This window comes from Pseudomonas sp. D(2018), assembly GCF_005502555.1.
In the GTDB taxonomy this organism is placed as follows: domain Bacteria; phylum Pseudomonadota; class Gammaproteobacteria; order Pseudomonadales; family Pseudomonadaceae; genus Metapseudomonas; species Metapseudomonas resinovorans.
This window is the reverse complement of record NZ_SCOK01000011.1, coordinates 57,672-115,342: the sequence shown is the minus strand read 5'-3', so window position 1 is coordinate 115,342 and position 57,671 is coordinate 57,672. Positions and strand designations below refer to the sequence as shown.

At 65.1% G+C, this 57,671-nt stretch carries 37 protein-coding genes (2 of these 37 cut by a window edge); 17 read left to right on the top strand and 20 right to left on the bottom strand.

Features of this window, described 5'->3' with window-relative positions; genetic code table 11:
- Positions 1–1,682, bottom strand: partial view of a winged helix-turn-helix domain-containing protein gene (locus FFS60_RS10115; RefSeq protein WP_137821905.1) — the 5' portion only. It extends 1,198 nt beyond the left edge of the window; only the first 1,682 of its 2,880 coding nucleotides appear in the window; it begins with the start codon at positions 1,680–1,682; the stop codon falls past the left edge of the window.
- Between the two features lie 426 nt (positions 1,683–2,108).
- Here FFS60_RS10115 and FFS60_RS10110 point away from each other — a divergent pair, with 426 nt between their 5' ends.
- The 4 genes from FFS60_RS10110 to FFS60_RS10095 all read left to right on the top strand — a co-directional run bounded on the left by FFS60_RS10110 (position 2,109) and on the right by FFS60_RS10095 (position 6,304).
- Positions 2,109–2,960, top strand: a complete 852-nt coding sequence (locus tag FFS60_RS10110) for a VOC family protein (protein WP_137821904.1) — start codon at positions 2,109–2,111, stop codon at positions 2,958–2,960.
- A gap of 45 nt (positions 2,961–3,005) precedes the next feature.
- Entirely contained in the window at positions 3,006–3,869 is an 864-nt protein-coding gene (locus tag FFS60_RS10105) for a glycine betaine ABC transporter substrate-binding protein (RefSeq protein ID WP_137821903.1), read from the top strand.
- Positions 3,870–3,990: 121 nt separating this feature from the next.
- On the top strand, positions 3,991–5,103 hold the full coding sequence (locus tag FFS60_RS10100) for an L-dopachrome tautomerase-related protein (RefSeq protein WP_137821902.1): 1,113 nt from the start codon (positions 3,991–3,993) through the stop codon (positions 5,101–5,103).
- A gap of 106 nt (positions 5,104–5,209) precedes the next feature.
- Positions 5,210–6,304, top strand: coding sequence for an oxidoreductase (locus tag FFS60_RS10095; protein WP_137821901.1), 1,095 nt, complete (start codon positions 5,210–5,212; stop codon positions 6,302–6,304).
- Positions 6,305–6,400: 96 nt separating this feature from the next.
- On the opposite strand, the gene FFS60_RS10090 is transcribed toward FFS60_RS10095, so the two are convergent.
- The 5 genes from FFS60_RS10090 to FFS60_RS10070 all read right to left on the bottom strand — a co-directional run bounded on the left by FFS60_RS10090 (position 6,401) and on the right by FFS60_RS10070 (position 11,683).
- Complete coding sequence (locus FFS60_RS10090; RefSeq protein WP_137821900.1) at positions 6,401–6,901, bottom strand: BRO family protein; 501 nt, start codon at positions 6,899–6,901, stop codon at positions 6,401–6,403.
- Between the two features lie 414 nt (positions 6,902–7,315).
- The gene (locus FFS60_RS29005; protein WP_256658065.1) at positions 7,316–7,456 is read right to left on the bottom strand and encodes a hypothetical protein; all 141 of its coding nucleotides are present in this window, start codon (positions 7,454–7,456) and stop codon (positions 7,316–7,318) included.
- A gap of 140 nt (positions 7,457–7,596) precedes the next feature.
- Positions 7,597–8,100: a hypothetical protein gene (locus FFS60_RS10080; protein WP_137821899.1), complete on the bottom strand. Its 504-nt coding sequence runs from the start codon at positions 8,098–8,100 to the stop codon at positions 7,597–7,599.
- The gene (locus FFS60_RS10075; RefSeq protein WP_137821898.1) at positions 8,097–10,076 is read right to left on the bottom strand and encodes an alkyl/aryl-sulfatase; all 1,980 of its coding nucleotides are present in this window, start codon (positions 10,074–10,076) and stop codon (positions 8,097–8,099) included. Before FFS60_RS10075 ends, FFS60_RS10080 begins: the two co-directional genes overlap by 4 nt.
- A 20-nt stretch (positions 10,077–10,096) precedes the next feature.
- Positions 10,097–11,683, bottom strand: a complete 1,587-nt coding sequence (locus FFS60_RS10070) for a GMC family oxidoreductase (protein WP_137821897.1) — start codon at positions 11,681–11,683, stop codon at positions 10,097–10,099.
- 95 nt (positions 11,684–11,778) lie between these two features.
- On the opposite strand from FFS60_RS10070, the gene FFS60_RS10065 reads away from it, so the two are divergent.
- Positions 11,779–12,783, top strand: a complete 1,005-nt coding sequence (locus FFS60_RS10065) for an AraC family transcriptional regulator (protein WP_137821896.1) — start codon at positions 11,779–11,781, stop codon at positions 12,781–12,783.
- A gap of 259 nt (positions 12,784–13,042) precedes the next feature.
- Here the strand turns inward: FFS60_RS10065 and FFS60_RS10060 are convergent, their stop codons facing one another.
- From FFS60_RS10060 to FFS60_RS10020, 9 genes are all read right to left on the bottom strand, one after another.
- Positions 13,043–15,505 (bottom strand): fused MFS/spermidine synthase, encoded by a 2,463-nt coding sequence (locus tag FFS60_RS10060; RefSeq protein WP_137821917.1) that lies wholly within the window; start codon positions 15,503–15,505, stop codon positions 13,043–13,045.
- A gap of 161 nt (positions 15,506–15,666) precedes the next feature.
- Positions 15,667–17,235 (bottom strand): arylsulfatase, encoded by a 1,569-nt coding sequence (locus tag FFS60_RS10055; RefSeq protein WP_137821895.1) that lies wholly within the window; start codon positions 17,233–17,235, stop codon positions 15,667–15,669.
- Positions 17,236–17,346: 111 nt separating this feature from the next.
- Entirely contained in the window at positions 17,347–18,348 is a 1,002-nt protein-coding gene (locus FFS60_RS10050) for an HAD family phosphatase (RefSeq protein ID WP_137821894.1), read from the bottom strand.
- Positions 18,349–18,390: 42 nt separating this feature from the next.
- Entirely contained in the window at positions 18,391–19,701 is a 1,311-nt protein-coding gene (locus tag FFS60_RS10045; RefSeq protein WP_137821893.1) for a BatD family protein, read from the bottom strand.
- Positions 19,698–21,299, bottom strand: a complete 1,602-nt coding sequence (locus FFS60_RS10040) for a VWA domain-containing protein (RefSeq protein ID WP_137821892.1) — start codon at positions 21,297–21,299, stop codon at positions 19,698–19,700. The genes FFS60_RS10045 and FFS60_RS10040 overlap by 4 nt, the downstream gene beginning before the upstream one ends.
- 1 nt (position 21,300) lies before the next feature.
- On the bottom strand, positions 21,301–22,302 hold the full coding sequence (locus tag FFS60_RS10035) for a VWA domain-containing protein (RefSeq protein WP_137821891.1): 1,002 nt from the start codon (positions 22,300–22,302) through the stop codon (positions 21,301–21,303).
- The gene (locus FFS60_RS10030; RefSeq protein WP_137821890.1) at positions 22,289–22,795 is read right to left on the bottom strand and encodes a DUF4381 domain-containing protein; all 507 of its coding nucleotides are present in this window, start codon (positions 22,793–22,795) and stop codon (positions 22,289–22,291) included. Before FFS60_RS10030 ends, FFS60_RS10035 begins: the two co-directional genes overlap by 14 nt.
- Positions 22,792–23,742 (bottom strand): DUF58 domain-containing protein, encoded by a 951-nt coding sequence (locus tag FFS60_RS10025; RefSeq protein WP_137821889.1) that lies wholly within the window; start codon positions 23,740–23,742, stop codon positions 22,792–22,794. The genes FFS60_RS10030 and FFS60_RS10025 overlap by 4 nt, the downstream gene beginning before the upstream one ends.
- A gap of 14 nt (positions 23,743–23,756) precedes the next feature.
- Positions 23,757–24,737 carry a MoxR family ATPase gene (locus FFS60_RS10020; protein ID WP_137821888.1) on the bottom strand — a complete coding sequence of 327 codons (981 nt, stop codon included), beginning with the start codon at positions 24,735–24,737 and terminating at the stop codon, positions 23,757–23,759.
- Between the two features lie 303 nt (positions 24,738–25,040).
- Here FFS60_RS10020 and FFS60_RS10015 point away from each other — a divergent pair, with 303 nt between their 5' ends.
- A complete protein-coding gene (locus FFS60_RS10015; RefSeq protein WP_256658062.1) occupies positions 25,041–26,342 on the top strand; it encodes an OmpP1/FadL family transporter in 1,302 nt (433 codons plus the stop codon).
- 86 nt (positions 26,343–26,428) lie between these two features.
- Here FFS60_RS10015 and aspT read toward each other — a convergent pair whose 3' ends face one another.
- Both aspT and FFS60_RS10005 read right to left on the bottom strand, forming a co-directional pair.
- Positions 26,429–28,111 (bottom strand): aspartate-alanine antiporter, encoded by a 1,683-nt coding sequence (gene aspT, locus FFS60_RS10010; protein WP_137821887.1) that lies wholly within the window; start codon positions 28,109–28,111, stop codon positions 26,429–26,431.
- Positions 28,108–29,745 (bottom strand): mechanosensitive ion channel family protein, encoded by a 1,638-nt coding sequence (locus FFS60_RS10005; protein ID WP_137821886.1) that lies wholly within the window; start codon positions 29,743–29,745, stop codon positions 28,108–28,110. Before FFS60_RS10005 ends, aspT begins: the two co-directional genes overlap by 4 nt.
- A gap of 376 nt (positions 29,746–30,121) precedes the next feature.
- On the opposite strand from FFS60_RS10005, the gene FFS60_RS10000 reads away from it, so the two are divergent.
- The 8 genes from FFS60_RS10000 (at position 30,122) to FFS60_RS09970 (ending at position 51,596) form a co-directional block, all read left to right on the top strand.
- Positions 30,122–31,126, top strand: a complete 1,005-nt coding sequence (locus FFS60_RS10000) for a DUF2860 family protein (protein WP_171016511.1) — start codon at positions 30,122–30,124, stop codon at positions 31,124–31,126.
- A 270-nt stretch (positions 31,127–31,396) separates the two neighbouring features.
- Positions 31,397–33,673, top strand: coding sequence for a tetratricopeptide repeat protein (locus tag FFS60_RS09995; protein WP_256658061.1), 2,277 nt, complete (start codon positions 31,397–31,399; stop codon positions 33,671–33,673).
- 187 nt (positions 33,674–33,860) lie between these two features.
- Positions 33,861–34,010 carry a hypothetical protein gene (locus FFS60_RS28660; RefSeq protein WP_155945691.1) on the top strand — a complete coding sequence of 50 codons (150 nt, stop codon included), beginning with the start codon at positions 33,861–33,863 and terminating at the stop codon, positions 34,008–34,010.
- 390 nt (positions 34,011–34,400) lie between these two features.
- A complete protein-coding gene (locus tag FFS60_RS09990; RefSeq protein WP_137821884.1) occupies positions 34,401–45,863 on the top strand; it encodes a VCBS domain-containing protein in 11,463 nt (3,820 codons plus the stop codon).
- Between the two features lie 20 nt (positions 45,864–45,883).
- Positions 45,884–47,416, top strand: a complete 1,533-nt coding sequence (locus FFS60_RS09985; RefSeq protein WP_137821883.1) for a TolC family protein — start codon at positions 45,884–45,886, stop codon at positions 47,414–47,416.
- Positions 47,400–48,167 carry an efflux RND transporter periplasmic adaptor subunit gene (locus FFS60_RS09980; protein ID WP_137821882.1) on the top strand — a complete coding sequence of 256 codons (768 nt, stop codon included), beginning with the start codon at positions 47,400–47,402 and terminating at the stop codon, positions 48,165–48,167. Before FFS60_RS09985 ends, FFS60_RS09980 begins: the two co-directional genes overlap by 17 nt.
- Positions 48,160–49,500, top strand: coding sequence for an efflux RND transporter periplasmic adaptor subunit (locus FFS60_RS09975; RefSeq protein WP_028627902.1), 1,341 nt, complete (start codon positions 48,160–48,162; stop codon positions 49,498–49,500). Before FFS60_RS09980 ends, FFS60_RS09975 begins: the two co-directional genes overlap by 8 nt.
- Positions 49,500–51,596 carry an HlyD family efflux transporter periplasmic adaptor subunit gene (locus tag FFS60_RS09970; RefSeq protein ID WP_137821881.1) on the top strand — a complete coding sequence of 699 codons (2,097 nt, stop codon included), beginning with the start codon at positions 49,500–49,502 and terminating at the stop codon, positions 51,594–51,596. The genes FFS60_RS09975 and FFS60_RS09970 overlap by 1 nt, the downstream gene beginning before the upstream one ends.
- A 1-nt stretch (position 51,597) precedes the next feature.
- On the opposite strand, the gene FFS60_RS09965 is transcribed toward FFS60_RS09970, so the two are convergent.
- Positions 51,598–52,617 (bottom strand): AraC family transcriptional regulator, encoded by a 1,020-nt coding sequence (locus tag FFS60_RS09965; RefSeq protein WP_137821880.1) that lies wholly within the window; start codon positions 52,615–52,617, stop codon positions 51,598–51,600.
- Positions 52,618–52,815: 198 nt separating this feature from the next.
- On the opposite strand from FFS60_RS09965, the gene FFS60_RS09960 reads away from it, so the two are divergent.
- The 3 genes from FFS60_RS09960 (at position 52,816) to FFS60_RS09950 (ending at position 56,515) form a co-directional block, all read left to right on the top strand.
- Positions 52,816–53,505: a TetR/AcrR family transcriptional regulator gene (locus FFS60_RS09960; protein ID WP_051246515.1), complete on the top strand. Its 690-nt coding sequence runs from the start codon at positions 52,816–52,818 to the stop codon at positions 53,503–53,505.
- The gene (locus FFS60_RS09955; protein WP_137821879.1) at positions 53,477–55,249 is read left to right on the top strand and encodes an acyl-CoA dehydrogenase C-terminal domain-containing protein; all 1,773 of its coding nucleotides are present in this window, start codon (positions 53,477–53,479) and stop codon (positions 55,247–55,249) included. Before FFS60_RS09960 ends, FFS60_RS09955 begins: the two co-directional genes overlap by 29 nt.
- Before the next feature lie 87 nt (positions 55,250–55,336).
- On the top strand, positions 55,337–56,515 hold the full coding sequence (locus FFS60_RS09950) for an acetyl-CoA C-acetyltransferase (RefSeq protein WP_137821878.1): 1,179 nt from the start codon (positions 55,337–55,339) through the stop codon (positions 56,513–56,515).
- Positions 56,516–56,619: 104 nt separating this feature from the next.
- On the opposite strand, the gene FFS60_RS09945 is transcribed toward FFS60_RS09950, so the two are convergent.
- Together FFS60_RS09945 and FFS60_RS09940 are read right to left on the bottom strand one after the other, a co-directional pair.
- Entirely contained in the window at positions 56,620–57,378 is a 759-nt protein-coding gene (locus FFS60_RS09945) for an SDR family NAD(P)-dependent oxidoreductase (RefSeq protein WP_137821877.1), read from the bottom strand.
- A gap of 17 nt (positions 57,379–57,395) precedes the next feature.
- Positions 57,396–57,671 carry the end of an SDR family NAD(P)-dependent oxidoreductase gene (locus tag FFS60_RS09940; RefSeq protein WP_137821876.1) on the bottom strand. Its footprint extends 504 nt past the window's final position, so 276 of the gene's 780 nt are visible here — the last part of the coding sequence; its start codon lies off the right edge, out of view — the gene reads right to left on this strand; its stop codon occupies positions 57,396–57,398.

The following is a 57,671-nucleotide window of genomic DNA, read 5'->3' as shown; positions in this document are numbered from 1 at the left end:
CGCTTGCACTCCATGAGCAACCCCCGCTCCAGAAACAACGGAGCGGCCAGGCAACTGATCTCCACCGCCAGCGGTAACGCCCCCTGCTCGGAAAACGCCCAGTCGATGGCCGCGCGCAAGTTACCGACATCCAGTGGACCCGACTGCTCGCTCGAAGCGATAGACGACGCAACGCGAGCCTCCTTCAGCCGTCGAAGCTGGCCTGCGTAATAGAGGGCGTGGCGGCGGGCGTATTCGTTCCGCTTTTCAAGCCTCGCGAGCCGGGAAGCGGCATAGGCACGGGTGGTCTCGAACAACCTGAACTGAAGCGCTCCGCTCACTCGCGCGATGGCCACCAGCGACTTGTCGACCAGATCACTGACGGCCTCCCCCACCTGGATGGCGTCGATCTCCCGATCCGCCGCCACGGCCACCGCAGCATCGAGCGTGAAGACTCCCCAGAAGACGGACAGCCGGTAGAGCACCTGGCGATCCCGCTCAACCAGAAGGTTGTGGCTCCAGTCGATCATCGTCTCGACCGTCTGCTGGCGGGGACAGGCATCACGGCGGCCCTGCCAATGCAGGGCGAACTGGTTGGCGAGCAGGTCGGCAACGCCCTGCACGCCATAGGTCCCGACCCGACTGGCCACCAGGCCGATAGCATGGGGATTCCCATCCAAGCGGCGACAGAGGGCCGCAACGGTAGGCGCATCCTCGTCACGCAGGTCGTTCCTGGCGCCCCCTTCCCGGGCTCGTTCCATGAACAGCTGCACGGCCGGCCAGAACAGGGCCTGCTTCGCCGTTAGGCGGCCCGTATTGGGCGGGGACGCCAAGGGACGCAGCAGGTAGATGAATTCGTCATTGACCCTGAACGCCTCCCGGCTGGTATTCAGGAACGACACGCTCCCGGTCCCATCGACAATCTGCAGGCACAAGGCTGCAACTGCGGCGATCAGATGCTCGCAATTATCGAGAACGATCAAGGTCCTTGTCGTCGAGAGAACATCCAGAAGTCCCGGCAGGATATCGGCGCCCGAGGCGTGGTAACCCACCGCTGCGGCCACGGCTTCCGCGACCATCTCGCCACATTCCAGGGCACTCAGGTCAACGAAATGAATCGCGCCATCGAATGCACCGAGCAGATCGTGGGCAACCAGCACGGCCAGGGTCGTCTTACCCGCACCTGCCGCTCCGACCACGGTGACCAGCCGCCTGTCCAGCACCACCTGCGAGAGTTCCGTCACGCAGTCTTCCCGCCCCACCGCGGACTTCAGTGGCATCGGGAGACTCGGGAGCGCTTGTGGGGTTTGATCCGTCCTCAAGGGATGCAGGACCGCGGCGACCGAACTGGCTTCAGGCACTGCCGGCGTGGACGGTTCCGTGGCCTCGATCCGCACGACCGCAGCGACGAAGCAGTACCCACGCCCCGCGACGCTGGCGATGTACCGGGTCTTGTGCTGATCACACGCCAGGGCGCGACGAATGTTCGCGACCTGCACGCGCACATTGGAGTCCTCGACAATCAGCCCCGGCCAGGCGAGCGTTGTCAGTTCCCGGTGCGTCAGCACCCTGCCATTGCCCTCCACCAGCGCGGTGAGGATGTCAAATGCACGGCTCCCCAAGGGTACTTCCACGCCGTCCTTATGGAGGACGCGGATACCTGGGTAAAGGCGGAAAGGTCCGAAAGCGAACGCATCGCGCATAGTCTGCGCTCCTGAGGGCAGCCAAGGAGAATGTGATCGTCGAAGCACCCTGCCGGACAGCTCCCTCATCTCTGCCGGTTTTACTGCAGTACCTGCTGTCGCGCCAGCCAATAGAAGTAACAGCTGATAAGACGGCTGAAGAATCGACCGCCGCCCCAGCCGAGAACGTCTTCAATCTCGAGATCGACGACGGCAAACGACACGCCCGGACGGTTCAGAATTGGTCATTTCCTAGAAAATAGCTGCAATATCACACCAGCTGTGATGCCTGCTCATAGGGGCGACTTGTGTTCTACATGGCCCATCGCTGCGGATGTTCCGGAAGGCGGCTTCACGAAGATTAACAACACCTAACACCCCTCATTCGGATCACAGTCCTAGGATGGAGGCCTGTCCAGAGCGCATCGCCGAACCCTGGGAGCCGCCATGAAAACTCGTGAATGTGAGCGTGCAAGCGAACTTGATGATCCCCTGCGCCGGGAGCTGCTGCGGGCTACGGGAATCGTCACTCTCGGAGGAGTCCTGGGCTCTTCCCTAGGGTTGACCCTGCCATCCCGGGCCGAAGCCGCCAGCGCCACAGGGGCAACAAGCCTGGGCTCCCGCCTTCGCGGCGTGCAGCACTTCGGCATTACGGTGCAGAACATGGACCGCGCATACGAGTTCTACACCGAGGTCCTCGGTGGGACGGAGATCATGCGGGACGGTGACTTCTTCGGGGATCGGATCCAGAACACTCTCCTGCTCACGGAGGAGGTGCAAGCGGTAGCGGATGGCGTCAACCCAAGCACACTCGGCATTCCCGACCTTCGTGGCGGCGCCCAGCGCCTGGATGTCAGGTTCATCCAGTTCGACAACGTGGTGATCGAGCTCCTCCAGTACCGGGACAAGGAAGAACCGGCCGGCAAGGGCGACAGCTTCGCCCCGGCGCGGGAACTGACCAGCCCGGCCTTCCCCCGCTCCATGCACGTGTGCTTCTACATCCGCGACGATGTCGACTTCAATCAGTTCGTCCGCGACCTCGAAGCGGAGTCCGCCCGGCGCGGCATGACCCAGGTCAAGGCCAACCGGATCGTCAGGGCAACCACCGAACAGCAGCGGCTCGACGCGGCACTCGACAGCAACACCAACAGGATCACCGAGGGGGCCTCGTCGGGCTGGTCGCTGATCTACTGCAAGGGGTCCGAAGGCGAACAACTGGAGTTCGTCCAGGTTCAGGGCCAAGCCAAGCAGACCTTCGACGGGGCCTATGAATCCCGTCGCAAGCAGCTCGGCGGGTAACCCGCCCTCCCCTGTGCACGCCTTTGCGACGACGCGGATAGCACCATGAAGACATTCGCAACCACACTGCTGCTGCTCTCGCTCGCCTTCGCTCAACCGGGCCGGGCCGAGCCTCAGGCGTTGGTGGTGGGCCAGATCAATTTGAGCTTCTATACCGCGAGCGCTGCCGTCGTGAAAGAAGTACTGGGCCAGCTCGGACACCCCGTGCAGGTGGTGGAAGGCAACCATCCCGACATCTACGGTCGACTGGGGCGTGGCGAGGCCGATCTGCTCATCGCATCCTGGCTGCCCAATGCCCACGGCCATCTTCAGGCGCCCCTGGCGGACCAACTGGTGGAGGCCTCGACCCTGTACGAAGACGCTCGCCTGTACTGGGCGGTACCGGCCCACGTTCCGCAGGAGGCCGTGCGATCCATCGACGACCTGAAGAAACCCGACGTGCTCGAACGCATGGACCGGGTCATCGTCGGCGTCGGTCCAGGGTCGGGCCTGATGAACGGGTCCGAGCGGATCATGCAGCGCTACGGCCTGCAGGCTGCTGGCTACAGCCTCAAGGTTGCGCCCGCCCTGGAGTGGTCCCTTCGGTTGGCCGATGCATCTGAAAGCGGCCGCTGGATGGTGATGCCGCTATGGCAACCGCAGTACCTCAACGCCCTCTACCCCGTGCGAATACTCGACGACCCGCGTGGGATCTTCGGTGTCGATCGCGCGGTGGTCGTGGTGCGCAAGGAGGTCTGGCAGCAACTCCCCGAGCGCACGCAGGTGGTCTTGAAACGCATACACCTGGGCATCCCGGTGGCCACCGAACTCGAACGCCAGATGATGGTGGAAGGGAGACCCGCCGAGCAGGTCGCTCGTGACTGGATGGCAGCCAATCCAGACGTGGTCGCAGCCTGGTTCCGGGAGTAACCGAACCACTATCGCCCACCTGCGCCCCTGGGCACGGCGTGGGCGCGCCTCATGAAAGCCGCCCCGGACCTTGCTCCGCACGCGTTAATGGATGCGAGGTACCGGTTGAACAGGAGACATCATGATGAAACCGCTCTACTCCCCCTTGCTTGCCACCCTACTGGCGGCCTCCGCCTTCACCCTGACTGCCAATGCCGCACAACCTGAAGTGGGCAAGGTGGAACTGGTGGCCGAACTCGAAATCACCCCCGGCAATGTCACCGCTTCCAAGGATGGGCGGGTGTTCGCCAGCGTCCACGGCATGCGCCGGGGCCCCGTGCAGCTGGTGGAAATCACCGGCAACAACGCCTATGCGCCGTTCCCGAATGACGCCTGGAATGCCAAGCCCGGCAGCGGGCAGGACGTTCTGAACACCCCCCACGGGGTAGTGATCGATGGCCAGGATCGCCTGTGGGTGATCGACCACGGCAACTGGATGGACAAGCCGCAGCCGCCGAAACTCCTGGCATTCGATATCAACACGCGTGAACTTGCGTACCGCCACGACTTCAATGGCTGGGTGGCACCGGCAGGGCAGATCCTCCAGGACCTGGCGGTCGATGGTGAGCGGGGATTCGTCTACGTCGCGGACTGCGGCCTGGACCCGGCCATCGTGGTTGTCGATACGAAAAAAGGCACCGCTCGCCGCTTCCGCGGACATCCGTCCCTGGCGGCCGAAGACGTCGAACTGGTCGTGGAAGGCAAGCCACTGCTCTTCCCGGGTGAAGGCGGTCGCATGGCGCCGGCGCGGGTCGGGATCAACCCCATCACGCTGTCGGCCGATGGCGAGACGCTTTACTTCGGTGCGATGAACGGCACCAGCTGGTACGCCGTGCCCGCCCGTCTGTTCCGCGAAGGTGCTGCTGATGCGCAGATTGCCTCGGCCATCACGCGTGTAGGTGCCAAGCCCATTTCCGATGGCGCCGCGACGGATGCCGAAGGCAATCACTTCATCACCAACCTGCCGGACAATGGCGTTGACGTCCTGACCGCCAAGGGCGAGCTGAAACCGCTGGTGCGGGATGAGCGCTTTCTCTGGGCCGACAATGCCCACTTCGGGCCCGACTCCTGGCTCTACGTAGCGGTCAACCAACTGCATCGAAATCCCATCTTCACGGGGGCCGGGGACACCGGCGTGCCACCCTATCTGATCGTACGGATCTGGACCGGTACCCAAGGCCAGCCGGGACGCTGAAGCTGGCCTGACGGCGCACTGCCGCCCTGTCATGCAGGGTGACAGTCTCTCGCACCGGTGCCCATGGGGTCTTCCGTCATGCGTTCGAGTGTGAGGAGGAAGCGTCGTGCCGCGTTCCAGGCTTTTCGAGCCGCTTCATCTCGGACGTCTGCAGCTGGCCAATCGCATCATGGTCGGCCCCATGTGCCAGTACTCCGCGGAGGACGGATGCATGAGCGATTGGCACCTTATTCACCTCGGCCAGCTCGCACTCTCGGGTGCAGCCTTGCTGGTCATCGAGACGACGGCCGTGTCACGGGAGGGACGCATCAGTCATGCCGACGTCGGTCTCTGGAATGACAGGACCCAGGCAGCAATCGCCTTGACGCTGGAGAGTATCCGGCGCTGGTCGGACATCCCCATCGCCATTGAACTTAGCCACGCTGGCCGCAAGGCCTCCATGGACGTCCCCTGGAGGGGCGGCATGCAACGCCCCCCGGGCCGGGAGAGGGGCTGGCAGGCCAAGGCACCGTCCTCGCTGTCCTGCAGGCCTGGCCAGATTGCCCCGAAGGCGCTGGACCGCTTCGACCTGCAGCGCATCCGCGAAGGGTTTGCCAAGGCCGCCATGCGCGCCTCGCGCGCCGGTATCGACGCCGTCCAGATCAACATTGCCCAGGGATATCTGCTTCATCAGTTTCTATCTCCGCTCACTAACCAGCGCGCCGATCGGTACGGCGGATCGCTGCCCGGGCGGATGCGATTCCCCCTCGAAGTCTTCGACCAGGTGCGCAATGCCTTTCCAGCCAGTCGCCCCATTTTCGCGCACCTCTGCGCGTCGGATGATGTCGAAGTCGGTTGGACGCTTGAGCAAGCCCTGATTCTCGCCAAGGAACTGGAGGCCAGAGGCTGCAGTGCCATTCAGGTGTCCTCAGGTGGAATCCAGCCCCGCGACTCTGCTCCGGCAGAGCGCGAAAACCTGGAGTCGCTTGCTCGAGCATTGAAGGCGGCAGTGGCAGTTCCCGTGGCGATGACCAGCCCCCTCACCGGTTACCAGCAGGTCGAAGCGCTTGTCTCCCAGGGCACAGCGGACCTTATCGCCATGACGCACACGCTCCTGAACGCCCCCCGTTGGCCTTGGCTGGCAGCTCACTCATTGGGGGGCCGGGTCTGGATGCCGGTCCAGTACACACACGGACGCGCTGGCCTTTTCTGGAAACGCTGAGTGCAACGCATCACGGGGCCGGAATGGTCCTTCCGCACTAACCGCGCCACGGTGAGTACTGTGCAATGACACCTGCCTTTCACAGATGAAATCGCCCTACTCCGGCATTCGCCTCCAGCTCGGCTCATCCCGCAACACCGGGTCATCGGTCGCAGCCATGAATCTCGGCAGGTCCGTCCGGGCGATCCAGATTTCCCCCTGCCACTTCACCACGCCGATCCGCTGATTGGCCCAGGTCATGAATGCCCGATGCGGCGTGGCGTCCGGCGCGCGGTGATAGTCGTGCAGCGTCGGCACCAGCACTTCGCTCAGCCACTGGCTGATCACCCGGTGTTCCGGGTGCCCGAAGCGGTACAGCGCCTTGTAGGCCCCGGCATCGCTGATCACCTCGACCTCTTCGCGAAAGCCGCTGGCGTACTGCAGCATCACGCTGCGCTTCTGGTGCGGGTCCATGCGCTTGGGCAGGCGGTAAGGGCGATGGGCGCCGATCAGCAGGGCGAAATCGTAGGCGACGAACCAGGGCTGGTTGTCGATCATCACGGCCCGCAGTTGATGGGTATGGCGCTGGAATACGACGGGGGTATATGCGTCATGCATGGAACGGCTCCTATTAGCAGAAGAGCTGCCACCGTTGTCGCTAAACAAGAAGGTGGCAGATCGCGTGGGGTTAGCGAACCGGCTAATAGGACCCGGCAGACCCTGAGGATCTCCCCACGCGATCTGCCATAGAGCGGTGCAGTCCAGAACTGCCCGAGTGCCGATGCCTGCGAGAGTCGCAAGCATCTTGATGGCGCAATCGCACCTATTAGTTCGGGTCGCTAAACCCGGCCACGGATTAACCGTGACGGCCGGCACTCTATCCAGCGCGTTTGTAGGCGCTCAAGGTTAAAGCTGCGTAGGAAACCTTGCTGTCGGCACAACGACTTATCGCAGGACGAATCCTGTAGGAGAACGCTTACTTCCCCCACCCTCCCCTGAAGCCTTCCGGTAACCGCCTGCATGCAAGCGCGTTTACTCGCGGGTTTGCCAATACGGCTCACGAAGATCGCGCTTGAGGATCTTGCCCGCCGCTGACATGGGCAATGTTTCGCGAATCTCCACCGTCTTCGGGCATTTGTAGCCAGCTACGCGCTCCCGGCAATGTGCCCGCAGTTCCTCTTCGCTGGCCCGCGCAGTGGGCTTCGGGTAGACACACGGCGTGTACCGCTTCTCCGCAGCTGTCGTTCAGCTGCATGTGGTTTACACCTCAATAGGGTTGCGTGAGTGCGAGCCGACGCGTCGAGCGAAGGCCGTCAGTCATCGAAGGCCGTCCGCCACTGCCCTGCCAGCTGATCGTCACCTTCGGTATGCACGAGCCCATGCTCCAGCGCCTGGGTGGCAGTCACCCGATTCGCCAGCATGGCCAGCAGCACGCCCTCGCCCACTATCACCAGGCTCTCTCCCTTGGCAGGGGCCGGCGCATGCGGGGTCAGATGCCACTGGCCATCGCGCAGCTCGAAGCGCGTCCACAAGCCGGGCTCCACCAATAACAAGCTGAAATCGTTGCCACTGGGTGGCAGGCGGCTGGCCAGGCGATCCATCGCGGTCAGTGCGCGACGCATACCGAAGCCGCCGGGTAATGGCAGCGGCTTGGCGATCAGTTCGTCCTGGTAGGCCTGGTGGATGGCCAGGGACACATCCAGGGATGCCGGATGTGCCAGGGCCAGATCCATCGCCATGCCGTCATAGCCACAGGCCAGAGAGGCCGGGGCGGCGCTGCACAGCAGCACCGCCAGGCCAAGTATCACGGCTCTCATGGCGTGACGATGTCGAACCAGAAGTCGAACGTGTCGAGCAGCCCCATGAATTCGCCGAAGGCTTGCTGGCGACCGTCGAACTTCAGCTCGCCGGAAGCCACCTTCTGCTCCAGGGTGGCCCTGCCCAACTGGATGTCTTCCAGGGTGCCCTTCTTCATGGTCAGTCCGACATCGGCCTTGTCGCTCGCCTTCGGCTCATAGGTGAGCACGGCGTTCTCCACGGTCAGGGCGTAGCGCTTGCCCAGGTCGGTGAAGTTGAAGTTCAGCACCAGTTTCTTGCCCGCCGCGCGCTCGCCGTTCAGGCGTACCGCCAGGTAGTCGAAGAGCATTTCCGGCGTCATCGCGTGAATCACGTCGGGGCTGGCGGTGACCGTATTGCCCAGGGTCGGAACGCCATTGCGCAGTTCGTACGCGCCCTGCAGGTAGATCGAGCGCCAGGGGCCGGCCTCGGCCTGGTAGCCCAGTTGTTCGAAGGCATCGGCCATCAGACTCTTCGCCGCGGCGTTATCCGGTTCGGCGAACACCACCTGCTTGGTCGCTTCGGCCACCCAGCGGTACTCGCCCTTGGCGAAGTCGGCTCGGGCCTTGTCCAGTACCGCAGCCGAGCCACCCATGTATTCGACGTACTTCTTTGCCGCCGGCTGCGGCGGCAGCTTGTCGAGGTTGGCCGGGTTGCCGTCATACCAGCCCATGTAGCGCTGGTAGACAGCCTTGGCGTTGTGCTTGAGCGTGCCGTAGTAACCGCGCCCCGGCCAGAAAGCCTCCAGCTCCGGCGGCAGTTTGATCGCCTCGGCGATCTCTTCGCCGGTCATGCCCTGGTTCATCATGTGCACGGTCTGGTCGTGGATGTACTTGTACAGCGCACGCTGCTTCTTCAGGTAGTCCTCGATCTCGGCCTTGCCCCACACCGGCCAGTGGTGGCTCTGGAACTTCACTTCGGCCTTGTCGCCATACAGTGCAAGGGCTTCGCCAATGTACTTCGACCACTGCAAGGCGTCGCGGACCTGCGCCCCGCGCAGGGTCAGCACGTTGTGCATGGTGTTGGTGGTGTTCTCGGCCATCCACAGCGCCTTGAACTGCGGGAACCAGGTGTGCATCTCCACCGGCGCCTCGGTGCCCGGCGTCATCTGGAACACCATCTTGACCCCGTCGATGGTGACTTCCTGGCCGGTCTTCTCGACGAACTCGGTGGGCTGGATCAGGGTCGTGGTACCGGCAGATACGGTCTGGCCGAGACCGGCGCCAACGCCGCCCTGGGGATTGCGCGGCAGCAAGGCGCCAAACATGTAGACGGCACGACGGGCCATGGCGTTGCCGGCGATAACGTTTTCGCTTACCGCCTCTTCGGAGAAACCTTCCGGGGCGACGATCCTGACCTTGCCGGCCTTCACGTCCGCTTCGTCGACGATGCCGCGCACGCCGCCGAAGTGGTCGATGTGGGAGTGGCTATAGACCACGCCAACCACGGGCTTCTTGCCCAGATGCTGGCTGACCAGGTCATAGGCGGCCTTGGCGGTTTCCTGGCTGAGCAGCGGGTCGAAAACGATCCAGCCCGTGTCGCCCTGGATGAAGGTGATGTTGGAGATGTCGTAGCCACGCACCTGATAGATACGGTCGGTGACCTTGTACAGGCCGTACTGCACGTTCAACTGGGCATTGCGCCAGAGGCTGGGGTTGACCGTGTCCGGGGCAGGCTTGTCCAGCGTGATGTACTGCTTGTAGCTCTCCAGATCCCAGACCACCTTGCCGTTGGCGTCCTTGATGGTCAGGGTGTCCGGCTTGGCGATGAAGCCACGCTCGGCATTGGCGAAGTCCTGGCGGTCGGCGAAGGGCAGCTGCTTCAGCACGGCCTCGTTGGCGGCGCGGGTCACTTCGCTGGCGGGTTTGGCAGGTACCGGCGCGGCCTGGGCAATCGTACTGGCCAGCAGCGTCAGGCTCAGGCCGGCAACGGTCAGATGCTTAAGTGCGTGGTGCATGTAATGCTTCCTCGTTGTTGTTATCGGGTGTTCGCGATCCATTCCGCCGCGCGCTCGGCGATCATGATGGTGGGCGCGTTGGTGTTGCCGCCGACCAGGGTCGGCATGATGGAGGCGTCGACCACACGCAGCCCCTGGATGCCGTGAACGCGCAACTGGCTGTCCACCACAGCGAGTTCGTCGTTGCCCATGCGGCAGGTGCCTACCGGGTGGTAGATGGAATCGGTGCGCCGACGCAGCAGGTCGATCAGTTGCTCGTCGCTGTGCAGGCCGTCGCTGAATTTGTCCTTGAGGCCGAAACGCGCCATGGGCGCCTGCGCGATGATCTCGCGGGCCATGCGGTAGCCCTTGAGCAGGGTCTGCACGTCATCGTCATGGCTGAGGAAAGCGGGATCGATGCGCGGCGGCGCCTTCGGGTTCACCGACTGCAGGCCGACGCTGCCGATGCTCTTCGGCCGCAGCACGCAGACGTGGCAGCTGAAGCCGTGTCCCCAATGCAGCTTGCGATTGTGGTCGTCGAGCAGGCTCACCACAGAATGCAGCTGGATGTCCGGGCGGACCAGCTCGGCGCGGGTCTTCAGGAAGCCGCCACCCTCGGCGAAGTTGCTTGCCAGCGGGCCGCGCTTGCGGGCCAGGTACTGTGCCAGGGCCGAACCCATCTTCAGGCTGCCGCCCAGCGAATAGCCGAGGAGCGAGTTGTCGGTGCTCTGGTAGCCCAGCACCACATCCGGGTGGTCCTGCAGGTTCTGCCCAACGCCAGGCATTTCATGCGTGACGGCGATGCCTTGGGGCTTGAGTTCGGATTCCGGGCCAATGCCGGAGAGCATCAGCAATTGCGGGGTACCGAACGCGCCCGCGCTGAGCAGCACCTCACGGCGCGCCTTCAGGGTGAGGGACTCGCCCTTGATCTGCACCTGCACGCCACTGGCCTGCTTGCCTTGCAACAGCACGCGCTCGGCAGTGGCGCCCGTCAGTACGGTGAGGTTGCGGCGCGCGCCGCGTATGGGTTTGAGGAAGGCGGTGGCCGTGCTCCAGCGGCGACCGCCGCGAATGGTCACGTCGTACTGACCAATCCCCTCCTGCTCGGCCCCGTTGAAATCGGCGTTGTAGCGATGCCCCGCTTTCTGCCCCGCCTCGATGAAGGCATGAGTGGCGGCATGGGCCTCGATCTGGCCGACGTAGAGTTCGCCCTCACCGCCATGGAACTCGCTGGCGCCGCGATGGTGCATCTGGCTCTTGCGGAAATAGGGCAGTACGTCGGCGAACGACCAGCCGGAATTACCGAGGGCCGCCCATTCGTCGTAATCGCTCTGATGGCCGCGGATATAGATCATCCCGTTGATCGAGCTACTCCCGCCGAGCACCTTGCCGCGCGGCTGGTAACCCCGGCGGCCGGCCAATCCGGGCTGCGGCACCGTATCGAACGCCCAGTTCACGTGGCGGGTCGGCAGGATGGCAGCAACGCCCGCCGGCGCATGGACCAGCGGCGACCAGTCCCGGGGGCCCGCTTCGAGCAAGCACACGGAGACGGCCGGGTCAGCGCTCAGACGGTTGGCCAGTACGCAACCGGCAGAACCGGCGCCGACGATGATGTAGTCGAACTCCATGGGAAGCTCCGAAGTGGGGAGTGGCCCTGGAATTCTTCTCCGCAATCGACCGACTGATATTGATCTTTCATGACAGTTATTTGATTCTGCACGACATGGAACCTTTCATCAGAACCACTTCATTCGGCGGCTTTCGCGAACTCGTCGGCCAGCTCGGACACGACCCAGCGCCCCTCCTCGCCCGTTTTCGTGTCCGCCCGGAATTGCTGGACGACGAAGATGCCCGCGTCCCCTTTCGCTCGCTCATCGGCCTGCTGGAATGCGCAGCCGACGAGCTGGACTGCGCCGACTTCGGCCTGCGCATGGCCGAGTACCAGAACCTGGCCGTACTGGGCCCGATCGCACTGATTGCCCGCAACGCGGAGACGGTGGGCCATGCGCTCTCCGAAATCATCCGATTCATCGGCTACCACAGCTCCGGCATCCAGCTGGACCTGGACCGCAGCGAGCCGGAGGCTCCGCGCCTGGTCATCGAACTGCGCATGCCCGGTCCCCAGCGGCAGATGGTCGAGCTGGCCCTGGGCGTGGCGCACAACACGATGAAGATGCTGTGCGGACCGACCTTCAGTGCCAGGGCGGTGTTGCTGTCCGGCACCAGTCCGCTTCCGCTGGCCCGTTACCGCCGCTACTTCGCCAGCGAGGCCTATACCGGACAGGCCTGCAATGCCCTGGTTCTGACGGGAAGGCACCTGGAACAGCACATCGAGCGGCACGACCCGTCCCTCCACCGGACCCTGGTGCAGTACCTCAGCCAGGTTCACCTGCAAGGCTCCACGGACCTGCTTGAGCAAGTCCGTCGCCTGGTGCTGCGCCTCTTGCCGACGCAACAATGCCGCTTGCTTCTGGTGGCCGAGCAACTCGGCCTGCACGAGCGCACCCTGCAACGCCATCTGGCCGAACAGGCCCGCACATTCGAGGAGCTGGTCGAGGAAATACGCCGTGAACGGGCCGACTTCTATTTGGCCGAGCGCGACATTCCCCTGTCGCAGATCGCCGGCATGCTCGGCTACAGCGAACAGAGCGTATTCAACCGCGCCTGCCGCCGCTGGTTCGACATGACACCCGGCGCGCGCAGGAAGGCGCTGCTGGCGCAGCGCTGAGGGCTACGGGCGGCTTTCGCAACCGACTCCGGCTTTGGCTATGTCTCCGTTAGCTGTTGCAACGTTGAAGGAGGCGATTTAGCACGGGGCTTCCAGATTTGCGCACCAGCCTGACGTAACCCTCTCCCCCGCCCCTCTCCCTAAAGAGGAGAGGGGTGACTCGCGCCAGCGAGGCTTGAGCGATCCTGAAGCCCAGACGGGCCTGAAAACGGGCGGGCGAGGTGGGGCAGCGGCCCGCATGGAGCAGGCTTCGCTCTCCTTACTGCTGCCCTCCCCCGATAAACCAGCGGTAGTAAGGATTGTCGCCGTCCTGCTGGACCAGATGCTGCATTCCACGCGCCCAGGCCTGGCGATTGCCGTTGTAGGCGTGGAGCGTCACGGCGTAGAAGCGGCCGAGGGCTTGCCAGTCGTCCTCGACCGCCCCGCGCAAGCCGGCATCGGCATTCAGAAGTGGTGGCGGCGTCCGCAAGGCCAGCAACTCGGGCAGAACCCGCGTGATCTCCTTGGGCCGAACCCAGGCGGCGTATTCGATCCGTGGCCGGTCATCGGTCACTGGCTTGGCGTTTGCCGCGTACTGCTCCAGTCCTGCCCGGTCGGTCACCCAGGTGGCAAGCAAGGTAGAAACCGAGTCCACCCCGACTTCGCCCAGCGCCACCGCCACGTCCGGCTGCTCGAAGCGCTGGCGAATGCGCTCGGCGTCGAGCACCAGTGGCTGCGGGGAGCCGATCAGCAACATCTCATGGAACTCGGTGGTCCAGAGCGATGCATGGGGGAAGGCATCGAGGAAGCTGCGCACCAGCGACCGGCTGTCCTCATCGTTCTGGGTCGGTAGCGGCAACCACTGGGCGACGATACCGCCCTCCTCCAGACGGGAGGCGGCCAACTGGTAGAAGTCTCGCGAGTAGAGGTTGACCACACCGGCCGCTGACGGCGGCGGCGGCTCCAACGTGATCAGGTCATAGCGCTCGGCGCTGCGCAGCAGTTCGCGGCGGCCGTCGCGCAGGCGGATGTCCAGGCGCGGGTCGTGCACCGCGTCGTAGTTGCCATGGAATAGCGGCGCAGCCGCGAGCACTTCCGGCAGCAGTTCGGCGACCACGGGTCGTTGCAGGCCGGGATAGCGCAGCATCGCACCGGCGGTAATGCCGGTGCCAAAGCCGATCACCAGGGCCGAGCGCGGTTCGCCGCCATGGATCAGCAACGGCAACAGGGCCTGCAGGCGCATGTAGCGCAACGACGGCATGGCATCCCCGGTATTGGACACGCCCTGGATGTAGAGACGATTGAACTCTCTGCCATGCCGCCCCTGGGTGACCACGGCAACCGTGCCGCCCCTGCCTTCCTCATAGAAGGTGATGCGCCCGTTGCGCGCACCCGGCAGCAGCTCGGCCAGCCGGTCCGGCGGTGTCAGCACAGCGGTGACCAGAGTCACCACGGCCACCACGCCGATCGCGCCGCGCATGGGGCGGCGTACATCGGCGCCGCGCCAGGCGGCCATGCAACCGATACCTGCCGCCAGCACCGCGAGCACCGCCAATGTCCGCACCAGGCCGACCTGCGGCACCAGCACAAAACCAGTGAGCATGACCCCGACTATGCCCCCCAGCGTGTTCAGCCCAACCACGGCGCCCACGTCACGCCCGACATGGGCGCTGTCCACCGAGAGCCGCAAGGCCAGGGGAAAGGCAGCACCCAGCAGGGTGGTGGGCAGGAACACCACACACAGCGCGGCGGTGGCGAAGCGTGCGCACATGCCCGCCAGTTCGCTGCCGGTTCCCTGCAGCGCGAACATTTCCATGTGGGTCTGGGCCATCACCAGCCAGCGGCCCAGGCCGGCAATCTGCAGCAAGGCGAGCAGGCCCGCCAGGGCGATCAGCAAGCCGAACAGGCCCCAGGGGTCACGGATACGGTCGGCCCGGCGCGCATAGAGCGCGCTGCCGAGTACCAGTCCGGCCAGATAGGTGGCGAGCACCATCGCGAACGCGAAAGTCCGGGTACTCATGAATTGCACGATGGACTGTGTCCAGACCACCTCGTAGCCAAGCGCCACGCCGCCCGCCACGCAATACAGCGCGATGGCCAGCCGCGCCAGCGCTGAGCGAGGCATTCGCGTGGCTTCAGCGGGCTGCGCCGCCAGGTCGTCGCCCCGACGGGCAATCCAGGCACCTGCCGCAGCCAGCAGATTGAGGGACGCGGCAACAAGGGCGCTGCCGGTAACGCCCAACTGCGGCAACAGCACGAAGGCTGCCAGCAGGGTTCCGCCAATGGCGCCGGCGGTGTTGGCGGCATAGAGCCGGCCTCCCGCCTCGCCCAATTGGCCGTCGGCGGGCGTCAGTGCGCGGACCAGCACCGGTAGCGTGCCGCCCATGAGGAAGGCCGGCAGGCCGACCAGCGCAAAAGGCAGCACCCAGGCCAGCAGGCCGACGCGCTCTTCCAGCCGGGCGAATGGCCCTGCCGCGTGAGCGAGCGCCAGGGTTGCGCCAACGCCAAGGGCGGCCACGGCCACCTCCAGAATCGCGTAGAGCCTGACGGGTTGGCGCAGGCGGTCCGCCCAGCGGCCGAATACCAGGCCACCCAGGGCAAGCCCGGCGAAAAAGGCACTGATGCCGGTGGTGACGGCATACACCTCCACCCCCACCACCAAAGAAAGTTGTTTGACCCAGAGCACCTGGTACACCAGGGCGGCGCCGCCGGAAATGAACAGCAGCACGGCGGGAATGAGCATCTGCAGGGGAAGCCGTTTGCGGGCATCTTCACCAACCGTGGCACGCGGGCGCACACGGGACGAACTGGTGGCTGAGGACATCGACGAGCCTTATCGGATTGCTGAACCCGCAACAGGAAGGTAGGAAAAAGGCGCCCGCCATGGGCGGGCGCCGGGCCGATCTACTGCTTTTTCATTTTCTCTTCGATTTTCTTGTCCACGTCGGCGCGGATCTGGTCGATGCTGAAGCTCGCCGGGCGCTGGCTCGGCGGGTACTCGACGAAGGTCTGCAGGAATCTCGCGGCCTTCTGCGTGCCCTGGAAGAGCAGGTAGTCGTTCTTGGTCAGCCAGTCGTAGTACTGATCGGAGACGACGTCCGCCCGCTCGTAGGGGTCCATGCGCAGGTTGAACAACTTGGGCACCCGCAGGCAGGTAAAGGGCTCGCTCCACACTTGCAAGCCACCCGGCGCACGCTGTTCGCACCAGACGACCTTCCAGTCGGCGAAACGCATGCCAACCAGCTCCGCCTCATCGTTGAAGTAGTAGAACTCCTTGCGGGCGCTCTTGTCCGTCTTGCCGGTCAGCAGGTCCAGTTGGTTGTAACCATCCAGATGCACTTTGAAGGTCTTGCCACCCAGGTCAGTACCCTTGAGCAGGCGCTCTTTGATGTCGGTATCACCCACCGCCGCCAGCAGCGTGGGGAACCAGTCGAGGCCCGAGAGCATCTGCGTGGAAACGCTGTCAGGCTTGACCTTGCCTGGCCAGCGGATTATCGCCGGTACCCGGTAGGCGCCTTCCCAGTTGGAGTTCTTCTCGTTACGGAACGGTGTGGTCGCAGCGTCCGGCCAGGACCACTGGTTCGGTCCGTTGTCGGTGGTGTAGAGGACGATGGTGTTGTCGGTGATTTTCAGGTCATCGAGGGTCTTGAGCAGTTTGCCCACGTCGCCGTCATGCTCCAGCATGCCGTCGGCGTAATCGTTCCCAGGCATCCCACTCTGGCCCTGCATGGATTCCCGCACATGGGTGAAGGCGTGCATGCGGGTGGTGTTCATCCAGACGAAGAAGGGTTTGTCGGCCTTTGCCTGCTTGTTAATGAAGTCGATGGCGGCTTGGGTGGTTTCGTCGTCGATGGTTTCCATGCGCTTGCTGGTCAGCGCGCCGGTGTCTTCGATCTTGCCATCAGCGCTGGATTTGATCACACCGCGCGGCGAGGCAGACTTGACGAAGGCCTCGTCGTCCTTCGGCCAGTAGGGGCGCTCGGGCTCTTCCTCGGCATTGAGGTGATAGAGGTTGCCGAAGAATTCGTCAAAACCATGGTTGGTGGGCAGGTACTCGTCCCGGTCACCCAGGTGGTTCTTGCCGAACTGACCCGTGGCATAACCATGGGACTTGAGCGCTTGGGCGATGGTGACGTCCCTCGCCTGCAGCCCCACCGGCACGCCCGGCATGCCGACCTTGGACAGACCTGTACGCAGGATCGACTGCCCGGTAATGAAGGTCGAGCGGCCCGCCGTGCAGCTGTTCTCCGCGTAGTAGTCGGTGAACATCATGCCTTCCTTGGCGATCCGGTCGATGTTCGGCGTCTGGTAGCCCACCACGCCCTTGGAATAGGCGCTGATGTTGGTCTGCCCGATGTCGTCACCGAAGATCACCAGGATGTTCGGTTTGTCCGCGGCGGAGGCGATACCCGCCCCCATGACCGCCGTCGCAGCTAGTGCGACCCTGGTTAACCATTTTCCGCTGCGCTTCATAAGGTCACTTCTCCGTTTCACGTTTCTGTCGTTGCCACGACTACGTACACGAGAGAGGCCGACTGCCTGGCTGGGGGTCCCTGTGTTCCTGCGGTCTTTCGTTAGGGGTGGTCAGTTCTGCTCGAAGGGATAGACACGGCTCCACTCCTTCGCCATGTCGACCACTGTCCAATTGCCGCTTTTGGCGGCCTCCAGCGCCTTGTCCAGCCGGCCGACCTTGCTGTCCCGGTCGTAGGCCCACTCACGCTGGGCATCGGTGTGATGCACCAGTCCGGCAAAGCGCTTGCCCGTTCCGGCCATGGTCCACTGGAGCATCTGCAGGTCGCCGTCGGAATTGCCGAAGGCGAAGATCGGCCGCCGGCCGATGATGGCGTCGATGCTGACCGGCTTGCCTGGCCCGTCATCGTTGTGGGCCAGCTTCGGCAAGCGCTGGATCGACAGCTTGCCGTCCTTGTCCTGGAACTGGGATTGGAAGGTGGTACCGATCACCTGCTCCGGTGGAATGCCGTACACCTCTTCGGCGAAGGCGCGCATGAACGCCACTTCACCGCCGGAGACGATGTAGGTCCTGAAGCCATTGGCGCGCAGATAGGCGAGTAGCTCCAGCATTGGCTGGAAGACCATCTCGGTGTAGGGCTTCTTGCTGCGCGGGTGTACCGAACTGGCCAGCCAGCTGCGGGACTGGCCGATGAAGTCCTCGGTGCTCATGCCGGAATGGGTGGCGGCGATGATTTTCATCAACCCTTCCATGCCGCTTTCAGCCAGGGATTTCTGGTCGCCTTCCAGCACTGCCTTGAAGGGCTGCTGCTCCTTCCATTCGGGATGTTGCGGGGCCAGGCGCCGAACCTCGTCCATTGCGAACAGCACCTCGAAGTACATCGGCTGCTCGCTCCACAGGGTGCCGTCGTTGTCGAACACCGCAATGCGTTCGGCTGGCGGCACGAAGTCCTTGCCGCCCTCGGTGGTCACGGCTGTAACGAAGGCCTCGATGGCCGTGCGCGAGGGGCCGTCCTTCCACGAGGGCAAAGGGTCCTGCGCCCGGGCCAGCACGGGCAGGAGCAGAAACAAGGTGAACCACCAACGAAGCCTGTACAGAGCATGAGGCTGATGCATGTGACGTCCTTGCTGAGTTCCGGTTTGCCTGGCTCGCCCGAGTCAGGGGTTGAGGGGTTTGAGCCCGTGTCCTTCAGGGCGCACCTTCTTCCGTACCGATACCGCTCGCCGTACATCCGGCAGGACCCGCCTCAGGTCGGCAGGTGCTTGACTCGGCGCCGAAGCCGCCCCGTAGCGAGATTTGAAGAAGCCTAGCAAACGATCTGAGAATGCGTCGCATGATGTGTCGGAAAATTCAGACAGGGTCCGATTTCCCGTGCTCCGCCGAACCCAGAGGTAAAGGCCGCCCAATTGTGTGGGGCGCCCCTTCAACTGCTGGCGGGCGAGCTTCCAGGCATAGTCGGGGGACTCCAGCCAGGCCCTTTTTCGTGCCGCTCTCCAGCGCCGCAGCGACGCCAGTGCCACCCTGCCCCAGGGCCGGCCGAGATAGGCCAGGCCGCCGCCCAGCACCAGGAACATCCCCAGCAACACCCCGTGGCCGGAAAGCCGGAGGCGGGTTTTCTGACCCAGGGCTCGCAAGTCTTCGCTGATGGAAAACGGCGCCTGGTAGTCGCCCTTGGCGGCCTTCAGCTCGACCGTCGGCACCGCGGCGCTGTGGCCCTCACCTGTCGCGACGTCCCACCACTTGAGCTCGATGGCGGGCAAGTCGATCTCCCCGGCCTCGCCGATCACGTAGGTGACCGAGTCCTCGCGGACGCCACCCAGGGTACCGCCCCGGCCATCGCTGAGCGGCGTCACGCGTGGCGTTTGCACGTAGCGCTTGAGCCCGTTCACCTCGACGAACTCGGGTGGTGGCAGCAGCATGGCCTGGGCACCTTCTGCTTGCACCTTGACCCGGCGGGTGATGCTGTCGCCAACCCGCAATGGGTCATGGGAGCGCTCGATTTCCTGGGTGAAGGTGACGCTCGTCGCAACCAGCCGATGGCCGTCCGACTCACCGGCCAACTCCTTGGCGGCGAAGGCCAGGGGCTGACTGCGCACCTTGACCGGGCCGCTGGCCTGGCCGGGTTGCACCTGGAATTCCAGCGCAGGAATCTCGAAGCGCTGCGCCGCCTGCGGGGTGATCTGATAGGTGAAGCGCAGGCCGAAGAAGGTCTTGCCATCCTGCTGCTCGGTCAGGTGCTGCGCCTCGCCACTGGGCGGGTTCACAACCGCCCCCGGCAGCTCCAGCTTCGGCAGGATGGGGGCTGCGGTGAACCAGGTGTCTACGAGCAGGTCCACCTCCAGATTGATTGTGCCGCCCACCATCACCGAGTCGGTGGGAGCCAGACGGTTCTGCATCCGTACTTCGGGTTCCTCGGCCATCGTCAGCAGCGGCAGGCAGAGCAACAGACACACCAGCAGCCGTTTCATGGCGTTACCTCCACAGCCTGCTGGCGAGCAGCCTCCTGAAGCATGAACTTGCGCTTGAGGAATTGCGCTGGCGAGGTGGTGAGGTTGTTCAACCAGAGTTGGTCGGAGGCGGCCTGGGGGGTGTTCTGCTGCCTTTCCTGGCCGCCCTTGGTGGGCGTCTGGTCCTCCACCACCTTGTCGGCCTTTTCGTCTGGCGTGCCCGCGTCCTGCTGGTCTTCGTAGTCCTTCAGCAGTGCCTCGGCCAGGGCGAGGTTGGCCGTGGCTTCAGGGAAGTCCGCCTGCCTGGCGAGGGCCTGTTTGTAGGCGGCGATGGCCTCAGGGAACTTGAAGTGGTGAACGTAGATGTTGCCGAGGAAGAAATAGGCCGGCGCCGTGTCGAGCCGCGCAAAGCTTGCCAGGGCCGCATCGTAGTCAGCTGCCTGATAGGCCGCCACGCCCTTCCAGTAAGGATCGGCGAAGCGCGCAGCAGCCTGTGGGAAATGCCCATGTTCGAAGGCCCAGCGCCCTTGCTGGTCCGGCGTGAAGAAGGCATCCGCCAGTGCACCGGCACGGGCTGGCGCCGGTGCTGTTCCCAGCAGCACCGCCAGGAGCAACCCGCCCAGCCAGTGAACCTGCCAGCCCCGTCGCACGCAGAAGAACGCAATCAGTGCCAACGGCCAGCACAGCCAGTAGCCGGCGTCTTTCCAGTGGACTTGCTGGCCGTCACCTTGCACCGCCTGGAAATGCCGCTGGGCATGCAGTTCGATCCAGTCGAGGTCGTCGTCGTTCAGGGTCAGGCTGCCGAGGGGAGCGTTGGCCGCATCGGCGAGTCGCTTCAGCGCATCCTCATCGAAACTGGCCTGCACGGGCCGGCCATCGGCAGCGACCCGGGGCTGCCCCTTGGCATCACGCACCAGCCCGCCGTCCTGGCTACCGACTGCCAGCACCAGTACCTGCAAGTCGCCCCCCTCCAGCCGCTTGCTGATGGCCTCGAACTGGTCGGGATCGGCGCCATCGGTCACCAGCACCAAGGTTCCGGGGGCTTTCTCGGCATCCAGCAATGCCCTCGCCTGGTCGATCACGCCCAGTACATCCTTGCCGGGTTGCGTCATGAGACCGGTGTCCAGCGCCTGGAGGAAGGTATCCAGCAGCACCGGGTCCTCGGTCGCCGGCAACACCAGGTGTGCGCTTCCGGCATAGGCGATCAGTGCGGTACGGGTCCCGGCTCGACGCTGGATGAGGTCGTGCAGTTTGTGTCGGGCGGCGGCCAGCCGGGTGGGCGGAACGTCGTCGGCATCCATGGAGGGTGACAGGTCTACAGCGAGGATCAGCGGCGCCCGGTTATCGAGGAAGTCGGGAATGTCCTGCTGCCAGGTTGGCCCAGCAGCGGCGATGCCACCCAGCACCAGCAAGGCACCGAGCAAGTGAACCGGGCGCAGGCGCTGGTCGTCGTGCGGGGTGATGACCAGGTGTTCGACCAGGTGAGGCGCGATGATGCCGTCCAACTGGCGCTTGAGGTCATGGCGACGCAGCCACGCCAACGGCAGGAGCACTCCCGGCACGATCAGTAGCAACCAGAGCGGTCGCAGGAAGTGGAAGGCACTGAGGTCGATGTCCATCTCAGCGCTCCTCTTGCGGCCGAGCGATCCCGGCCGGTTTCAGTCGACTCGCCAGCGCCGCGAGTCCATGAGCGACAGCAAGGAGCAGCAGTGCCCCTCCCAGCGGCCACCAGAACAGGTCGCGCTTGGGCTGGTGGCTGAAGGTCTTCACCTTGTGCGGCGTGAGTTGATCGAGGGTCGCGTAGACCTGCTGCAGGGCATTGCGATCATCGGCACGAAAGAAGCGGCCACCCGTGGCGCGAGCGATGTCCTGCAGGGTCTGTAGGTCCACCTTGGCATCGCCACTGGCCTGCGGATCACCAATGCCGATTGTATGCACGACAACGCCCCGGGCACCTGCCATCTGAGCCGCATGCCCGGGAGTAATGGCGCTGCCGGTGTCGTTACCATCAGTGAGCAGGATCAGGACCTTCTCCTGCTCACGGGCGCTCTCCAGCAGTTTGATCGAGAGCCCGATGGCGTCTCCCAGAGCGGTATTGGGGCCGGCCATGCCGATGCCGACTTCATCGAGCAATACCCGCAAGCTGGCATGGTCGAGGGTGAGCGGCGCCTGCGGATAGGCGCCAGTACCGAACACGATCAGGCCGATGCGATCGTCCTTGCGCCGGTCGATGAAGTCGCGCACCACGGCCTTCACCGCCGTCAGGCGGTCCACACGCTGGCCGCTGGCATCGGTGTAGTCGGTGGTCTGCATGGACTGGGAAATATCGATGGCAAGCATCATGTCGCGAATCGGCTGCTCGTGTTCGATAGCCTGTTCGACGAAGACCGGGCGAGCGCAGGCCGTTACCAGCAGCGCCCAGACCAGCAGGTTCAGCACCCGTTGCCAACGGCCTCCTCCGGCCCCGGCGGTTCCCGGCGATTGCCCCACGGCGCGACTCATTGCAGCGAAGAATGGCACCCGCAAGGCGCTGCGCCCTTCCCGGTACTCGCGCAGGTAGCGCCATCCCAGCCACACCACCGGCAGCAGGAAAAGTACCCACGGGTAGTCAAACTGCCACATGGTGAGCCTCGATCCATTGCCGGCAGCCAGCCAGAAGCGCCCTCGCCTCCTCCTCGGGAATCGCCAGCACCTGGGCATCCGGTGCATAGGCCAGGGTGAACAGCCGCGCGGCAAACCCCTCCGGCAGCGGCGCCTTCGAACGTTGCGTGAGGAATGCCTGCCACTCGGCTCCCCCCAGGCGCGCTACCGGCGGCGCGTCCGGCATGGACAGGGCCACGCGCTTGAGCAGCTCCGGCATCTCGCGCAGTGCCGGCAGGCGTTGCTCGCCATCGGCCAGGGCCTGCCCAAGGGAGTCCAGACGGGCCAGGGCCTCGCGGCGGTAACGATCACGCTGCCAGCGTCGCCAACGCAGCGCACCCCAGACCACCGCAATGGCCAGCAGAATCAGCAGCAGGGCCAGCCAGCCCCAGGTCTGGGGGAAATAGCTGAAAGGCGGTGCGGGAATGGCCAGCTCCTTGAGTTGGTCGATGCTGGGCACGTTCCGGGTCGTCATCGCGCTATCCCCGTCAGCCGTCCCAGTTCCCGACGAAGTTGTTCCAGGGTGTCTTCGCCGGTGCTGATCATCATCACCGGTACCTGACTGCGCCGCAGCAGCTCGGCGACATCACGCAGCCGGCCGGATAGGAACTCGCCAAGGGGCCGGTGCACCTGGCGGCGCTCGACCTCCAGCTCTACCTGCAAGGCGCCCTGGGTGACGGTGATGCGGCCCTTGTCCGGCACCTGCAACGCGATGGGGTCATAGACCTGCATGGCGATCACGTCGTTGTGGGCGCTGAGCTGGCGAAGCAGTTGCAACGTCTTCGGGGTGACACCGGCGAAGTCGCTGATGATGCACACCAGATGGTCGTGGCCAGCAGCACCAATGCAACTGCGCAGCGCGATGTCGAGCTGGTCGTGATGCTCGGCGTCCGGGCCGGTTGCGCTCAGCCTGTGGTTGGCGCGTACCACCGCGGCACACAGCGCTTCCACCCTCGCCCGGCTGCGCAACGGGCGGATGTACTCGACCTGATGATCACCGAACACCAGCCCCCCAACGCGGTCACCGGCGTGAAAGGCGATCCAGGCGGACAGCGCCGCCAGCTCCGCCGCCGTCACGGACTTGAAGCAGCGTTGGGAGCCGAAATACATGTTCATGCGCTGGTCCACCAGCAACAGCGTCGGTCGATCGCGCTCCTCGGTGAAGGTGCGCACGAAGGGCTTGCCGTAGCGCAGGGAGGCGCGCCAGTCGAGGTGACGCAGGTCGTCGCCGGGGATGTAGTGGCGCAGTTCGTCGAAGCTGAGCCCTCGCCCCCGAAGGCGCGAGGCATGGTTGCCGGAAAGGATGCTCGACAGCGGCTGTCGCGACAGGAAGCTCAGGCCGCGCACGCGATGCTCCAACGCCATCATCTGGGCGAGCGAGGCGTGGACGAAGCCATCCGGAGCCGGTTGTGTCTGTTGCATGGGCTTGGCTCCGCTCAGGCCGGGATCGCTACCTTGTCCAGCAGGCGGTCGATGACCTGGTCTGCATTCACGCCATCGGCGATCGCATCGTAGGAAAGCTGCAAGCGGTGACGCAGCACGGGATGCACCACGGCGCGCACATCGTCTGGCGAGACGAACTCATTGCCGGACAGCCAGGCATGGGCGCGGGACACACGGTCCAGGGCGATGCCGCCGCGCGGGCTCGCGCCGATGTTGATCCAGCGCGCGAGGTCCGCGTCGTAATCCGCCGGCTTGCGGGTTGCGGTGATCAGGCCCATGAAGTAGCGGTCGATGGCCTCGGACACGTGCACGCCAGACATTTCGCGGCGAGCCGCAAAGAGCACCTCCTGGGGCAGGCGCGCAGGCTCCTGGGCAGCGCTGCCGTCCTGCTGCCGCTGTTCCTCGCCACGTACCAGGCGCAGGACCTGGCTCTCGTCCTCCACCTTCGGATAGTCCAGTTTCAGCTTCATCAGGAAGCGGTCCATCTGTGCCTCGGGCAGCGGATAGGTGCCTTCCTGTTCGATGGGGTTCTGGGTGGCCAGCACCATGAACAGACCGGGCATGGGGTAGCTCTGCCCCGCCACGGTGATCTGGCGTTCCTCCATGGCCTCCAGCAAGGCCGCCTGGACCTTGGCCGGAGCCCGGTTGATCTCGTCGGCGAGAATCACGTTGCCGAACAGCGGGCCGGGCTGGAACTTGATCTGGTTGCCTTCGGCGGTCTGCTGGAGGATCTCGCCGCCGGTGATATCCGACGGCAGCAGGTCCGGGGTGAACTGGATGCGGCTCATCCGCGCATCCAGGTGGGTTGCCAGGGCCTTGACGGTGCGGGTCTTGGCCAGGCCCGGCAGGCTCTCGAGAAGCACGTGACCATTGGCCAACAGCCCCAACAGAACATGCCGGATCGTCTGGGACTGGCCCAGGACCTGTTCAGAAACACTCGCCTCCAACCCTGCTATCTGCTCACGTGTAGTCACTGATCGATTCCCTGTCAGAGCCTGCTCGGAAGTTGCCCGATCGCAAGCGCAACCATTGGTTTGTGGCGAGCCAGCACAACGAAGCTCATCCCTTCGAGACGAGATGCATTCGCGATCTACGGGTTTGGTAACTCTAGTCGCCAGCACGCCATGCGCTAGACGATTCCCGATCTTGGCTCAGGCTGCGGGTCGGTTGCGTGTGCAGGACAAGCATCTAGGCTGGTTAACGTTGGCCCGTGGGCACTGATGCCTGCACGAGTCGCACCAACACAAGAAATGCAAAGGACCAGCAGAGGAAGCGCCATGTTCAGCAGCCACCCCATGTCACTGCGCGTCGCAAGGCTCTCAACCCTGGGCTCGCTGCTGTGGCTATTGCCCGGCGCGGGCTGGGCCGGCGGCATCCTGATCTACGAAGCCGGCCAGGAAGGCGCGGGGCTGGCCAATGCCGGCGCTGCGGCGCTGGCGACCGACCCGAGCGTGCTGATGAACAATCCGGCCGGGCTGACCGAGCTTCCAGGCACCCAGATCAGCGCCAATGGCCAGGTGATCTTTGGCGATATCAGTTTCTCCCGCGATGCCAGCAACCAGTTCGACGGCAACGAAGGCGGCAATGCACTCCAATACCTGCCCGGTGCCAGCCTGTTCGTCAGTCACCAGGTCAACGACCAGGCGAGCATCGGTTTTGGCATGTACGGGAATTTCGGTCTGGCGGTGGACTACGACGATGACTGGGCCGGTCGCTACTTCACCCAGGAGGCGGCGATCATCGGTGTTTCGCTGCAACCCACCTATGCCTACAAGATCAACGACGACCTCTCCATCGGGTTCGGACCACGCATGATGTACGGCTATTACCGCACCGAAGTGGCCGTCAACAACAACCTGTTGGGCCTGGCGGACCGGCCGGACGGCCAACTGGAATACAAGGACACCGACTTTGGCGTTGGCTTCAACATCGGCCTTTTGTACCGCGTCAACGAGCGCACCCGCGTGGGCCTTGCCTACACCAGCAAGGTCGACCTGGAGTTCTCGGATCGCCCCAGCGTGGATGACATCAGCAACCCGTTGCTGAACGTTGCGCTGCGGCGACTGGACGTAGACAACCTCGACATCGACATGGAAGTGCCGCAAACCGCGCTGTTGAGCGTGGCCCATGACCTGGACTCGCAATGGAAGCTGCTTGCCAGCCTCGGCTGGCAGGACTGGAGCGAGTTCGGGAACATCGGTGTGGAAGTGGATGCCGATAACCTCGGCACCAGCCGCACGGTCGACCGGCAGTACAAGGACACCTGGCACGCCTCGGTGGGAGCTCAGTACCAGGCCAGCCCGAAACTCCGCTGGAGCCTGGGCCTGGGTTACGACAGCTCAGCTGTGGACGACGAAGACCGCACCGTGGACAACCCGATGGCCGAGTCCTGGCGCCTGGCGGCCGGCGTGAACTATGCGGTGGAAGAAGGCCTGGATCTGCATATGGCGTACACCCTCATCTGGCTGGGTGACATGGATGTGGAGCAAACCAAGCAGCGCTCGGGCAATAGCCTTTCCGGGAGCTTCGACAACAGTTCCCTGCACGTCATTGGCGGGGGCGCGACCTGGCGTTTCTAGAAACACGTGAAAACTGAATGCCCTCCTCGGAGGGCATTCTTGCCTCTGGTCACTGATGCCAGTACGGCTCGACGGCGTGCCGGCCCTTAGCTGGATGCGAACACGATGATTGGACCGCACACCGCCAGCAGCACATTGGAAATCGCATAGCAGACGGTAAAGCCGATCACCGGCGTGTTGCTGCCGGACTGCTCGATGATCTTGTTCATGGACGCCGCTTCCGTCTGCGCCCCGGCCAATGCGCCGAACAGGATCATCGGGTGCAGGCGCAGCACATAGCGCCCGAAATAGAGCGCCACCAGCGGCGGTACCAGGGTGACTATCACGCCCGAAATCAGCAGTGCGACGCCCTGCTCCTGCATCGCCGCGATGGCCGCCGGCCCGGCCAGCAATCCCACCACGGCACCGAAGGCGGTGAGGCCGAATTCGGAAAACGCCCATTGCGCGGCCGGCGGCAAGGCGCCGATTTCGGGGTGTCGGGAGTTGTACCAGCCGATCAGCAGCGCCACCAGCAATACGCCGCCGCCAACGCCCAGTTCAATGGGGATCATCCCAATATGGGTGGAGAGCATGCCCAGCAGCGCGCCCAGCACCATGCCCAGGCTGTGCACCGCGATATCAGACTTGTAGCTGCGCTCACGCACGCGCCCCAACTGGGCGGCCAGCGCATCGATGCTCGAAGAGCGCCCGGTGAGGGAGATGACGTCACCACGGCGCAATACGGTGTTGGGCAGCAGCGGCAGGTCGAGCCCCTGCCGGGTGATGGTGTTGATGAAGCAGCCCATGCGGTTCGCGCCGACCAGGTGCGACCTGATCTCGTGGATGGTCTTGCCGGACAACTCGGCGGAGGTCAGCACGATGTCCGCTGACTTCGTCGGGAACGACAGCGACTCCGGGTGATCCACCTCCGGGCCGATCCAGCCATCCAGCTCGCCCACAGCTTCGCGCAGCGCATAGACGCCAGCGATGTCACCCGCCTGCAACACGAGGTCGGGTTCACGGTCATGGACCTGCCCCGTGCGCACCACACGCTCGATGCTCAGGGACGGGTGCAGTCGCTCGATATCGGCGACGGACCTGCCCTGCGCCCCCTCGGCGACCCGGTGCGCTCGCACCACGATGCGGGTGTAGGGAATGCTGATGATGTTCTCGTTGCTGGCGATGCCCAGCTCCAGCTCCAGTTCCCGAGCCGAAGTGCGCAAGTCCACCCCCAGCAGCTTGGGCGCGATGCTGCCGACGAAGACGATCAGGCCGATGGTGCCGAACAGATAGGTGATGGCGTAGGCGATGGCCATGTGGCTGTTGAGCTGGGCCTTGGCCGCATCGTCAAGGGGCAACTGGGCGATGGCGCTGCCGGCGGTGCCCATGATGGCGGTATCGGTCAGGGCGCCGGCGCCCAGACCGGCAGTGAAGCCTGCGTCGAAATGGTAGTAGGCGTTCACCGCCAGGATGGTGCCCAGGGCGGTGGCGCAGAGCACCACGGAAAACAGCACGAGCTTGAGGGTGCCCCGGTTGAGGCTGCCGAAGAACTCCGGGCCGCTTTTGAAGCCCACGGCGTAGATGAACAGCACGAAGAACACCGACTTCAACTCGTGGGGTACTTCCAGGCCGATCTGGCCGATGATCAGACCCATCAGCAAGGCGCCAGCCACCGAACCCAGGTGGAAACTGCCCAGCCTGATCCGGCCGATCAGTACGCCCAGGGCGATGGCCAGGAAGACGGCGATCTCCGGGTTCGAGCGCAGGGCGCCGAGTACGAAGTCAATCATTGCTTCGCTCCTTCCTGGTCAGACGGCTTGGCCGGTGCAGTGAACCAGCGCTCCTTGGGGACCCATTTTTCCTGCGCGGGGTCGCCCAGGTAGTGCGGCGACATGATCTGCACGCCGTACTCGTTGAACACGTCCTGGATATTGGCGTGCAACAGGGTCAGCAGCTCGGCGCGCGGCCTGGGTTCGCTGGGTACCGCCTGGGCCACCAGCCGGTACTCGGGGTAGAAGTCGGACAGGGCCGTCTGGAACACCTGCGGGGCGGGTGTCTGCAGAATGCCTGGCGTACGGCGGGCGGCTTCCTTGAGCATCGCCTCGACCTGGCGCCACGGTGTGTCGTAGCCGATGGTGACCACCGTATCCACCACATAGCCGGCGCCCTGGACCACCCGAGAGTAGTTCTTGGTCACCGAGCCGGTGATCATCGAGTTGGGCAGGGTCAGCACTTCGCCCAGGCCGGTGCGGATGCTGGTGGTGAACATGCCGACCTCGGTTACCGTGCCTTCATGCTCGCCCACCCGGACAAACTCGCCGGGGCGCAACGTGCGGGTATAGGTAAGGATCAACCCGGAGGCGGCCTGGCCGACGACGCTGGAAGCGCCCAGGGAAATCATCAGGCCAATCAGCACGGAGAGCCCCTTGAACGCTTCGGTCCCGGCGCCGGGCAGATAGGGATAGGCCATTGCCAGTGCGAACAGCCAGATGGCCAGGGACGTCAGGCGGGTGGTCGGCTGCAGGGTTTCGTGGTTGAGCCAGCTGATGGTGCCCGGGCGCGACAAGCGCTCCAGCACACGCTTGCTGAACGCGCTGAAGCCGCGCGCGATGAAGAAGATAAGCAGCGCGATCACAAGGCCCGGAATGGCGCTGACGATGGCATCCAGCAGGTAACGGACCAGTTCCAGCAGGTACTGGTTGAGGCTTTCACCCCAGGGCCGCGTGTAGGGGAAGCGCTGCAGGACGAAAGTCAGCCATTCGTAGGTGAGCAACAGCACCGCTGACCAGTAGAGCAGCGCCAGCAGGCGCCGGACGATCGGGAACAGGTTGCTGGTATCCACCAGTTGCGTCTGACCGATCTTCAACGCGCTGGTGTGCTTGCGCATGCGCTTGGGCAGCCAGGACAGCGCCTTCTCGTGAGCCCAGGAGAACAGCCGCAACAGCGCGATGTACAACAGGGTCGCCACGGCGGTGAACCCGCCGGCGGTCAGCAGGAAGCGCAGGCTACGGGCCTCCTGGGATTCCGCGACGACCTGGCGAAGCCGCTGGGCCGCCTCTTCCGCCGCTTCCCGGACCGATCCGTCAGCCGAGTCCACGTCCTTAGGCGAGACGATGAAGGCCCGGCGGTCGCCGAGCAGCACGAGGTAGCTGTCCTGAATGGTGTCCAGGGTGACATCCAGTTCCTCGGTGCCCTCGAGCATTTCCTCAATCACGGCATCGGCTCGCTTGGCACGGGCTTCCGGCGTCTCACCAAGCAGGGTGCCGTGGAACGTGAAGATGCTCCGATTGGCAATCTTCAGCTCAACGGAAGGCGGCGATGCAACGTCTGCCTCCCCCTCCTCCGCCGCTTGCGCCCCCCAGGACAGCGTCCCCAGGAAGACACTCAACCCAAACGCCAGCCACCCCTGTACGCGTATCCCCATGCTTCCCGCCTCAAATGTCTTTCCGGCTCCTTCCCGCGCTGCAATTAGCGCCTGCAGACAACGGCTTACGGAGTGGAGCTTAGTGCAGCCGGAAAAATCCGTCGGAGCTGCTAGCCACACATCCAGAAACTTGACTGGAGACTTGCGAAACCACAGTCGCCTCCTACGCTGACCCGCAGCGTTGGGGCAATGCATCCCGATGCTGCCCTTGCACGGCATCGAGCACCGCGAACACCGAATGGCGTGACTTCACCCTTCCCCGTCTTTTCGCAGCATTCGACGGGGTTCACGCCAAGCCGCATGGGACACTGAAAATCAGCTGCATGGCCAGGCCAGGCAGCCCACCATTGGAGTCACCAACCAGGAGCAAGTCCCCGTGAACAGAATTGTTCTCGCCATCCTCGGCTCGGCTGCGGCCGTGTCTGCGAACGCCTATGACCGTATTCCCCAGGAAAGCGGCTTTTCCGGCTTCGCCTTTATCGGCGCCGGCAGCACTGAACGGGAAACCAACATGATCGCGACCGTCGGTGGAACCGAAGTCGCGGACGAGCGCATCGACTCCCTGACCCAAAGCCCGGACAGCGAACGCTACGGCAAGCTGCTGCTGGACTTCGGCCTGAGCTACACCTTCGCCGACAGCCGCACGCAGATCTTCGGCGGCACCGAACTGGAAGACTTCCTGACCCAGGACAGCACCTTCGGGCTCGGCGTGCGCCAGGGCATCGGCGATGCCGGCAACCTGCGCGCCAGCTTCATCGCTTCCACCCCCATGGAAACCTGGGAGGACCCCTACTTGGTGGGCGCCGACCGCGAAGAGACCGACGTCAAGAGCGGCGGCATGCGCCTGGGCTGGGAGCACATCTTCGGCTCCGGCCTGGAGCTGACCTACACCAAGCGCTCCGTGGAACTGGACGACGAGCTGAGCGGCACCGCCCTGGGCCTGACCGCCGCACAACGGGACCTGCTGGACCGTGAAGGCGACCTCAAGGAACTCAAGGTCAGCTACTTCTGGCAAGCCGCCCCCGGCCACGTCCTCACGCCCAGCTTCTCGCAGATCGACCATGACCTGGACGGCGACGCCATGGCCATGGACGGTTACCAGGCCGAGCTGAACTACGCCTACACCGGCATGCAGGACTGGGAGTTCGTGGTCAACCTGCTCGCCGGCAAGCTGGAAAGCGACGACGACAACCCCATCTACGGCAAGAGCCAGGACCTTGACCGCATGGGCCTGTCGCTCGCCGCCACCTACAAGGAGCCGTTCGGCCTGCAGGACTGGCGTGCTCGCGCTGCCATCAGCTACGGCGAAGAAGACAGCAACATCGACTTCTACGACACCAAGATCACCAGCCTGAACCTGGGCATGCTGTACACCTTCTGAGGTAACCCACTACCCGGAAACGACAAGGCCACCTTCGGGTGGCCTTTCGGTCTCACTCAGCGGGCGATCGGGTTGTCCACCACATCTTGACCACGGCGCCAGAGACAGGGTGGCAGGAGTATCGAAGCCTTTAGCCCGGTGATGGCGCCACGGGCGGATACCGCCGCCTAAGCTCTTTGCCGGACGTGGAATCTCTGTCATCGTCACGCCCAACGTAAAGTCGCCATCCGCAGGAGTCGTATCCGGACTGGCCCAGGACGAGGACGTCAAGTGCGTTTGATCCCATCAGTGTTTCTGGCGCTGTGCGCGCTGCTCAGTTGCAACGCCCAGGCCCAGGAGGCAGGACAGCCCCCTCACCTGGCCAAGGAACCCGCCGGCTATGCCGACGCAAGCAGTTGCCTGGGTTGCCACGCCGAACAGGCAAAGGACTGGAAGGACTCCGATCACGACTGGGCCATGCGCGAACCGAGCAAGGACAGCGTGCTGGGTGACTTCTCCGGCAGCACCTTCGATGAGGCAGGCGTCACGGCGCGCTTTTTCCGCAAGGGCGACACATTCTTCGTCAACACCGAGGGCGCCGACGGCAAGCCAGCCGATTTTGAGATCCTCTACACCTTCGGCCACTACCCGTTGCAGCAGTACCTGGTGGCCTTCCCCGGCGGCCGGCTGCAGGCCCTGACCATCGCCTGGGACAGCCGCCCCAAGGCAGCGGGCGGCCAGCGCTGGTTCTCCCTGTATCCGGGCCAGCGCTTCGCGCCGAACGACCCCTTGCACTGGACCGGGCGCTACCAGAACTGGAATGCCATGTGCGCCGACTGCCATTCCACCAACTTGCTCAAGCAGTACAACGACAAGCAAGACAGCTTCGCCACCACCTGGCATGAACAGAACGTCGGCTGCCAGGCCTGCCACGGCCCCAGCCAGGCCCACGTCGACTGGGCGAAGCAGGCCCAGCCCGGCAAAACCTACGCTTCGCCGAAGGAGATCGGCCTCGCGGTGGACTTCAAGGCCCTTGGGAGCAAGGGGCTGGTGGAACAATGCGCCTATTGCCACAGCCGCCGGCAAAGCCTGGGCGTTGGCCAGCAGCACGGGCATGCGCAACTGGATGCCACCCTGCCGGCCACCCTGCGGCCTGATCTCTACCATGCCGACGGGCAGATTGACGGCGAGGTCTACGTCTACGGCTCCTTCACCCAGAGCAAGATGTTTGCCGCCGGGGTGACCTGTACCGACTGCCACAATCCGCACAGCACCCAGGTGAAGATCGAGGGCAACGGTCTCTGCCAGCAATGCCATAACCCCAATCCGCCCCAGCGCTTCCCCAGCCTTCAGGCGAAGAACTACGACACCCCCGAGCATCACCACCACCAGGCCGGCACGCCCGGCGCCCAGTGCGTCAATTGCCACATGCCCGCCAAGACCTACATGGTGGTCGACCCTCGTCGTGACCACAGCTTGCGCATCCCCCGCCCTGACCTTGCCGACAAGGCCGGCAGCCCGGATGCCTGCACCACCTGCCACCAGGACAAGCAGCCGGCCTGGGCGGCCAAGGCCATCGAAGGCTGGTTCGGCCAGCCGCAGCGCCCGCCCCATTACGGCGAGGCCTTCCACCAGGTACGCCAGGGCACGGGCGACTCCCTGGCCCTGCTGACGGGGGTTATCCAGGACCTGGGCAAACCGGCCATTGTCCGCGCCACCGCCGCCGAGCAGTTGGCCAACCTCGGCGCGCCGGCACTGCCGACCCTGCGCAAGGCCATCCAGGATGAAAGCCCGCTGGTGCGCGCCTACGCCATCTCCGGTTTCGCCGGCGAGCCACCGGTGGAGCGAGTGAAACAGCTACTGCCATTGCTCGACGACCCCGACCTCGCGGTACGCGATGAAGCGGTTCGCACGCTGACAGGCATTCCCAGCCTGGCGCTACCGGAAGAGCGCCGCGCGGGCTTCAAGGCGCAAAAGGCGGACTACGAACGACGCCTTCGGAGCAACGCCGACCTGCCGGGCAATCGCCTCAACCTCGCGGTTTTCCTGGAGCGGGACGGCCGTCAGATGGAAGCGCTCGACGAGTACCGCCAGGCGCTCAAGTTCGATCCGTACTTCTCACCGGCGCGGATCAACCTGGTCACCCTGGCCAACGGCATGCTGCGCCAGGACGAGGCCGAGCAAGTCCTGCGCGAAGGCGTGGCGCTGCCGAACATGCCGGTGGGCGACCACGGTAACCTCGTCTATATGCTGTCGCTGCTGCTGGTGGAGCGTGGACAGGCCGACGAGGGCCTGAAGTGGATGGATATCGCAGCGCAGGAGCTGCCGCAGAATTCGCGCATCCGCTACAACCAGGGCCTGCTGCTGTTGCAATTGCAACGCCACGCCGAGGCGCAAGCCGCGCTGGAAGCCGGCCTGGAGCAGTCGCCGGATGATGCGGACCTGCTCTATGCGCTGATCTACCTGCACGGCACCTCGGGCCAACGCGAACAGGCACAGCGCTACACGCGTCGGCTGGAGAAGGCAGCGCCGAATGACCCGCGCCTGGTGCAGCTCAAGGGGCAGTAGCAGGCGCGTCAGCGGTCGTTCGCCTCGGCGAGCGGCTGCTGGCCGACGAATGACAGGGCGCTGACGCGAAATGTCAAAACCCTGTCGTCGAAAGTGAATAATTCCAGACGCAATGGGTTCAAGTTGCAGCTTCCAACAACAAGAAGCTGCAGCATCCCGACGTTTATCGGGATGCAGGAGTACCCCGATGCGTCCTTATCTGTTTGTCCTTACCCTGCCCTTCCTCATTGGCGTCCTGGCGCTGTCCGCCCGGCAAGATACTGCCGTCACGCAGGCCGCGGAACATGCCCACAGCATGCCTGTGGTGAGCATTGGAGAGGTGTTCAGGCACCTGTAATCGCCCTGCCCTCGTGCCACTTCTGCGCCTCCCATCGCCGTACCGGCGCACGGGAGGATGGCTGATACCGGATTGGCAAAATTGTGTCAGTGCGGTGTCCGGCCCCTCCCTGCGCCCCACCATCCACCGCTTACACCGATCTTTGTCGGAATCGACATAAACGATGGGCGGACTGGCGAGCTTTGTATCCGCTATCTACTTTTTCTGACAGATATTTCCTACAGATATCGCATTGATGTATTAAAGGGACCGTCAAGTGCACGGATTAGCACACGCGTTCTGGATGCCACCACGGCATCCGATTTACCCGGATTCGGGCCGAGGTTGATTCCCGGCTGATTCCGCCTTGCTCTTTGCGCCTGCCTGCGCGGGCACGACCTTGGTGAAAATATGGACATGAAAACCAAGCTGGGTGCCCTCGTGCCGCCCGTTTTCAAACCGCAACGCCGCGCCATGGCGTTAGAACCGCGCATTCTCTTCGACGGCGCCGCCGCCGCTGCGACGGTCGACCAGCAGCAGGACAGCGGCGACAACGCCGACGCAGCCCAGTCCCACGCCACCCCGAACGATGCCCACAGCGAGCCGGGCCAGCAGCAATCGGCAACGCGCCACCTGCTGGTACTGGACAGCCGCATCGAGGACCGCGAGAAGCTGGTGGGCCAGTTGCCCTCCAACGTCGAGGCGCTGGTAGTGGACAGCAGCCAGGACGGTCTGGCCGCGATTTCCGCCGCGCTGGCCCAGCTTGGCCAGGTGGACTCCATCCAGATCCTGTCCCACGGTGCCTCCGGCGAATTCACCCTCGGCAGCACCACCCTGACTGCCGACAACATCAGTCAGTTCGCCCAGCCCCTCAGCGAATGGAGCAAGTCCCTCAGCGAAGGTGCCGACATCCAGCTCTACGGCTGCAAGGTGGGCGAAGGCAGCGCCGGACGCACCCTGGTCAACGAACTGGCGCGTTGGACCGGCGCGGATGTGGCCGCCTCCAGCGACGACACCGGCAGTGCCCGCGTGGGCGGCGACTGGGACCTGGAAGTCACCAGCGGCGATATCGACAAGCCCATCGCCCTTGCCGCCACCGCCACGGCGGCCTATGACCGCCTGTTGGCCGCTGGCCCGACCACCACCCTGACTGGCGGCGCCGACGTGCTGCTGGGCGAAACCTTCAACTTCAACGTCACCTTTACCAACATCACCACCGACACGGGTTACGCCCCCTTCCTCGACCTGTTCTTCCCGGCCACCGGCAAGGATGGCGCGGGCGCCGAGATCGATGACGGAATCACCTTCGTCTCCGCCACTTACCTGGGGCAGACGTTGACCACCCATGTCCTGACATTCGATGCCAATGGCCAGGCCAGCCACCCGCTGGCGGTGGGTACGAACGGCCAGCCGCTGGTGATCAACGCGGCCGATTTCGGCATGCGCGCCGGCGACCAGATGGTGGTGGTGGAATTGCCATTCGCCAGTGTCAGCCAGGGCCAACCGCCTATCACGGTGCAGGTGACGGCTTCGCTGAGCGACCTGGCCGACACTGATTTTTCCTTCTCGGGGGCGACGCCTGACCTGACCATTCGCGCGCGCAGCGGCTTCCAGTACGGCAACGATTCGCTGAACAACCCGGCGACCGACCCCAGCATCCTGGAGCCATCTGCCAACGCCGACAGCTACGTCGTGCACCCCACGGTGATCACCTTCGACCAGATCATCACGACGCCCGAAGGGGAAACCGCGACCGGGCCGAACTTCGGCCGCGAGCTGGACGTGATCATCACCCCGGCCGACTCGCAGACCCTGAGCGATGTGGTGCTCATCCAGCCGGTTCCGGGCAACGTCATCGTCACTGCCATCAGCCCCGGCGGTGGCGGAACCATCGCCTCGATCACCCTGTTCAATGGCAGCGCCGTCACCAACCCGACGCTGATCCAGGCGATCCTCGCGCAGAACAATGACGGCGACCTCAGCAACGACCTGTACATCCGTGAGTTCACCGTCCGCTACCCGACGCTGACCACAGCCACCACCACCAGCGTGCAGTTCTTCGTTCCGGATGACGATGCCACGGGGGCACCGATCCTCAACCCGGCCACCGGGGACGATGTCACCATCACCTTCGACGCACCGACGGCGGCAGGCAACTGGCAACCCCTTGACCCGCGCGACGCCACCAATGGCCTGATCCGCTTCGATGGCCAGGGCGACGATGTCAGCTTCGTCGCCAAGTCGATCACGCTGCAGAAGCAAGTCAGCGTGCGCACCGATGTTGGCACTACCGGCCTGAGCCCGGGCGATACGCTCGACTACCACCTGAATATCGCACTGTCCGACTACTTCGCCTTCGGCAAGACCTTCCTCGGCCAGGGCAGCTTCCTGGTTTCCGACCAATTGGGTGACGGGCAGAGCCTGGTAGCCGGCACTGCCACGCTGACACTCAGCCAGAATGGCGCCACCCAGACCATCGCGCTGGTCAACAGCAGCGTGGTCAACGCAGATGGCACGACGTCCATGGTGTTCGACATCGCCCAGTCGCTGGCCAACGCATTCGGTGTCCGCAATTGGCTCAATGGCGACCTGGCGTTCGATGATCTGCTGCAAGGCGCCACCCTCGCCGTGATCGCCTACCAGGCGCGTGTCGGGCAAAGCTATACGCCGCCGGCAGGCGCTCCCCACAGCGAGATCAACGAAGGCGACTCCATCGGCAACAGTGCGACGGTCACCGCGACCGTGTTGCTGGACGTGAACAACCTGAGCGGTTTCGACGAGAGCGACGGTTCCAGCACCACCAGCACCATTCCTACCAGCCAGGTGCAGATCGACCTCGCGGGCCTCAATGGCGGTGGCGCGCCGGCGCCGGGCACCGAGCTGCGCCCGGGCGACGTTGTCACCTTCCGCATCAGCTACGACCTGATTACCGGGGACTACGAGAACTTCACGCTCACCGCCTACCTGCCGCTGCCCCTGTTTGACCTGACGGGCCTCGATCCGAACGCCATCTGGCGCCTGGCCACCGGCAACACCAACCCCAACAGCCCCACTTCGGTCACCCTTGGCCCCGGCAACTCGCTGGTATTCACCTTCGCCGACTACGTCAATACCGGCGTCAACGGCAGCCGCATCGCCATCGATTTCACCCTGACCGTCAGCGACCAGCCCTTCGCCGACCAGCGCGCCTTCAACGTGCTGGGCGAATCGAACCAGACCCGAACCCTGGACAAGAGCGTCCTGGTCACCACCGATGACGTCACCCTGATCGCTTCGGTCGCCGAGCCGGTGCTGACCATTGGCCACGGCGTGGTCTCCACCAGCCATGGCACGGTCACTGGCACCACCGGCACCTGGAACGCACCGGGCACCACGGGTGTACCGTTCAGCGGCAGCATCACCGATATCCTTGCGGTCAACGGTAACGTCACCGGAATCGATGCCAGCGACCGCCTGCGCCTTGCCACCGCCATCGAGAACAACGGCGGCGGCACCGCCTACGACGTCAGCACCCGCATCACCCTGCCGCCAGGGCTGTCCTTCGTCGGCGGCAACCTGTCCGCCGCCAACCTGCTGATCTATCGCGGCGATGGCACCCGGCTGGTCGCCGGCACCCACTTCACCGTGAACAACGCCACCAACACCATCACCTTCATCGATTCACCCGGCGCCGGCGCCCTGCTGGCCGGCCGCCCCGGGACCGCTGCGGATAACAGCGGCGCCAACGTCGTGGTCATTACCTATGACGTGCAGGTGGCGGCGGCCATCGGGGCCAGCGCCACGCGGCAAAGCACGGCCGAGCTGACCCACTACGCCAGCGCCGAAGGCGGACAGAACTTCGTGCCGGTGCCGCTTTCGGATATCGCCAGCCAGCAGGTCAGCGCGCCGGATATCCGCAAGAGCTTCGCCGGCGGCAGCCTGGACAATGGCGACTCCAGCGCCCCCCACACCACCGGCGCGAACCTGGTGGTCGGCGAGAGCATGCTCTACGACATCATCGTCACCCTGCCCGAAGGCACCACGCAGAATCTGCGCATCGACGACCTGATTCCTCCTGGCCTGCGACTGGACACCAGCTTCAACGGCAACCAGGGGTATCAGTTGATCACCACCGCTGGCGGTGCGCTGACGGCGAACTTCGCCGGTGCCGTCAACATCGCCAGCATGACCGCACCCAGCGGCACCCTGGGCGCCGATGGCGTCGATTCACGTTTCACCTTTACCGTCGCCAGCGCCACTGGCGACAACAACACCGGCAACAACAGCTTCGTGATTCGTGTGCGCCTGGTAGCCAGCAACGTGATTGGCAACCAGGCCGGTGGCGTACGCCAGAACGACGCCCGGTTGAGCTACAGCGACCCCGATGGCAACACCCCGAACGGCAGCGCGCCGCTGAATCGCGATGTCAACCTGACCGGCACCAAGCCCGCGATCACCATTCAGGAACCGACCCTGCAGCTCAGCCAGCAATTGATCACCAACCCGGGCCTGGGCTTCGATGAAGGCGACCCGGTCGACTTCAGCATCACCATCGCCAATGGCAACAGTGGAAACGACTTCGACGCCTTCGACATCGCCTTCTCCAGCCAACTGCCCACCGAACTGGATCAACTGACCCTGGTCAGCGTGACCTACACCGTGGGCGGCGTCAGCACCGATATCAGCGCCAGTTTCACCCTGGACCCGACGGGCCGCACACTGGTGAACACCGGCAATGTCGATATCGCCAAAGGGGGCACCATCTCCATCCGCATCAGTGGCGTGGTGAACGCCACCGGCGCCTCGGTGGCCCGCTTCGACAACCTCGCCGATGTGCGCTGGACCAGCCTCAACGGCAACAACACCAACGGTGCCGCCAATCCGGTCGGCGAGCGCACCGGCCAGGACGGCCTGATCAACACCGGCGTGCTCAACGACTACCAGCGCGACAGCATCCTGATTTTCCCCATTGCCCAGGGCATACGCCTGTCCCGCGTGGGGGGGCTGAACGATACGGCCGCCCCCAACCCCACCAATGCGCCGATCGAGGTGGTGGCCGTTGGCGAGATCATCCGTTACCGCACCGCCGTCCTGATTCCCGAGGGCATCAACCCCAACTACCAGTTGGTTGTGACCCTGGACGACGGGCTGACGGTGGATGACCTCAGCACCATGCGTATTGGTTTCGTTTCCGATGGCGGGCTGGTCACCAGCCTCGGCGACCTGATCACCAGCGGCACCCTGCAGATCATCGGCAACGAAGACAGCCCGCAAGCCCAGCTCATCACCCCGGACCTATCCGGACCGGCCCTAACCGGGGTGCTGAACCCCATCTACGTCGCGCTCAGCACCGACGGCAATGGCAACCAGGTGGTGACCCTCAACCTGGGCAACATCACCAACGAGGGATTCGCCGGGGGCAACGATGGTAACGATGACGACCTGGAAGGGATTGTCTTCGAGTTCAATGCCCGCGTGGACAACAGCCTGGGCAACCAGTCCGCCGTTCAGCTCGGCGTCACGGTGCATGATCGCGTCAACGGCATCATCCGTACCACCAGCGATACCCTGTTCGAGCGCATCGTCGAACCCGGCTTCGCCAACCTGGACAAGACCGTCACCGATTTCAACGCGAACCCGGGTGGCAGCCTGGGCACTGCCACCGTCACCGTCGACTTCACCGCCAACGGCGGCCTGCCGGCCTACGATGTCCGCCTGACGGACGGCTTCCCCACCGGCAGCAACTACACCCTGCTCAGCCTCACCATTGGCGGCACCACCTATGCCCCGGGCAACCTGCCGGCGGGCGTCAGCTTCAGCACCACGGGCGGACTGACCGTCGACATTGCCCGGATCGACCCCGGCGCCCAGGTGAGCGTGGTCTACAGCGTCCAGGTGCCCAACAATGCAAGCATCGCCAGTACCGACGCCAACCTGACCTGGAGCAGCCTGCCGGAAACCTTCACCAGCTGGGGTGGCACTCCGGTCGGCGCCGATGGCACCGCTACCGGCGAGCGCAACGGCTCCAACGGCCCCGGCCCGGATGGCACGACCCTGAACAATTACGTGCTTCGGGAAGGTGCCGGCCTGGGGATCATCAGCGGCACACTCTGGAACGATACCGGCACGGCCGCCACGGCACCCAACGACGCCACCCCGGACGCCGACCCGGTCCCCGGCACGCCGGCCTATGAGCTGGCGATCGCCAACCAGACCATCAACCTGATCTGGGCCGGCAACGATGGCGTGCTCGGCAATGGCGACGACAAGACCTTCACCACCACCACCAACGCCAACGGCCGCTTCAGCTTTGGCGTATTGCCGTCCGGCCTGTATCGCATCGACGCGCCGACCACGGTGAACAGCATTGCCCAGTTCGGTGAACTGCGCATTCGCATCGACACCGATGGCAGCACCCTAGGCCAGGTCCGGGTAACCCTCGGCGAGGGCGCCACGCAGCAAGCCAACTCCGGTTACGTCGAACTCAACGATGCGCCGGTCAACAGCCTGCCCGGCTTCCAGCAAGGCCAGGAAGACACACCGCTGGCCATCGGCGGCATCCGCGTCAGCGACATCGATGCCGAGCGCGACCCCAACGTCAATGGCCGCGCCATCCAGGTCACCCTCAGTGTCGTGCGCGGAACCCTGTCCCTCGCCGGCCCGACCACCGGTGTCACAGTCACTGGCGCAGGCACCCTGAACATGGTGCTGGTGGGGCGGATCGCCGATATCAACTCGGCCCTGGCGGGCCTGCGCTACCAGGGCAACCTCAATTTCAACGGCAACGATTTCCTCACCGTCGTCACCAACGACCTGGGCAACTACGGCGACTTCAACGGCAACGGCATCCCCGGCGAAGCGGCAGACGCCCGCACCGACCGCGACTTCCTGGTGATCAACCTCGCCCCGGTCAACGACCCGCCCACCGCAGTGGATGACAACGACACCGCAGTGGAAGCCGGTGGCACCGACAACCGGCTGCCGGGCATCGATCCGCGGGGCAACCTGCTGGACAACGACACCGACGTCGACATCGGCACCAACGGCGACCAGCTCATTGTGATCTCGGTCACCTCGCCCCTTGGCGTGGTCGTAGCGGTGCCCCCGCTCGGTTCGGTGGAGGTGATCGGCCGCTTCGGCACACTGGTGATCCAGGCCAACGGCGCTTACCAGTACATCGTCGATAACGACAATCCCGAGGTGCAGGCGCTGCGCCTGGCCGGCCAGCAGTTGACCGAGGACTTCACCTACAGGATCGCGGACATCGGTATCGGCGGCCCTCCCCTGCAATCCTCGGCGACCTTCTCGGTGGTCATCCAGGGCGCCAACGACACGCCGCAAGGCGTCAACGACCAGGGCACCGCCATCGAGCAAGGCGGCGTCAACAACACCGACGTCGGCAACCCCAACGACAGCCCGCCTCCGGGCTTCCCGGTGCCCGGCGCCGACGCCGTGGGCAACGTGCTGGACAACGATATCGACGTTGACGGCGGCGAGAATCCGGCGGACCCGATCGACTATGGCGAGACCAAGACAGTCACCGGTGTGCGACCGCTGCGGGAGATCGTGCCCGGCCTGCTGACCATCGTTCCCGGAGGTGGCAGCGTGAGCATCGCCGGGACGTACGGCACGCTGACCATCGCCTCCGATGGCAGCTACAGCTATGTCATCAATGAGAACGCCACGGCCGTGCAGCGCCTCGGCCCCAATGACTCACTGACTGACTTCTTCAGCTACCAGGTCACCGATGCGCTCGGGCTGAGCGACCTGGCCGAACTGCGCATCACCGTGCGCGGCAACTACGACAACCCGGTGGCCAGCGATGACCGGGCCGCCGCCCAGGCAGGCTCCGGTCCCACCGCCGTCGGCGAGAGCAACCCCAGCGGCAACGTCATTCGATTCCCCAGCCGTCCCGGCACGGTCACCCAGCCCGGCGGCAATGGCGTGGATAACGATGTCGACGCCGCCGATAGGCCCAACACCTTGCTCAACGTCAACGGTGTGCGCGTCGGCCTGGAAACCGCCGGCGGCGCGCTGATCGGCGTGGCTGCCGGCTCCACCAGCACCGCCAACGCCACCCTGCTGGCGGGGAACTTCGGCGTGCTGAGCATCGGCGCTGACGGTTCCTTCACCTATGACGTGGACAGCAGCAACCCCACGGTGCAGGCCCTGCTGGCCGGCCAGACCCTGACCGAGACCTTTACCTACCAGATCGTCGACACCAACGGCCTGACCGACCAGGCGCAACTGGTGATCACCGTCCGCGGGGTCAATGACCCGCCCATTGCCCAGGATCACTTCAACCTGGCCGTCGAACGTGGCGGCGTAGCTAACGGCCAGGCGGGCATCGACCCCACGGGCGATGCCCTGCTGTTCGATGTCGACCCGGACGGCGACCCGCTGACCGTCATTTCCGTGAGCAATGATGAGCTAGGGACCAACGGTGTCATCGGCCAGGCCTTCGCCGGCCAGTACGGCACCCTGACGCTGAATGCCGACGGCACCTACAGCTACGTGCTGGACAACAGCAACCCCGAAGTGGAGGCCCTGCGCCAGCTTTCGGATATCCTCATCGAACGCTTCACCTACGCCATATCCGACGGCCTGGAAGCCCCGCAGTCGGCGCAGTTGGTGATCCTCATCCTCGGTCGCAACGACAACCCGGTGGCCGCCAATGACGGTGCCACCGCCGTGGAAGCCGGTGGGCTGAACAATGGCAGCGCCGGCGTGGACCCGAGGGGCAATGTGCTCGACAACGACACCGACGTAGATGGCGGCGCCGGCGACCCGATCGACTACGGCGAAACCCAGGCTGTGGCCGCCGTGCGTACCGGCGCAGTCGAAGGCGCCGGCACGGCGGGCACCCTTGGCACCGAACTGCGCGGTTTGTATGGCTGGCTGACGCTCAACGCCGACGGCAGCTACAGCTACCGGCTGGATAACAGCCTGGCGGCCGTCCAGGCACTGCGTGCGGGCAACACCCTCACCGACAGCTTCAACTACAGCCTCATCGATACCGCTGGCGCCACCGACATTGCGGTGCTGAACATCACCATCCAGGGCGCCAACGACACGCCGGTGGCCACTGACGACAACGACATTGCCACCGAAGCCGGTGGGCTGTTGAACACCACCTCGGGTATCGACCCCAGCGGCAATGTTCTGGACAACGATTTCGATGTCGATCAGTTCGGCGAATCACTCAGCGTGGTCGGCGTACGCCAGGGTGCCAGTGTCGGCACCATCGGCACGGCATTCGTCGGAACCTATGGCACCCTGACGCTGAACGCCGATGGCAGCTACACCTACATCCTCGACAACGACGACCCGGAGGTGGAGGCCCTGCGTACGGCCGGCGATACCCTGAACGAGTCCTTCACCTACACCATCCGCGACCTGGCGGGCGCCACCAGCACCGCGACGCTGACCATCACCATCCAGGGCCGCAACGACACCCCGCTGGCCAACCGCGTCAGCATCGTCGCGGTCGAGGCTGGCGGCACCAACAACGGTACGGCTGGTATCAACCCCACTGCCAACGTGCTGGACAACGACCGCGACGTAGACGCCGGCGACACCAAGACCGTCGTCGGCATCCGCCTTGGCGACGAACTGTCAGGCGCCGGGTTCGAACTGGTCAATGGCAGCCGCAGCATTGCCGGCCTCTACGGCACACTGACTATTTTCGCCAACGGCCAGACCCTCTACGTGGTGAACAACGACCTCGCTGCGGTCCAGGCACTGAAGCCCGGAGAGACGCTGCGTGAGCTCTTCTCCTACCGCATGCGCGACACCGCCAGCGACTTGAGCATCGCCCGGATCAACGTAACCATCGAGGGCGCCTGGGACGCCCCCGTCGCCCGGGACAACGTCAATATCGCGGTCGCCGACAATGGCGACGGCCTGGTGCTCAACCCCAGCGGCAATGTGCTGCCCAACGACAGCGACATCGATCAGGGCGACCAGATCAGCGTCACCGGCATCCGCACCGGCGCGGAGAACGGCAGCGGCGTCGCTGGCTCGGTCGGCAGCGTACTGCTGGGCCAGTACGGCACCCTGGTGATCAATGCCGATGGCAGCTACACCTACACAGTCGATTCCAGCAACCCGGACGTACTGGCCCTGGACCTGCTCGGCACCCTGGTGGACCGGTTTACCTACGAGATCACTGACCTTGGCGGGCTGACCGACCTGGCACAGCTGTCGATCGTAGTGATCGGTCGCAACGATGTGCCCGACGGTTTCGATGACGAAGCCTCGGCCATCGAAGCCGGTGGCCTGAACAACGACGATCCCGGCCTGAACCCCAGCGGCAATGTGCTGAACAACGACACGGACCTCGAAGGCGGTCCGCTGTCGGTGTCGGCCATCCGCACCGGCAGCGAAACCGGCAGCGGCACCAGCGGAACTGTCGGCACGGTCCTGCGTGGCCTCTACGGCGACCTGACGATGAACGCCGACGGCAGCTGGACCTACGTGGTCGACAACAGCCTGCCGGAAGTCCAGGCCCTGCGCATCAGCGGCCAGACGCTGGTGGACACCTTCACCTACACCCTGGTCGACCCACACCTGGCGGATGACACCGCCGAACTGCGCATCACCATCGACGGCCGCAACGACACCCCCATCGCGCAGGACGATGACAGCGTCGCCATCGAGGCCGGCGGCGTGAACAACGCCACCCCCGGCCAGCCCGCCACCGGCAATGTGCTGGGCAACGACATCGACGTGGATGCGGTGAGCAATGGGGAGTCCCGGCAGGTGCTGGACGTGCGCAATGGCAGCGGCCAGTCCGCCAGCGTCGGCCAGGCCTTGCAGGGTCTCTATGGCACCCTGACGCTCAACGCCGACGGCAGCTACGTCTATGTGCTGGACGACGCGAACCCCAGGGTGCAGGCCTTGCGCACCGCCGGCGAAACCCTGCGGGAAGTCTTCACTTACCGCATGCGGGACACCGCCGGGGCCGAGTCGGAGGCGCGCCTGAACATCCTGGTCCAGGGTGCCAACGACAACCCGGTCGCCCAGGACGACGGCAATCTGGCCAGCGACCAGACCCCGGCGCCCCAGGCCACCGGCAACGTACTGCCGAACGACTCGGACATCGATGGCGGCGACCGCCTGCAGGTGGTCGGCATTCGCAGCGGTGCGGAGAACGGCAGCGGCACGACCGGCCTCGTCGGCCAGCCCATCGCCGGCCGCTACGGCACCCTGGTGATCAACGCCGATGGCAGCTACACCTACAGCATCGACCTGACCAATCCCGAAGTGCTGCGGGCCGCCGGCCTTGGTCGTGTCCTGCAGGACGTCTTCACCTACACGGTGGGCGACCTGGCTGGCGCGGTGGATCTGGCCCAGCTGGTGATCGACCTGGACATCGCAGCCCCCTTCATCCCCGCCCCCGACAGCGACCCCATCGGTCCACACGAGGACCGTGGCGATCTCGATCCGTTCCGGCGCCTGCCACTGCCCGGCGTGGACCCGGTGGTCTTCGTCGGCCCGGTGGTGGAACGCAATGATCGCCAGCTGATGTTGTCCGGCTGGGATGCCGACGGCAGCGATCTGCGCCTTGGACTGGAGCCGGAAATCGAGAGTGAGACCCTGAACGCGCACTTCGGCCAGATCAAGGGCCAATTCGTCTCCCGGGCGGTACGTGATAGTAGCGCTGGCAGCGACCTGGACCTGGCCTGGATTCTCGGCCGCCATGGCCGCATCAGTCTGAGCGCCGACGGTCTTCTGCCCGACCCCTCGGTGTTCGCCACCAGCCCCGACAACCTGACCCAGGGCGACGCCCAGCTTCCGCCACCCTCCGATACCCGCACAGCCCCGGGCTTCCGCGCCCAGCTGCGCGAGGCCGCAGAGCGCTTGCGCGCCCTCGGCAACGGTACGACCGAATAAGCAAGGACCAAGGACAGACCATGCCAAGACACCCCCTGAAACTTCTGAGCGCCGCCATCGCCTCCGTCCTCCTGCTCAGCGCCTGTTCGGCGATGCAGACCCAGGAGTTCACGGAAGAAGAAAACCGCCAGCGTATCGTCCGCGACCAGGCGCAGATGTACGCCGACCAGGAGCCGGTGACCGCCCCCATCACCTTCTACGAGGCCGCCGCCCGAGCCCTGAAGTACAACCTGGACTACCGCCTGAAGTTGATGGAGAACGCCCTGGCCTCTGACCTGCGTGACGTCTCCAGCCACGAGATGCTGCCGCGCCTGGTGGCCTCCGCCGGCTACGCCGGGCGCAACAACGACTCCGGCGGCACCTCCATCGGTATCCAGGATCGTGAGGAAAGCTTGCGGGCATCCACGTCCGAGGAACGCTACCGCGAGCTCTATGGCCTGGGGCTCTCCTGGAGCCTGCTGGACTTCGGCGTCGCCTACTACCGCACCCAGCAGAAGAGCGACCAGATCCACATGGCCGAGGAGCGCCGCCGCAAGGTGGCGCAGAACGTCTTGCAGGACGTGCGCAACGCTTACTGGCGCGCAGTCGGTGCCCAGCGCCTGATGCCCCAGGTCGACCGCCTGCTGGTACGCACCCACCAGGCACTGCTCTCCGCTCGCGAGGCCGAGAGCAAGGGCTTGCTGCCGCGCCAGGAAGTACTGGCTTACCAGCGCGCCCTGCTCGACTCCATCTACCTGCTCACCGTGCGCCGCCAGGACCTGGAGTTCGCCCAGGCCGAACTGTCGGCGCTGTTGTCCCTGCCCCCTGGCTCGAAGCTGATCCTCGCCGACCAGGCCGAGCAGCCGCTGCCGGAACTGAACCAGGACATCAACCGGCTGGAACAGATCTCCCTGGAGAACCGCCCGGAAATCATGGAAGAGTGGTACCGGAAACGGGTCAACGAGAATGACCTGAAGATCGCCAAGGCGCAGCTCTGGCCCAACGTCAGCCTGGACTTCGGCTACAAGTACGACTCCAACAAGTACCTCTACAACAGCCACTGGACCGAGACCGGGCTGCAAGTGTCGCTGAACCTGCTGCGCCTGCTGCAACTCCCCTCGCTCAACCGCGCCACCGAGTCCCAGGAGAAGACCGACGACATGCGCCGGGTGGCGCTGTCGATGGCCATTCTCACTCAGGTCCGGGTGGGCACCCTGCGCTACCAATTGGCACGCCAGGAAGTGGAGTTCGCCGACCAGAGCCTGCGTGTGGACCAGAGTCTGCTGGACTACGCCCAGGCGGCGCGCACGACCTCCTACGGCTCGGAGTTGGAGCTGATCCGCGCCGAAGGCCGCTACCTGCTTTCGCGCTACCAGCGCGAGGCCGCCTACTCTGACGCCCAGGCGGCCTGGGGCCGGCTATACAACTCCGTTGGCCTGGACATCCTCCCCGAGCAGATCGAAAAGCACGACATCCAGACCCTGTCCCGTGAAATCCAGCGCACGATGGGCGATCAGGAACGCACCAACCTCCTCGTCGGCAAACAAGGAACACCGAATGTCGTACAACGCTGAGCGCAGTTTGCTCGCCCTGTTGCTGTCCCTCGTACTCACCCCTGCCCTTGCTGAAGACGCCGCGCCGGCCCGTCCCCTGGAGGACCCTGGCGCGATTCGCGTGCTGCTCGCCGCCGACCTGGAAACCACCCTTTCCAGCCAGATGAACGGCACCCTTGGCGAGCTCAAGGCGTCCCTCGGCCAGCAAGTGGCGAAGAACGCCCTGCTGGCCCAGCTCAACTGCGAGGAAGCCCAGGCCCGCGCCAAGGTGGCTGTCGCCGAGCTGACCATGGCCCGGCAGAACCTCGACGCCAAGCGCAACCTGCGCAAGCTGGACGCGGTCGGCGACCTGGAAGTGGCCATGGCCAACACCGAGGTGCAGAAGGCCGAAGGCGCCCGCTCCCTGGCCCAGGCCCAGAGCGGCTACTGCCAGGTGCAGGCACCCTTTTCCGGGCGGGTGGCCAAGGTCCATGTGAAGCCCTACCAGACGGTAGCCGCGGGCACCCCGCTGTTCGACCTGGTCAGCGACGGCGCCCTCAAGGTGCGCCTCAACGTGCCCTCCAACCTGCTGCCGCAGCTCAAGCCCGGCCAGCCGCTGGAGGTCAACATCCTGGAAACCGGCAAGGCTTATGGCGCCCATATCAGCGCCATCAACTCCCGGGTCGATGCCGTGGCCCAGACCGTGGAACTGGAAGCGCGGCTAGACGCCGAGCACCCGGAACTGATCGCCGGCATGAGCGGCACCGCACGTTTCCCGCAAGCCCATGACTGATCGCCTGCCCCACCCGCAATTGCTGCTGGGGTTGGCCGCCCTGCGCGACCGTGCCCTGGCTGCCGACTCGCTCAACGCGCTGGCCTTCTCCATCGCCAATGATGCGTATGCCCTGCTGCATTACCACCAGGCCCTGGTGCTGGCGCAACGCGGCGAGGATCTGGAGCTGCTCTGTGTGTCGGGGCTGGCCAGGCCCAGCGAGGATTCGCCCTACCTGGTCTGGCTGCGCCGGGCCAGCCGTTGGCTCGCCAGCCAGTTGCCCGACGCCCAGCCACGCTGGCTAGGCCGCGACAGCCTTGCACCGCCGGACGATATTGCCGAAGGCTGGGCGGAATGGTGGCCGAGCGGAATCTGGTGCATTCCCCTGCATGATCGCGATGGTCAGCGTCTTGGGCTGGTGCTGTTTCTGCTCGAAGCGCCACCAGCGGAAACCCTGGTGCCCTTGATGGACGGCGTCTGGCAGACCTGGGCCCACTGCTGGGCCTCCTTCGGCCGGCGACGTCGCCTGCTCGGCTGGCGGCCCAGCAAGCGCCAGGCATTAGTGGCGATGGCGGTCGCGGCACTGCTGTTGCTGGTGCCGGTACGACAGACCGCGCTGGCGCCGGCGGAAATCGTCTCGCGCCAGGCGCAGATCGTCAGTTCGCCCATCGACGGCGTGATCGAACGCATGCAGGTGCGGCCGAACCAGCCGGTGGAGGAAGGCACCCTGCTCTTCTCCCTCGACGAAACCACCTTGCGAAGCCGCGCCGAGGTACTCGGCAAGGAAGTCGCAGTGGCCGATGCCGAGCTGATGGCCGCGAGTCAGCGCGCCTTCGACAATCCGCAGAGCAAGAGCGAGCTGACCCTGCTCAATGGGCGCGCGCAGCAAAGACGCGCCGAGCTGGCAGCGGTACAGGCACAGCTGCAGCGCACCCGAGTGCGTGCGCCACGCGCCGGCGTGGCGGTGTTCAGCGACCCCAATGACTGGCTGGGCAAACCGGTGGTGACCGGTGAGCGCATTCTCCAGGTGGCCGATCCGGCGCATCCGGCGATGCTGATCCAGTTGCCGGTGGCCGACGCCATCGCCCTGGAGCCCGGCGCCGAAGTCACGCTGTTCCTCACCGCCTACCCCCTCTCCCCGCTCAAGGGCCAGGTGCTGGAGACCAGCTACCAGGCCCGCGCCAATGAAGAAGGCGTAGTGGCCTACCGGCTGCTGGCCAGTGTCGAGGGCCAGCCTGAGCACGCCCGCCTGGGCCTGCACGGCACCGCCAAGCTCTACGGCGAGCGGGTGGTACTGGGTTACTACCTGCTGCGCCGGCCCTTTGCCGCACTGCGCGCCTGGAGCGGGCTGTGATGGCGAACGCAGCCGAGCTGCCGCTGCCACCGCTGCGCGAAGACCTGCGCCTGCTGGAAACCGCGCCGGGCATTGACGGCGAACCGGCCTGGGTGATCCAGGACACGGTGGTCAACCGCTTCTACCGAATCGGCTGGCTGGAGTTCGAATGCCTGCTGCGCTGGGAGCGCACGCCGGCGCGGATCTGCCAGGACATCGAGGCGCACACGCCGCTGCGTCCGGATGTGGAGCAGGTGCTGGAGTTCCGCCAGTTCCTCGAACAGCACCAGTTGCTGCGCCCGACGCCCGACGCCGCCGCACGCATGGCCCGGCGCAGCGAAGGCAATGCCTGGCTGGACTGGCGCTGGTGGCTGCACCACTACCTGTTCTTCCGCGTACCGCTGCTGCGCCCGCAGAATGCTCTGCAACGCCTGGCCAGGCACCTGGACTGGCTCTTCCAGCCGCTGACCGGCACGGTGGTGATTACGCTCGGCGTACTCGGCGTCTTGCTGGTGCTGCAGCAGTGGGACAGCTTCACCGCCGCGGTGGTGGAGTCCTTCTCCGCGTCCGGGCTGGTGAGCTTCGCCCTGGCGCTGATCCTGGCCAAGACGCTCCACGAGCTGGGTCACGCCCTGGTGGCAACGCGTCTGGGGCTGCGGGTGGGGCACATGGGGATAGCCTTCGTGGTGCTCTGGCCGATGCTCTACACCGACACCGGCGAGAGCTGGAAACTGCGCAGCTCGAAGCAGCGCCTGGCGATCGCGTCCGCCGGCATCCTCACCGAGCTGGGCCTGGCGGGCCTGGCCACCCTGGGCTGGGCGCTGTCGGACCCGGGGGCGTTGCGCAATGCCCTGCTCTATCTGGCGACCACCAGTTGGGTACTGTCCCTGGCCCTGAACGCCAGCCCGTTCATGCGCTTCGATGGCTACTTCATCCTGTCGGACCTGCTGGACTTCCCGAACCTCCACGAACGTTCCTCGGCCCTGGCGCGGGTGACGCTGCGACGGGTTCTCCTGGGCCTGGACGAGGAATGGCCGGAAGCCTTCAGCCCCGGCAAGCGGCGTGCCCTCGTCGCCTTCGCCATGGTCACCTGGGTCTACCGCCTGGTGCTGTTCCTCGGCATCGCGGTGGCGGTCTACCTGCTCTTTTTCAAACTGCTCGGGATCGTGCTGTTCGTGGTGGAAATCTGCTGGTTCATCCTCATGCCGGTCTTTCGCGAACTGAAACACTGGTGGGCCCATCGCGCGGGCATCCCCGCCAGCCGCCGACGCTTCTGGTGGGGGCTGCTGGCGGTGTTCCTGCTCCTGCTCGCGGTGCCCTGGCGCAGCCAGATCCACGCCGTTGGTGTGGCGCGTGCCGAACACCAGTTGCGCGTCTTCGCGCCCTACCCGGCTCGCCTGCAAACCATCCACCCGGCTGGCGACGTGCAGGCCGGTGCCACCCTGGTGACGCTCGACGAACCCAATATCGCCTCGCGGGTGTCCAGCAGCGAGGCCAGCGTGAAGAGCTACGAAGCGCGGCTTGGCGGCCTGATCGCCGACCCCAGCGGGGCCGACCAGGCCCTGGCCACACGCCAGCGCCTGAGTGTGCAGTTCGAGGAAGCCCGCGCCGCTCGTTCGGAAATCGCCCGGCTTCAACTCCAGGCCCCCTTCGCCGGCCGCTGGCTGGACCTCGACCCCGACTGGCAGCCGGGGCAGTGGGTGCATAGCCGCGAAGCCATCGGCATGCTGGTGGACCCACGCAGCTGGCAGGTGGACGCCTACGTCGACCAGGACGACGTGCAACGGTTGATGCAGGGCGGTGCGGTACGCTTCTACCCCGAAGGCCGCGCGGAGCCGATCGCCGGCAAGGTGGTGGCCATCGGCAGCACCCGCGTCAGCCAGCTCGAACACCCCATGCTCGCCTCCCGCTTCGGCGGCCCGCTTACGGTAGCCAGCCAGGGCCAGGAGCTGGTGCCGAACCCGCCGCTGTTCCACGTGCTGGTGCAACTGGCCAGCGCCCCGCCGACCCTGCGCGAAACCCGTGGCCACCTGCAGATCGAAGGCGGCCGCCGCAGCCTGCTGGTCGAGGGGCTGACCCATGTGGCTGCAGTCGCCCTCAGGGAAAGTGGTTTTTGAATCAGGGCTCGACTTTCTGTCGGGCACGCTTCCTGAACTGCCCGGGGCTCTCGCCGGTCCAGCTACGAAAGGCCCGATGGAACGCGCTGGGCTCCTGGAACCCGCTCATGATGGCGATTTCGCTGATGCTGAAGCGGTCGCCCTTGAGCAGCTCGAAGGCCACCGAGCGGCGCACCTCGTGCTTGATCTCCTGATAGCTGAATCCCTCACGCTCCAGTTGGCGGCGGAAGCTGGTGGCATTCATTCCCAGTTCCTCGGCCAGGGCGACCAGGGTCGGCGGGATGAAATCCTCCTGCTGCCGCAGGCGCCGGAACACCCGCGCAGCCAGGCTCTCGTCGTTGCGTATGCGCACCACCAGCCATTGCGGCGAGGTGCGCAGGAAGTGCTTCAGCGCGGGCAGGTCCTGCACCACGGGAAGCGCCAGGTAGCCGGCATCGAACACCACTTCGGTGCGATCGGCGTCGAACTCCAGCAACGGCCCCCACAGCAACGGATCGGAACCATGGGAAGGACGCGGATGGCCGAATCGGGTCCGGTCCAGGGGAATGCGCCGACCAACGAGCCAGCAAAGCACCCCCAGAACGATATTGAGGAAGATCTCTTCCGCGCTGCCCCTGATGGCCTGATTGGCCATCGATGTTTGCAGGCCGATCACCGCCTGGCCGTTGCGCACCTCAAGGCTGGCGCGGATGTCATGAATGAACAGCCCCAGGTACCTCAGGTATTGCGACAGCGCCTTGCCCAGGGTCGGCTCCTGGATGAGGCCCCGACAGATCAGGGCGAAGCTGCCGCGCGGCAAGCCATGGGAATCGAACCCGAAGAACTCGTCGTTCAACTCCCGGACCATGGCCAGCCAGAAACTGTGGACGGCCGTGGCAGGCAGGCGGGCGTCCGGCAGCTCCAGCGATTGGGCGTCGATGCCCGCCTCTTCGAGTATCGCCCGCTTGCGCTCAGGCGCGTCCTCCAGCTTGTGCAGTGCTGCCTGGACGAGATACGCCGCCACCGAATCCTGTTCCCGCATGCTGCCTCTCAATGCTCCGCATAATTCCGGCGGAAAGTCCGCCCATGATAGTTGAGCCTGACGTCCGCCAGACAGCACGCCTGTGGCAAAAACTACCACGCCGAGCTGCGCAGTTTGGGCATAGGCCAGCGCCCTCCCCGCGCCTAGACTCGGAACCCTGATTGGAAGGTGGGCATCAGCGCCCATGCAGGAGGTAAGGTGGGTTTCACACAGTCCGCGAGTCACGATGCCATGCCGGATGTCCGTCGCGACAACTCGTCAGCGTCGCGTTTCGAGCGCAATCGTGAAAAAGCCCTGGAGCTCTTCGCCTGCAAGGGTTTTGGCCAGGTCAGCCTGCGTGAACTGGCAACCCACCTCGGGCTCGCCGCCGGCTCCCTGTATCACCACTGCAGCAGCAAGGAAGAACTCCTGTTCGAGTTCATCGAGGAGTACTACGAAGGGCTGCTCGCGGTTTCGTCCCGGTCGAACCCGCGCAAGCCTTGCATCGAGCGGCTGCATGAACTGGTCACCGCATTGATCGAACTGCACAGGGCCCGTCCGCTGCACTTTCGCCTCGCCATGCAGGAGCGGCATTGCCTGACGCCTGCCCACCAGCTGCGCATCGACGAGCTGGAACTGCGCTGCCAGGAATACTGGCTGCGCGACGTCGGCCTGGCCGCCGAGCCGTCCTCGGCTCGGCGCAAGGCGGCCGGCGATGCGCTCTCGGGCATCTTCCAGCAAATACCCAACTGGCTGGAGCACTCCGGACTTCCCGATGCCGAGCGCTCAGCATTCCTGGAAAGCCTGATCCTCGGCGCCGTGTCCCAGTTGATCAGTTTCCTCAAATCCTCTTCACCCGTGCCAAAGCAAGGTAACTCCCATGCCCCAGTATTGCGCTCCGCTTCGTGATCTGCGCTTCGTCCTGCACGAAGTCTTCGATGCCCCGTCCATCTGGGCTCGCCTGCCCGCCCTGGCCGAGCGGGTCGACGCCGATACCGCCGACGCCATCCTGGAAGAAGCCGCCAAGGTCACCGGGCAGCTCATCGCCCCGCTAAACCGCAGCGGCGACGAGGAAGGCGCGCAATGGCAGGACGGCGTGGTCACCACCCCGGCCGGCTTCAAACAGGCCTACGCCACCTACATCGAAGGTGGCTGGGTAGGTCTCTCCGGCAACCCGGACTATGCCGGCATGGGCATGCCCAAGATGCTCGCCGTGCAGTTCGAAGAGATGCTCTACGCCGCCAATGCCAGCTTCGCCCTGTACTCCGCCCTCTCCTCGGGCGCCTGCCTGGCCATCGACGCCCACGCCAGCGAAGAGCTGAAATCCACCTACCTGCCACCCCTGTACGAGGGCCGCTGGGCCGGTTCCATGTGCCTGACCGAGCCCCACGCCGGCACCGACCTGGGGATCATCCGTACCAAGGCCGAACCCCAGGCCGATGGCAGCTACAGCATTTCCGGCACCAAGATCTTCATCACCGGCGGCGAGCAGGACCTGACCGAGAACATCATCCACCTGGTGCTGGCGAAACTGCCGGACGCCCCGGCCGGGCCCAAGGGTATCTCCCTGTTCCTGGTGCCCAAGGTCATGGTCAATGCCGACGGTTCCCTCGGCGCGCAGAACGCGGTTTCCTGCGGCTCCATCGAACACAAGATGGGCATCAAGGCCTCGGCCACCTGCGTGATGAACTTCGACGGCGCCACCGGCTACCTGATTGGCGAGGCCAATAAAGGTCTGGCGGCCATGTTCACCATGATGAACTACGAGCGCCTGTCCATCGGTATCCAGGGCATCGGTTGCGCCGACGCCTCCTACCAGAACGCCGTGGCCTACGCCCGCGAGCGCATCCAGAGCCGCGCACCTACTGGCGCAGTGGCCAAGGACAAGGCGGCTGACCCGATCATCGTGCACCCCGACGTGCGCCGCATGCTGCTGTCCATGAAAGCCATGACCGAGGGTGGTCGCGCCTTCGCCTGCTACGTCGGCCAGCAACTGGACCTGGCCAAGTACGCCGACGACGCGGACGAACGCCAGCGCGCCGAAGCCCTGGTGGCATTGCTCACGCCCGTCGCCAAGGCCTTCTTCACCGATACCGGACTGGACAGCTGCGTGCTCGGCCAGCAGGTCTTCGGTGGCCATGGCTACATCCGCGAATGGGGCCAGGAGCAACTGGTACGCGACGTGCGCATCGCGCAGATCTACGAAGGCACCAACGGCATCCAGGCCCTGGACCTGCTGGGCCGCAAGGTCGTCGCCAATGGCGGCGCCGCGGTGCGCCTGTTCTGTGCCGAGGTGCGCAGCTTTGCCGGCCAGCCCGGCGCGCCCTATTCCGGCGAACTGCTGGAAGCCCTGCAGCGCCTGGAGGGCACCAGTGAGTGGCTGCTCGACCAGGCCGCCCGCAACCCCAATGAAGTCGGCGCTGCCTCGGTCGAATACCTGCAGCTTTTCGGCCATGTGGCCTACGCCTGGCTCTGGGCGCGGATGGCCCAGGTAGCCCAGGCGCGCCGCGAGGAAGACGAAGGCTTCTACGCCGCCAAACTGGCCACCGCCGAGTTCTACTTCCGCCGCCTGCTGCCACGCACCCTGGGCCTGGAAGCCAGCATTCGCGGCGGCAGCGAGCCACTCTTCGGCCTCACCGCCGAGCAGTTCTGACCCTTTAGCGTGTCGCGCGGCCCAGCCGTACTCGGGCCGCGCCTTTTTAATTTCGTCGTTCCGGCGCCTTTCTCAGGAGATTCAAGCATGCAAGACGTCGTTATCGTCGCCGCTACCCGCACCGCCATCGGCAGCTTCCAGGGTGCCTTGGCGAACATTCCCGCCCATGAACTGGGCGCTGCCGTGATCCGCCAGCTGCTGACCCAGACGGGCCTCAAGGGCGATCAGGTGGATGAAGTGATCCTCGGCCAGGTCCTCACCGCAGGCAGCGGCCAGAACCCGGCGCGCCAGGCCGCCATCCTCGCCGGCCTGCCCCATGAAGTGCCGGCCATGACCCTGAACAAACTGTGCGGCTCCGGCCTCAAGGCCCTGCACCTGGGTGTGCAGGCCATCCGCTGCGGCGACGCCGAGGTGATCATCGCCGGCGGCCAGGAGAACATGAGCCTGGCGCCCTACATCCTCCCGGCAGCCCGCACCGGCATGCGCATGGGCCATGCCAAGGCGCTGGACACCATGATCCACGACGGCCTGACCGACGCCTTCAACGGCTATCACATGGGCGTGACCGCCGAGAACCTGGTGGAAAAATACGGCCTCACCCGCGAGCAGCAGGACGCCTTTGCCGCCGCCTCCCAGCAAAAGGCTGTCGCCGCCATCGAAGCCGGGCGCTTCACCGACGAGATCACCCCGATCCTGATCCCGCAGCGCAAGGGCGACCCCATCGCCTTCGCCACCGATGAAGGTCCGCGCGCCGGTACCACTGCCGATTCCCTCGCCAAGCTCAAGCCGGCCTTCAAGAAAGACGGCAGCGTCACCGCGGGCAATGCCTCCACCATCAACGACGGCGCTGCCGCCGTGGTCCTGATGAGCGCGGCCAAGGCCCAAGCCCTGGGCCTGCCGGTGCTGGCACGCATCGCGGGCTACGCCAATGCCGGCGTCGACCCGGCGATCATGGGCATCGGCCCGGTTTCTGCCACCCGCCGCTGCCTGGAAAAGGCCGGCTGGAGCCTCGAAGACCTCGACCTGATCGAAGCCAACGAAGCCTTCGCCGCCCAAGCCCTGTCGGTCAGCCAGGAACTGGGCTGGGACATGGCCAAGGTGAACGTCAACGGCGGCGCCATCGCCCTGGGCCACCCCATCGGCGCTTCCGGCTGCCGCGTACTGGTGAGCCTGCTGCACGAAATGATCAAGCGCGATGCGAAGAAGGGCCTGGCGACCCTGTGCATCGGCGGCGGCATGGGTGTGGCGCTGGCTGTCGAGCGTTGATCAGGTAGATCCGCTTGCCGCAGGGTGGGCAGCGCGTCGCTGTCCACCCTCGGTATCCCCCCTTGTCTCGCGGGTGCTACGTCAGTGCATTGACCCGCAACCCATCAATTACCCGCTGATACGCCTCGGTCGATAGCCATATCCGCTCCGGTGATCGAGCGTGCCGCGGGCTGGCAGAGGAAATACGTCAGCTCAGCGACCTCCTGGGGCTGGATGAAACAGGCTCGATCACCCTGCGGATACTTCGCCAGCAACTCGCGGTAGTACCCCTCGGGATCGCCCTGGCCGTAGTGCTCGGCCTGGAACTTCAGCATCGGCGTTTCGATATCGCCCGGCGACACTGCATTACAGCGCACACCGAATGGCGCCAGGTCCAGCGCCAGGGTCTTGGTCAGCAAGGTCACCCCGCCCTTGCTGGCGCAGTAGGCCGCCGCGTTGCGGTTGCCCTGGCGGCCGGCGTCGCTGGAGATGTTGACGATGGAACCTTGGCTTTCCTTGAGTGGCGGGATGGCCGCCGCGCACATGAAGAAGGTGGCCTTCAGGTTCACGTCGAGGACCAGATCGAAATCCTCCTCGCTGAAACGATCCACTGGCCCTTCGCGCCAGACACCGGCCGCGTTGACCAGGGCATCCAGCCGACCGAAGGCCGACAGCGTTGCGGCAACGGCGTCCTCACAGGTCGACGGTCGGCGGATATCGCCGGCGAAGGTGCCGCAGGCAGGGAACTGTGCCTGCAATCGGACCAGGCCCTGTGCATCCAGGTCGGCGGCGAAAACCTGCCAGCCGCCTTCGGTGAATCGCTGCACCAGTGCCCGGCCGACGCCGCCAGCGGCGCCCGTGATCAGTACGACTTGAGTGCTCATGCTGGTTTTTCTCCCGCTCACGGCGCCTTGTTTTCGATCAGGCAGTTGCCACCATCCACCACCAGCAGCTCTCCGGTGATGTAGCTGGCTTCCGGTGATGCGAGAAAGGCCACCGCCGCCGCCACTTCATCCGGGCGCCCCGCCCTGCCGATGGGCACATAGCTCGCGGCGTGCGTTTCTTCTTCCGTGCTGGAGCCAGTGCCGATCCAGCCCGGTGCCACGCTGTTGACCGTGATGCCCTGGCGGGCCACTTCCAGCGCCAGGCCCATGTTCAGGCCCACCATCCCGGCCTT

Excerpts from the sequence above, each read along its gene's own strand:
- FFS60_RS10080 (WP_137821899.1), bottom strand. The coding sequence starts at position 8,100 with ATGAGAGCCGTGATACTTGGCCTGGCGGTGCTGCTGTGCAGCGCCGCC.
- FFS60_RS10065 (WP_137821896.1), top strand. The coding sequence starts at position 11,779 with ATGGAACCTTTCATCAGAACCACTTCATTCGGCGGCTTTCGCGAACTC.
- FFS60_RS10045 (WP_137821893.1), bottom strand. The coding sequence starts at position 19,701 with ATGAAACGGCTGCTGGTGTGTCTGTTGCTCTGCCTGCCGCTGCTGACG.
- FFS60_RS10040 (WP_137821892.1), bottom strand. The coding sequence starts at position 21,299 with ATGGACATCGACCTCAGTGCCTTCCACTTCCTGCGACCGCTCTGGTTG.
- aspT (WP_137821887.1), bottom strand. The coding sequence starts at position 28,111 with ATGATTGACTTCGTACTCGGCGCCCTGCGCTCGAACCCGGAGATCGCC.
- FFS60_RS09950 (WP_137821878.1), top strand. The coding sequence starts at position 55,337 with ATGCAAGACGTCGTTATCGTCGCCGCTACCCGCACCGCCATCGGCAGC.
- FFS60_RS10060 (WP_137821917.1), bottom strand. The coding sequence starts at position 15,505 with ATGCTCATTCCCGCCGTGCTGCTGTTCATTTCCGGCGGCGCCGCCCTG.
- FFS60_RS10055 (WP_137821895.1), bottom strand. The coding sequence starts at position 17,235 with ATGAAGCGCAGCGGAAAATGGTTAACCAGGGTCGCACTAGCTGCGACG.
- FFS60_RS09975 (WP_028627902.1), top strand. The coding sequence starts at position 48,160 with ATGACTGATCGCCTGCCCCACCCGCAATTGCTGCTGGGGTTGGCCGCC.
- FFS60_RS10050 (WP_137821894.1), bottom strand. The coding sequence starts at position 18,348 with ATGCATCAGCCTCATGCTCTGTACAGGCTTCGTTGGTGGTTCACCTTG.
- FFS60_RS10025 (WP_137821889.1), bottom strand. The coding sequence starts at position 23,742 with ATGCAACAGACACAACCGGCTCCGGATGGCTTCGTCCACGCCTCGCTC.
- FFS60_RS10070 (WP_137821897.1), bottom strand. The coding sequence starts at position 11,683 with ATGGAGTTCGACTACATCATCGTCGGCGCCGGTTCTGCCGGTTGCGTA.
- FFS60_RS10075 (WP_137821898.1), bottom strand. The coding sequence starts at position 10,076 with ATGCACCACGCACTTAAGCATCTGACCGTTGCCGGCCTGAGCCTGACG.
- FFS60_RS09965 (WP_137821880.1), bottom strand. The coding sequence starts at position 52,617 with ATGCGGGAACAGGATTCGGTGGCGGCGTATCTCGTCCAGGCAGCACTG.
- FFS60_RS09985 (WP_137821883.1), top strand. The coding sequence starts at position 45,884 with ATGCCAAGACACCCCCTGAAACTTCTGAGCGCCGCCATCGCCTCCGTC.
- FFS60_RS10110 (WP_137821904.1), top strand. The coding sequence starts at position 2,109 with ATGAAAACTCGTGAATGTGAGCGTGCAAGCGAACTTGATGATCCCCTG.
- FFS60_RS09970 (WP_137821881.1), top strand. The coding sequence starts at position 49,500 with ATGGCGAACGCAGCCGAGCTGCCGCTGCCACCGCTGCGCGAAGACCTG.
- FFS60_RS10105 (WP_137821903.1), top strand. The coding sequence starts at position 3,006 with ATGAAGACATTCGCAACCACACTGCTGCTGCTCTCGCTCGCCTTCGCT.
- FFS60_RS10100 (WP_137821902.1), top strand. The coding sequence starts at position 3,991 with ATGATGAAACCGCTCTACTCCCCCTTGCTTGCCACCCTACTGGCGGCC.
- FFS60_RS09990 (WP_137821884.1), top strand. The coding sequence starts at position 34,401 with ATGGACATGAAAACCAAGCTGGGTGCCCTCGTGCCGCCCGTTTTCAAA.
- FFS60_RS10090 (WP_137821900.1), bottom strand. The coding sequence starts at position 6,901 with ATGCATGACGCATATACCCCCGTCGTATTCCAGCGCCATACCCATCAA.
- FFS60_RS10005 (WP_137821886.1), bottom strand. The coding sequence starts at position 29,745 with ATGGGGATACGCGTACAGGGGTGGCTGGCGTTTGGGTTGAGTGTCTTC.
- FFS60_RS10035 (WP_137821891.1), bottom strand. The coding sequence starts at position 22,302 with ATGTGGCAGTTTGACTACCCGTGGGTACTTTTCCTGCTGCCGGTGGTG.
- FFS60_RS28660 (WP_155945691.1), top strand. The coding sequence starts at position 33,861 with ATGCGTCCTTATCTGTTTGTCCTTACCCTGCCCTTCCTCATTGGCGTC.
- FFS60_RS09955 (WP_137821879.1), top strand. The coding sequence starts at position 53,477 with ATGCCCCAGTATTGCGCTCCGCTTCGTGATCTGCGCTTCGTCCTGCAC.
- FFS60_RS09980 (WP_137821882.1), top strand. The coding sequence starts at position 47,400 with ATGTCGTACAACGCTGAGCGCAGTTTGCTCGCCCTGTTGCTGTCCCTC.
- FFS60_RS09945 (WP_137821877.1), bottom strand. The coding sequence starts at position 57,378 with ATGAGCACTCAAGTCGTACTGATCACGGGCGCCGCTGGCGGCGTCGGC.
- FFS60_RS10015 (WP_256658062.1), top strand. The coding sequence starts at position 25,041 with ATGTTCAGCAGCCACCCCATGTCACTGCGCGTCGCAAGGCTCTCAACC.
- FFS60_RS10030 (WP_137821890.1), bottom strand. The coding sequence starts at position 22,795 with ATGACGACCCGGAACGTGCCCAGCATCGACCAACTCAAGGAGCTGGCC.